At 42.3% G+C, this 44,019-nt stretch carries 51 protein-coding genes and 1 riboswitch; of the genes, 29 read left to right on the top strand and 22 right to left on the bottom strand.

Annotation, left to right across the window (positions count from 1 at the left end):
• Positions 1–176 precede the first annotated feature (176 nt).
• Both IEN92_RS08875 and IEN92_RS08870 read right to left on the bottom strand, forming a co-directional pair.
• Positions 177–443 carry a hypothetical protein gene (locus tag IEN92_RS08875; protein ID WP_216162895.1) on the bottom strand — a complete coding sequence of 89 codons (267 nt, stop codon included), beginning with the start codon at positions 441–443 and terminating at the stop codon, positions 177–179.
• Positions 444–479: 36 nt separating this feature from the next.
• Positions 480–842, bottom strand: a complete 363-nt coding sequence (locus IEN92_RS08870; protein WP_216162892.1) for a hypothetical protein — start codon at positions 840–842, stop codon at positions 480–482.
• 110 nt (positions 843–952) lie between these two features.
• Here IEN92_RS08870 and IEN92_RS08865 point away from each other — a divergent pair, with 110 nt between their 5' ends.
• The 7 genes from IEN92_RS08865 (at position 953) to IEN92_RS08835 (ending at position 6,101) form a co-directional block, all read left to right on the top strand.
• Positions 953–2,098, top strand: a complete 1,146-nt coding sequence (locus tag IEN92_RS08865; protein WP_216162889.1) for a hypothetical protein — start codon at positions 953–955, stop codon at positions 2,096–2,098.
• Positions 2,099–2,206: 108 nt separating this feature from the next.
• Entirely contained in the window at positions 2,207–2,752 is a 546-nt protein-coding gene (locus IEN92_RS08860) for an HD domain-containing protein (RefSeq protein ID WP_216162900.1), read from the top strand.
• A gap of 5 nt (positions 2,753–2,757) precedes the next feature.
• On the top strand, positions 2,758–4,209 hold the full coding sequence (locus tag IEN92_RS08930) for a DUF2779 domain-containing protein (protein WP_255539828.1): 1,452 nt from the start codon (positions 2,758–2,760) through the stop codon (positions 4,207–4,209).
• A gap of 34 nt (positions 4,210–4,243) precedes the next feature.
• Positions 4,244–4,341, top strand: a riboswitch (SAM-I-IV-variant riboswitch).
• A gap of 112 nt (positions 4,342–4,453) precedes the next feature.
• A complete protein-coding gene (locus tag IEN92_RS08850; protein ID WP_215340631.1) occupies positions 4,454–4,816 on the top strand; it encodes a hypothetical protein in 363 nt (120 codons plus the stop codon).
• 89 nt (positions 4,817–4,905) lie between these two features.
• A complete protein-coding gene (locus IEN92_RS08845; protein WP_216162886.1) occupies positions 4,906–5,181 on the top strand; it encodes a hypothetical protein in 276 nt (91 codons plus the stop codon).
• On the top strand, positions 5,171–5,659 hold the full coding sequence (locus IEN92_RS08840) for a hypothetical protein (protein ID WP_216162883.1): 489 nt from the start codon (positions 5,171–5,173) through the stop codon (positions 5,657–5,659). Before IEN92_RS08845 ends, IEN92_RS08840 begins: the two co-directional genes overlap by 11 nt.
• On the top strand, positions 5,649–6,101 hold the full coding sequence (locus tag IEN92_RS08835) for a hypothetical protein (RefSeq protein WP_216162879.1): 453 nt from the start codon (positions 5,649–5,651) through the stop codon (positions 6,099–6,101). The genes IEN92_RS08840 and IEN92_RS08835 overlap by 11 nt, the downstream gene beginning before the upstream one ends.
• Positions 6,102–6,105: 4 nt before the next feature.
• Here IEN92_RS08835 and IEN92_RS08830 read toward each other — a convergent pair whose 3' ends face one another.
• Both IEN92_RS08830 and IEN92_RS08825 read right to left on the bottom strand, forming a co-directional pair.
• The gene (locus tag IEN92_RS08830; protein WP_216162876.1) at positions 6,106–7,095 is read right to left on the bottom strand and encodes a tetratricopeptide repeat protein; all 990 of its coding nucleotides are present in this window, start codon (positions 7,093–7,095) and stop codon (positions 6,106–6,108) included.
• A gap of 14 nt (positions 7,096–7,109) precedes the next feature.
• On the bottom strand, positions 7,110–8,081 hold the full coding sequence (locus IEN92_RS08825) for a YafY family protein (RefSeq protein ID WP_216162873.1): 972 nt from the start codon (positions 8,079–8,081) through the stop codon (positions 7,110–7,112).
• Positions 8,082–8,387: 306 nt separating this feature from the next.
• Here IEN92_RS08825 and IEN92_RS08820 point away from each other — a divergent pair, with 306 nt between their 5' ends.
• Genes IEN92_RS08820 through IEN92_RS08805 form a run of 4 tightly spaced genes read left to right on the top strand, consistent with a single transcriptional unit; the run spans position 8,388 to position 9,980 of the window.
• Positions 8,388–8,744 (top strand): hypothetical protein, encoded by a 357-nt coding sequence (locus tag IEN92_RS08820; protein WP_216162870.1) that lies wholly within the window; start codon positions 8,388–8,390, stop codon positions 8,742–8,744.
• The gene (locus tag IEN92_RS08815; RefSeq protein ID WP_216162868.1) at positions 8,745–9,212 is read left to right on the top strand and encodes a hypothetical protein; all 468 of its coding nucleotides are present in this window, start codon (positions 8,745–8,747) and stop codon (positions 9,210–9,212) included.
• A gap of 43 nt (positions 9,213–9,255) precedes the next feature.
• The gene (locus IEN92_RS08810) at positions 9,256–9,555 is read left to right on the top strand and encodes a hypothetical protein (protein WP_216162866.1); all 300 of its coding nucleotides are present in this window, start codon (positions 9,256–9,258) and stop codon (positions 9,553–9,555) included.
• A gap of 17 nt (positions 9,556–9,572) precedes the next feature.
• Positions 9,573–9,980 carry a hypothetical protein gene (locus IEN92_RS08805; protein ID WP_216162863.1) on the top strand — a complete coding sequence of 136 codons (408 nt, stop codon included), beginning with the start codon at positions 9,573–9,575 and terminating at the stop codon, positions 9,978–9,980.
• Positions 9,981–9,993: 13 nt separating this feature from the next.
• Here the strand turns inward: IEN92_RS08805 and IEN92_RS08800 are convergent, their stop codons facing one another.
• Genes IEN92_RS08800 through IEN92_RS08785 form a run of 4 tightly spaced genes read right to left on the bottom strand, consistent with a single transcriptional unit; the run spans position 9,994 to position 11,584 of the window.
• Positions 9,994–10,410: an HAD domain-containing protein gene (locus IEN92_RS08800; protein ID WP_216162860.1), complete on the bottom strand. Its 417-nt coding sequence runs from the start codon at positions 10,408–10,410 to the stop codon at positions 9,994–9,996.
• A complete protein-coding gene (locus tag IEN92_RS08795) occupies positions 10,407–10,964 on the bottom strand; it encodes a hypothetical protein (RefSeq protein WP_216162857.1) in 558 nt (185 codons plus the stop codon). Before IEN92_RS08795 ends, IEN92_RS08800 begins: the two co-directional genes overlap by 4 nt.
• Positions 10,964–11,266 carry a hypothetical protein gene (locus IEN92_RS08790; protein WP_216162854.1) on the bottom strand — a complete coding sequence of 101 codons (303 nt, stop codon included), beginning with the start codon at positions 11,264–11,266 and terminating at the stop codon, positions 10,964–10,966. Before IEN92_RS08790 ends, IEN92_RS08795 begins: the two co-directional genes overlap by 1 nt.
• Positions 11,267–11,269: 3 nt before the next feature.
• Positions 11,270–11,584, bottom strand: a complete 315-nt coding sequence (locus IEN92_RS08785) for a hypothetical protein (RefSeq protein ID WP_216162851.1) — start codon at positions 11,582–11,584, stop codon at positions 11,270–11,272.
• A 109-nt stretch (positions 11,585–11,693) separates the two neighbouring features.
• Between IEN92_RS08785 and IEN92_RS08780 the strand changes: the two genes are divergently transcribed.
• The 3 genes from IEN92_RS08780 to IEN92_RS08770 are packed head-to-tail and all read left to right on the top strand — an operon-like array spanning position 11,694 to position 14,209.
• On the top strand, positions 11,694–11,981 hold the full coding sequence (locus IEN92_RS08780; RefSeq protein WP_215314942.1) for a hypothetical protein: 288 nt from the start codon (positions 11,694–11,696) through the stop codon (positions 11,979–11,981).
• Positions 11,982–11,988: 7 nt separating this feature from the next.
• Positions 11,989–13,896 (top strand): DUF3857 and transglutaminase domain-containing protein, encoded by a 1,908-nt coding sequence (locus IEN92_RS08775; RefSeq protein ID WP_216162848.1) that lies wholly within the window; start codon positions 11,989–11,991, stop codon positions 13,894–13,896.
• Positions 13,889–14,209: a hypothetical protein gene (locus tag IEN92_RS08770; protein ID WP_216162845.1), complete on the top strand. Its 321-nt coding sequence runs from the start codon at positions 13,889–13,891 to the stop codon at positions 14,207–14,209. Before IEN92_RS08775 ends, IEN92_RS08770 begins: the two co-directional genes overlap by 8 nt.
• 9 nt (positions 14,210–14,218) lie before the next feature.
• On the opposite strand, the gene IEN92_RS08765 is transcribed toward IEN92_RS08770, so the two are convergent.
• From IEN92_RS08765 to IEN92_RS08750, 4 genes are all read right to left on the bottom strand, one after another.
• A complete protein-coding gene (locus IEN92_RS08765) occupies positions 14,219–14,824 on the bottom strand; it encodes a hypothetical protein (protein WP_216162841.1) in 606 nt (201 codons plus the stop codon).
• Positions 14,817–15,287: a hypothetical protein gene (locus IEN92_RS08760; RefSeq protein WP_216162838.1), complete on the bottom strand. Its 471-nt coding sequence runs from the start codon at positions 15,285–15,287 to the stop codon at positions 14,817–14,819. Before IEN92_RS08760 ends, IEN92_RS08765 begins: the two co-directional genes overlap by 8 nt.
• A gap of 316 nt (positions 15,288–15,603) precedes the next feature.
• Positions 15,604–17,958 carry a VIT domain-containing protein gene (locus IEN92_RS08755; RefSeq protein WP_216162835.1) on the bottom strand — a complete coding sequence of 785 codons (2,355 nt, stop codon included), beginning with the start codon at positions 17,956–17,958 and terminating at the stop codon, positions 15,604–15,606.
• A complete protein-coding gene (locus IEN92_RS08750) occupies positions 17,955–18,362 on the bottom strand; it encodes a helix-turn-helix domain-containing protein (RefSeq protein ID WP_216162833.1) in 408 nt (135 codons plus the stop codon). The genes IEN92_RS08755 and IEN92_RS08750 overlap by 4 nt, the downstream gene beginning before the upstream one ends.
• A 417-nt stretch (positions 18,363–18,779) precedes the next feature.
• On the opposite strand from IEN92_RS08750, the gene IEN92_RS08745 reads away from it, so the two are divergent.
• Genes IEN92_RS08745 through IEN92_RS08725 form a run of 5 tightly spaced genes read left to right on the top strand, consistent with a single transcriptional unit; the run spans position 18,780 to position 25,231 of the window.
• Positions 18,780–20,825: a DEAD/DEAH box helicase family protein gene (locus IEN92_RS08745; protein WP_215314949.1), complete on the top strand. Its 2,046-nt coding sequence runs from the start codon at positions 18,780–18,782 to the stop codon at positions 20,823–20,825.
• Positions 20,826–20,827: 2 nt separating this feature from the next.
• Entirely contained in the window at positions 20,828–20,989 is a 162-nt protein-coding gene (locus tag IEN92_RS08740; protein WP_215314950.1) for a hypothetical protein, read from the top strand.
• A complete protein-coding gene (locus tag IEN92_RS08735; RefSeq protein WP_215314951.1) occupies positions 20,990–23,014 on the top strand; it encodes an AAA family ATPase in 2,025 nt (674 codons plus the stop codon).
• Positions 23,011–23,502 (top strand): hypothetical protein, encoded by a 492-nt coding sequence (locus IEN92_RS08730; RefSeq protein ID WP_215314952.1) that lies wholly within the window; start codon positions 23,011–23,013, stop codon positions 23,500–23,502. The genes IEN92_RS08735 and IEN92_RS08730 overlap by 4 nt, the downstream gene beginning before the upstream one ends.
• A 19-nt stretch (positions 23,503–23,521) precedes the next feature.
• A complete protein-coding gene (locus IEN92_RS08725) occupies positions 23,522–25,231 on the top strand; it encodes an Hsp70 family protein (RefSeq protein WP_216162830.1) in 1,710 nt (569 codons plus the stop codon).
• A 17-nt stretch (positions 25,232–25,248) separates the two neighbouring features.
• On the opposite strand, the gene dndE is transcribed toward IEN92_RS08725, so the two are convergent.
• The 8 genes from dndE to IEN92_RS08685 all read right to left on the bottom strand — a co-directional run bounded on the left by dndE (position 25,249) and on the right by IEN92_RS08685 (position 32,394).
• Complete coding sequence (gene dndE, locus IEN92_RS08720; RefSeq protein ID WP_215314954.1) at positions 25,249–25,620, bottom strand: DNA sulfur modification protein DndE; 372 nt, start codon at positions 25,618–25,620, stop codon at positions 25,249–25,251.
• Complete coding sequence (gene dndD / locus IEN92_RS08715; protein ID WP_216162827.1) at positions 25,621–27,588, bottom strand: DNA sulfur modification protein DndD; 1,968 nt, start codon at positions 27,586–27,588, stop codon at positions 25,621–25,623.
• Positions 27,585–29,177 (bottom strand): DNA phosphorothioation system sulfurtransferase DndC, encoded by a 1,593-nt coding sequence (gene dndC, locus IEN92_RS08710; RefSeq protein ID WP_215314956.1) that lies wholly within the window; start codon positions 29,175–29,177, stop codon positions 27,585–27,587. The genes dndD and dndC overlap by 4 nt, the downstream gene beginning before the upstream one ends.
• A gap of 1 nt (position 29,178) precedes the next feature.
• Positions 29,179–30,270, bottom strand: a complete 1,092-nt coding sequence (gene dndB, locus IEN92_RS08705; protein WP_216162824.1) for a DNA sulfur modification protein DndB — start codon at positions 30,268–30,270, stop codon at positions 29,179–29,181.
• A gap of 93 nt (positions 30,271–30,363) precedes the next feature.
• Entirely contained in the window at positions 30,364–31,431 is a 1,068-nt protein-coding gene (locus IEN92_RS08700; protein WP_215314958.1) for an HNH endonuclease domain-containing protein, read from the bottom strand.
• A 4-nt stretch (positions 31,432–31,435) separates the two neighbouring features.
• The gene (locus IEN92_RS08695) at positions 31,436–31,813 is read right to left on the bottom strand and encodes an HIT family protein (RefSeq protein WP_215314959.1); all 378 of its coding nucleotides are present in this window, start codon (positions 31,811–31,813) and stop codon (positions 31,436–31,438) included.
• A gap of 12 nt (positions 31,814–31,825) precedes the next feature.
• The gene (locus IEN92_RS08690; protein WP_215314960.1) at positions 31,826–32,059 is read right to left on the bottom strand and encodes an HTH domain-containing protein; all 234 of its coding nucleotides are present in this window, start codon (positions 32,057–32,059) and stop codon (positions 31,826–31,828) included.
• A 134-nt stretch (positions 32,060–32,193) separates the two neighbouring features.
• Positions 32,194–32,394 carry an AlpA family transcriptional regulator gene (locus IEN92_RS08685; RefSeq protein ID WP_216162821.1) on the bottom strand — a complete coding sequence of 67 codons (201 nt, stop codon included), beginning with the start codon at positions 32,392–32,394 and terminating at the stop codon, positions 32,194–32,196.
• 549 nt (positions 32,395–32,943) lie between these two features.
• Here IEN92_RS08685 and IEN92_RS08680 point away from each other — a divergent pair.
• From IEN92_RS08680 to IEN92_RS08635, 10 genes are all read left to right on the top strand, one after another.
• A complete protein-coding gene (locus IEN92_RS08680; protein WP_216162818.1) occupies positions 32,944–33,825 on the top strand; it encodes a YdaU family protein in 882 nt (293 codons plus the stop codon).
• Positions 33,815–34,054 carry a hypothetical protein gene (locus IEN92_RS08675; protein WP_215297073.1) on the top strand — a complete coding sequence of 80 codons (240 nt, stop codon included), beginning with the start codon at positions 33,815–33,817 and terminating at the stop codon, positions 34,052–34,054. The genes IEN92_RS08680 and IEN92_RS08675 overlap by 11 nt, the downstream gene beginning before the upstream one ends.
• The gene (locus tag IEN92_RS08670) at positions 34,051–34,455 is read left to right on the top strand and encodes a hypothetical protein (RefSeq protein ID WP_216162815.1); all 405 of its coding nucleotides are present in this window, start codon (positions 34,051–34,053) and stop codon (positions 34,453–34,455) included. Before IEN92_RS08675 ends, IEN92_RS08670 begins: the two co-directional genes overlap by 4 nt.
• 15 nt (positions 34,456–34,470) lie before the next feature.
• Complete coding sequence (locus IEN92_RS08665) at positions 34,471–35,778, top strand: terminase family protein (protein ID WP_216162812.1); 1,308 nt, start codon at positions 34,471–34,473, stop codon at positions 35,776–35,778.
• Between the two features lie 48 nt (positions 35,779–35,826).
• Entirely contained in the window at positions 35,827–37,761 is a 1,935-nt protein-coding gene (locus tag IEN92_RS08660; RefSeq protein WP_255539827.1) for a hypothetical protein, read from the top strand.
• Complete coding sequence (locus tag IEN92_RS08655) at positions 37,736–39,016, top strand: cell envelope integrity protein TolA (protein ID WP_216162809.1); 1,281 nt, start codon at positions 37,736–37,738, stop codon at positions 39,014–39,016. The genes IEN92_RS08660 and IEN92_RS08655 overlap by 26 nt, the downstream gene beginning before the upstream one ends.
• 345 nt (positions 39,017–39,361) lie before the next feature.
• Positions 39,362–40,408: a phage major capsid protein gene (locus IEN92_RS08650; protein ID WP_216162807.1), complete on the top strand. Its 1,047-nt coding sequence runs from the start codon at positions 39,362–39,364 to the stop codon at positions 40,406–40,408.
• Between the two features lie 11 nt (positions 40,409–40,419).
• Positions 40,420–40,803 (top strand): hypothetical protein, encoded by a 384-nt coding sequence (locus tag IEN92_RS08645; protein ID WP_216162804.1) that lies wholly within the window; start codon positions 40,420–40,422, stop codon positions 40,801–40,803.
• Positions 40,804–40,977: 174 nt separating this feature from the next.
• Positions 40,978–41,511, top strand: a complete 534-nt coding sequence (locus IEN92_RS08640) for a hypothetical protein (protein ID WP_216162801.1) — start codon at positions 40,978–40,980, stop codon at positions 41,509–41,511.
• Entirely contained in the window at positions 41,508–41,867 is a 360-nt protein-coding gene (locus IEN92_RS08635; RefSeq protein ID WP_216162798.1) for a M15 family metallopeptidase, read from the top strand. The genes IEN92_RS08640 and IEN92_RS08635 overlap by 4 nt, the downstream gene beginning before the upstream one ends.
• Here IEN92_RS08635 and IEN92_RS08630 read toward each other — a convergent pair.
• Both IEN92_RS08630 and IEN92_RS08625 read right to left on the bottom strand, forming a co-directional pair.
• Positions 41,848–42,543: a hypothetical protein gene (locus tag IEN92_RS08630; protein WP_216162796.1), complete on the bottom strand. Its 696-nt coding sequence runs from the start codon at positions 42,541–42,543 to the stop codon at positions 41,848–41,850. The genes IEN92_RS08635 and IEN92_RS08630 overlap by 20 nt on opposite strands.
• Positions 42,544–42,568: 25 nt before the next feature.
• Positions 42,569–43,861 (bottom strand): site-specific integrase, encoded by a 1,293-nt coding sequence (locus IEN92_RS08625; protein WP_216162793.1) that lies wholly within the window; start codon positions 43,859–43,861, stop codon positions 42,569–42,571.
• Positions 43,862–44,019: the final 158 nt, after the last annotated feature.

Raw genomic sequence — 44,019 nt, 5'->3', positions numbered from 1 at the left:
TAACTTTGGCAAACTTTCTGCTTTTTGCTTTATACAACAAAGACTTAGCCCCTTAACCGGGGCTTTTTCTTTTTCTGTAAAAGACTCTACCCACCAGCCTACCCACCAGCAAAACATTGCTTGATTTAGTATTTTTGCGTAGATAAGCCAAACGGACTCAATTCAAGTATTAGCAATCAATCCTCAAATCTTTCCCTTGTAAGGGGAAGGTTTAACAACTTATCTTTTGGGGCCATGGTGGCTGACTTAAGGTTTCTTTCTTCATCCTCTACGGATGCCTCAAAGTCTCGAATACGTTGCAATTCAAGTGCCTTTGCTTCAGCCAATTTTGAGGCTGGAATTACTTTGCCTTCTTTAATTAGACGTTCCAATTGGAATTGCTTAAAGGTTTGCGTCTTCACCTTGCCGACAAATTCAACATTTCCTAAATCATCTTTGTCCATAAAAAAATCCCATATTCAGAAGGGTAGTACTCAGTACTAATAAATGCCTGGAGACCCCTTTGTAACCTTTTTTACTACTTTGCAAATTTCTACATTTAAATAGGTAAAAAAGTCTAAGCTTTCAAAATCTAAGGCATCTTCGAATTCTGGAGAATTTTTACATTCATCCCAGTCTTTGGCTGAATTAAACGTAAGGATAATTGTCTCGCGATTGCTTACATCGTAGAGGTATTCAATGCTCTCGGGCCATGGCCAGCAACGTTCAAGTTGTTTACTCATGTTATCTAAATTTTTTGTGTCCTCGGTGATATCCATGGCTGTAAGACTTCCGATCGAGGATTTCCACTCTTCAAATTCAGCCGAGTCCCATGCTTCACAATTAATAATTACCTTAAGCATTTCTTCTTCCTAAAAATATCGTGTCTGTTCGTACAATTTAAGCATAAATCTAAATGCTAATTTTGAATTGAAAGGCTAATATGACACCCAGAACGCTAACCAGACAGGAAATGTATGACTTAGTATGGTCAAAGCCAATGACGCAGCTTGCGGAAGAATTTGAGTTATCTGATGTTGGCTTAAGAAAGATCTGTAAAGCAGCAAAAGTGCCCACGCCTGGCCTCGGATATTGGGCAAAGTTGGCAAATGGCAAGAAAGTCATTAAGACTGAGTTACCAGCGTTGTATCCATTCCAATCTCAATTTCTCCATATAGGCGGGGGTTCTCGTAGTCGCTATGGTTATTTCGACGAACCAGAGAAAACGGATGATGAGTTGGCTCAAATGGAGTTGCCACCTCCTCCAAAATTCGATGAAACGATTGATGAGGTGAGGTTGAAGATTGAGGCTCTCGTTCCCTTAATCCCTATTCCCAAAAGCATTAGCAAGCCCCATCCAATTACTGAGAGATTATTGGGCTACGACGCCGATATCGCAAAAGAAAAATACTGCTTTTATAAGCCTAGGTATCAACATCCTGCAGGGCTAAGACTGTTGTTAGCACTTAATAGTTTCTTTACTTACTTCGAGAAGTTGGGGTTCAGGATAAAAGTTCACGGCTCTAGAACGCAATCTATGAGCGTCGACATGGATGGTAGTTACCACTACTTTAGATTCGTTTGCTTTGATGATGGCAATCACTTTTATCGCAGGAAGAGTTCCCCCGGAAAGGCTTACGGCTTTAGTTGGACAAGCGACCAAGATCGAATGTCGGAGAACAAAGACTATCGAGAATATGTAGATATCACTCCGGAAATCCTAAGAGACCTCGCTATTGAGCTATTGATGGATATTGAGGAGCGTAAGAGAAGTAATATCGAATGGTTATATCAACGTCAAGTTGATAAGAAAAATGAAGCAATTGCGAATATTGCAGAAAGAAAGGCTAAGGCTACACTTCGCCGCAAGCAGGAGGCTGATCGAATAATTGAAAATCGTTTGAGATTAATGAGTCAAGCCTTAAAGGACATTAGAAGGGCTGAAAAAATTCAGGAATTAATTGATGCTCTAGATAAGAAGGTTGAATCTGCGAGCAAAGAGATTCCTGGCTACAAAAAATGGCGTGCGTGGGCCATTCATCAGGTGAACTCAACTGATCCGCGCAACATGTCAATTAAGAGGGTGGGGCGATGGGTAGAGCGTTTTCATTTGAAATAGGATGTAAGGCTCAAATCGTGAGCCTTTGCTGTGGCACTCTCTATTTATAGGCCCCTTAAATTCATCTCTAGGAGTATTTCATTCGTCTTATAGAATGAAAGAATCATGATTAATCAATTCGTCACTGCACTTGCGTTTTCTGCAACCAAGCATCGAGATCAACGTCGCAAGGATGTTGAGGCATCGCCTTATATCAATCACCCTATTTCACTAGTCGATGTTCTCGTAAACGAGGGCGGGGTTCTAAATTGGGATGTCCTATGTGCTGCCTTATTGCATGACACTATTGAAGATACTGAAACTACGGCTGAAGAGTTAACTAAAACATTCGGAAAAAACGTATCCTCAATCGTTTTAGAGGTAACGGACGATAAAGCCTTGCCTAAAGCAGAGCGTAAGTTACAACAAATTGCCCATGCCGCTCATTCCTCTCATGAGGCAAAGTTAGTTAAGTTGGCTGACAAAATCTGTAATTTGCGAGATATCTTGTCCTCTCCCCCTAGTGGTTGGGATACCAACAGGAAGCAGGAATACTTTGAATGGGCAGCTGCTGTGGTTGCTGGAATTAGAGGGTCGAACTCCAAGTTAGAGAAAGTATTTGATGCTTTACTTGAAAAAGGCAGGGCCGAGTATCAAACTGAGATAGGTAAGTAACACTCATGGCAAGTCTGAGTAAGTCAAAGATCATTGCCCACCGCCAGTGCCCTAAACGCCTATGGCTGCAAATAAATCGGCCTGATCTTATCCAAATTAGCGCAGCAACCCAGGTTAGATTTGATGAGGGCAACAAAGTCGGAGATATTGCTCGCCAGAATTATCCAGGCGGAGTTTTTATAGAGACTCTTAATCGAGTAGAGGCTATCGCCCAAACTAAAGAGGCTGTAACGAAACGCCAAACAATCTTCGAAGGCGCTTTCTTTGAAGAGAATGTCATGATTCGCGCAGATTTACTCTTCCCTGAAAAAGATGGATATCGCCTAGTGGAGGTTAAATCTTCTACTGGCGTGAAAAGCTACCATGTTGATGATGTAACAGTTCAAAGTTGGGTCATGGAGAAGTCAGGTTGTTCTCCAACGAGCATGGCCCTAGCTTATATCAACAATAAATTTATCTATCAAGGCGATGGAAATTACCAAGGTTTATTTGCTGAGACCGATTTATCAAACCAGGTAAAGCCGAATATGTCTCAAGTGCAATCTTGGGTTGATGCTGCCGAAAAAACCTTAGCCTTAACGGTTGAGCCAACGATTGCGCCAGGTGAGCAATGTATGGATCCATTTACGTGTGACTTTATTAGCTATTGCTCTCCGCCCGAAGAGGGCGTTGAATACCCAGTAGAAATACTGCCTTATGGAAAAGCAATTGCATTAGAGTTGAGAAATGAAGGATACATAGATTTGCGTGATGTGCCAGTCGAGCGTTTGAGTAACCCCAAACATCTCAAAGTGCATGCGGCTACCCTCCGTGGCCAGGCTATTCTGGAGTCTGAGGCTATTAAACAAATACAGGCTTTGCCATATCCTCGCTACTACCTCGATTTTGAAACAATAGGTTTTGCTATTCCAATCTGGGCAGGTACTCGTCCTTATATGCAACTCCCATTTCAGTGGTCATGCCATATTGAGCAGTCCGATGGATCAATGACTCATAAAGAATTTTTAGATCTTTCAGGAAATGACCCTCGGGAAATGTTTGCAAAAACATTGATAGAGGCTGTCTCTAAAGATGGACCTGTAATTGTTTACAACGCTGGATTTGAGGGCGCGCGTATTAAAGAGTTGGCCTTAGCCTTTCCGCATCTCGCTTCAGAGCTATTGGCTATTCCTGAGCGCTTCTTTGATTTGCTGCCAATAGCGCGTAATTATTACTACCATCCTGATATGAAGGGCTCTTGGTCAATCAAAGATGTTTTGCCAACAATCGCACCTGAATTGGACTATGCAAATCTAGAGGTTAGTGATGGGACAATGGCACAAGAGGCATATAAAGAAGCTATCCATAGCCAAACCACTCCAGAGCGAAAAGAAGTAGTAAGGCGTGCAATGCTCAAGTATTGCGAGCAAGATACTATCGCTATGCTCAAAATTGTTAGGGCCTGGAGCGCTGATTGATCTTGACACAATGAATCAAAAGTCTGCATAATTCAATCTACATCAAGAGATGGCTTTGTCGCCACAGCAACCTGCTAACGCAGTAAGGTGCTAAAAAGATGAGACCCCGAGTGGGTAATCAAAAGCGACAAACCCACCTATTTTGGTGGGTTTTTTATTGAGCAAAAGCTTCTCTAGCTCAATATTTGAGCCTTCCAGTCTTGATAATTTGTTTGTAGACATGAATCAATTAATTGGAGGTCTTATGCGCGATTACACATACTTAGGCGGTGCCCGATTCACTATAAACAATCTCTTTCGTAGCCTCAGGTTTGATATTGATCGTCTCGATATGAGCTGGGTTGATGGGGATAAGCCAGAATTTACAAGAGGGCTGCGTGTTGTGGATAACGATGAAGTCAATACGATTACCGTTGATGGCGAGGATGGTGACAACTTGATCTATAGCCTTACCTACATCTTTAGCAAAGAGGATGGTCATGAGGCTTTTAGAGCTGCAACAGATGCATATTTACTCGTTGCACTAGAAACAAAGGAGTTTTTGGTGACGAACCAAAAAAAGAATCCTGAGGGAAAGCCTGAGGTAGTGGAGGCTGTTATCCACTAAGCGAACCGAGTAGCAAGTGTTTAAGGGGCGGATTTAAACCGAATTGCCAAGCCCAGACATTCGTTGAATTGGCTAAAGAGGAGAGGTAAATGAATATTCAGTTAATACAAATAGAGCAGTTGCAAAAAAATGGTTTTCCAAGAGAACTAAGACCTCAAAAATTATCCGAGTATGAATATGTTGGGATTGCTATAGAAGATCAGGGATCCTACTACTACTGGGCTAGAGGGGTTAGCTTAAGAATTACTGAGCAGGAGTATCGCTACATAAAGGCCAATCCAAAGTTGTATTACTTCTCTACCGCACTAAAGTTGCACTTAAAGATTGATAGATATCTTCATAGCGAGGATTTCGATGGACTTTGATCGATCGGGTTTAATTGCGCTAATTAAAAGCGAATTCAAGCTTGATTGGCAGGGCATACATGGGGCCAATCATTGGGCGCGGGTACTCAACCATGGGAAAAATATCGGTCAAATCCGTAAGGCCGATTTATTGGTAGTAGAGCTCTTTGGCTTCTTGCATGACAGTTGTCGCTTTAATGATGGTAGAGATCCTAAGCATGGAGAGCGGGCGGCAGAATTTGCTCATGGCATCCATGGAGACTTTTACCAGTTAACCCCAAAGCAACTAGATGCGCTTTGCTATGCGATGCAGCACCATTCTGGTGGAGAGGTTTCAACCAATAGAACAATTCAAACTTGCTGGGATGCCGATCGATTAGATTTAGGAAGGGTTGGTATCTTTCCCTCTCCACAATTTCTTTCGCAGGAAGCTTCACTTTTTATCGATCTTGCCTATGACTGGAGTACGCAGGCACCAAGGAAATCCCATGTCAGATAACAATGATTCTGGAGGGATCATTGGGACAATTATTTCTGTCTTGATACTGGCCGCAATCTGGCCTTATCTATTGGCATTACTGGGTATCTATATTGCCTATATGGTCGTTTTGGCGATGCTGGCATGGATTGCCGAAAATTGGATATTGACGATTAGCTTTATAGCGGGAATCCTAGCAATCTATTGCATCTTCAAATACAAACTTATTAGCAAGGCCTGGAAGTATGTATTTGCGAAAGCCCAACCAAAGCCGATTGAAGTCGCACTTGGCGATTTGCCAAACTTATCAGAGAGGGCATTCATTCCCTCAACCAATCTATATTGCTATTGGTGTACTAAAAAGCTAGGAATGCAGGCATTTAGGTTTTCTGATAAGTATTATTGCAAAGAATGTTACGAAAATATGAGGCACTCACATATAAAAAATGGCAGTGATGGTTAGAGCTCTATCTTCTCAATTTAGTGCTAATGCTTTCAATGATTTTTTTGTCAGCCAAAGGGTGTAGGTTTAACCAATTCGATTTTGCAGTTAGCGCTATTTTCTTCTCATCCTCGGTAATCTCGTTTTCAATATCCGATACGGAAGTAGCGGCGTCTTTGTCCCCATTCATCGCGGCTATGCTAAACCATTGGTAAGCCTCGACAAGATCTTTATCTACGCCATTTCCATTTAAATAAAGTTCGCCAATATTGTTAATGGAATCCATGAAGCCCTGTGCTGCGGCAAGTTTGTACCAAAAAAGTGCGAGCTTATAGTCGATTCCAAAATCATCATTCATATGGTAATTCCATCCCATATCATGTTGAGCTTGATCGAATCCTTGCTCGGCAGAAAGAATCGTCCAGAAGATTTCTGCGGATGAATTTTTTTCAGTGCCCCACCCATTTTTAAGTGCAAAGGCCAGGCCATACTGCCCGTATTTGTCTCCTAGTTCGGCTGATAATTTGTAATAACGAAATGCTTTATCGTAATTAATGGGAACGCCAAGCCCATAAGTATATATTTGCGCTAATTTATTTAATGCAGCAGCTGATTTTTTTTCAGCAGATTGCTCTAGGTAGTTAATTGCTTTGATTACATCTTTTTCTACTCTGATCCCCTGCAGATAGTAATCAGCCAGTTCAAGCATTGCAGAAAGAGAGCCTTTTTTTGAAGCAACCTCTAAGCCGGCAACCTCTAATTCAGAGTTAAATGGTAAATCTGGATTAGCTATTAGAGTTTCAACCATGAGTAAAGCATGCCATTTGCTGATATTCGCAATATTTAAGGTGTCAACTAACTCTTGGATTTGGGCTAAAGTAACAGCAGACCAATCTGGTTGTATTTTCTCCTCGTTAAAATATTGCGTCAATACTGTAGCAAGAGGCTCCTTAAGTCGGTGCCTTAGTGCTGCAGAGTGCCTTGCTGAATCATCATCCAATCTAAGTTCTTCCATGACTCTCTCTTTATCTAGTTATAGAGTTGAATTGATTTCAGCAATTCATTTTTAACTTTATTTTTTAGGCTTGCGGGGCTGATGACTTCAACACCAGAGCCATGCTTCAAAATATCCATGATCAACTCGGGATCTTGGTTGTAATCAAATTCAAGGTTGTAATAGCCTTCTTTATCAAAGCTGCCCACTTGCTGTCCATGCCAGTGCTCGCCAGCTACCCAGCGAGCATGCTCAGGCGTAAAGCGTAACTTCGCCCTTTGGGTGGCTTTACCTGAAAAGATGCCATAACTCTCGGCAAAGTGATCATGACAATCCTTTTCGGCCACTTCTTGAGTCTTCTTATTTGTTAATACAGCGCTTCTAATGCCATCAATAGCAAAGCTACGCAAATCATTGCGCATATGGCAGTAAGCGTCGAGATACCAATTCTCGCGGTAGTAGATAAGTCGCTGGGGAGATATCTCTCGCTTGGTATCTTCGCCTTTACCCTTTGAGTAATAGTTAATTTCAAGGCGATTACGTTTAAGAAGGGCAGCGCCAATCTCGGAGAAGTTTTCAATAGAGTTCTTGCGAGAGCCAAGACCGATAACCTTAATACGTTTACGCAGCTCCTTGGCTGAAGTTTCGCTTTGACCCAAGATGCCATCAATAATGGCTGTGAGTGGTTCAATGTGTGGACCAATCAAGCCACCTTGATCAAGTGATGAAAGTAGGTGCTGCATCAATACAAGGGCAGTAGCCTCTTTTTCAGAGAACCAAAGCCCAGGCATTTCTATCTTGTCTAATTGATCTGGATTCTCGAACTTATAGCCTCCCATGAATCGGTCATAAACGATAGAGGCCTTTAAACGGCTACGCAGGTACTCAAGGTCACGCTTAAAGGTGGCGGGGGAGATCTCTAGCTCATCTAAGAAATCCTCCCTGGGGACGCATTTACGCTGCTGAATCATGTACTTAATGCGGTGTAGACGTTCTAAATCACTCATCAAGGCTCCAAATAGGACATTTATTGTTTTTATAACTTTAATCAGTTTAAGGCTCATTTAATGAGCTAGCAAGTAATTAATCTACCTATACACAGCTAAATGCTTAATCTGTAGGGAGTTCAAAATGATCAAATTTATCGGTATTTTCTTTATGTTTTTGAGTTGGGCCGCTTCATCGAATGGGCTTAGTCTGAGCCTAGCGCTGTGGTTTCTATTTGGCCTCTTTTTAGTGTGTAGCCAAGGTATCTTTGGTCACCTCCTATTTGTAGAGCGAGAGAAGGTACGCGCCCAATACAGGAGAAGAAGATGAGCGAACCACTCTCAAAACTTAATTGTGCGGTAGGTGATTTAGCCATCACTGTGAACTGCAAGATTCCTGAAAACCTCGGCAATATTGTGCGCATTGTTTCGTCCGGCGGATTTCAAGAATGGCAAGGGTATAGCGAACCGCTTTACACCTGGAATGTAGAAGTAGCCACTGAAGGTGGCGCACTATTTTATGAAGGCGAAGACGGTATTGAGGCATATACCTCAGGGCCAGCTCCAGATATTTACCTTAGGCGCTTGACTCCACCGCAAGGATATCTTTTAGAAGAATTCTCCGAGTCAGAGCAGTTGCAAATAGAGTTATATGAGCAAGACTGTTTAGAGGGCGTTGAGTAATTGGAAAAACCTGTAATACACCACGCCATCCCAGAGGACGAGAAGATCTATCGCAGACCAATTGCGCTGTACTTTGGCGGCCCATGGACTACTCGGCAGCAGGAGATATTGGATAAGCGTGCAATTAAATGGGATTGCTCATATGAATTTGTTTTAAATGATGACTTTGCTGACACGATTAATAGCTATAGCAACGCTCGCGCAGATAGCGATAAAAATTATTTTGACTACTGCCTTTTAATCCATTCGGGTATTAGCGAGGTCTACTCGCCTAAGGTCTGGACTGATAGTTATACCCACAATGGGTTTAGATATCCCAGGCTAATACTTAAAGACGGCTTCATCCGAGACAAAAATAGAGTCAAACGTTTTTTTCTAAGAGATGAAGTCATAGACCTGATCGGGCAGACTCTTGAAGAGCATACCGAGTATGAATATATTGAATTTAAAAGGTTAAAGAATGTCTAGAAACGGACACATTCATTTACGTTGTGAACTAGGTTGTATCGCTATGATTACCGATAGCAAGTTCTCGGTTAATCGCGGCTTGATTGTGAAGGTGATTGAGCCTATGGGCTTGATGCGTTGGCCGGGCTTTGATATAGAGGTCATGCCAATCTGGCGCGTACAAGTATTGGCTCAGGGCCATACGATTTGTTATCACCTACCCAAAAAAGGGGAGTTGAGGCATGAGAAAGTGGGTTTGGTTCCAGATCGATTCTTGCGATGCCTTACCCCTTTGTCTGGGCAAATGCGTTTTGAGTTTGAGGACTATGAGCCCGAACCTAATCTAGAGCCAATGGCGCTCTAATAACTGAAGAAAAAATAATGAAAAAATTAATCATCCTTGCTGTATTAAGCGCTGCAAGCAACATTGGTTTCGCTCAACCTATTCAGACATTACCAAATGGAGCGGGCGGCTATAACACCTATGGTCGCAACGGGGCACTCACTCAGACATTGCCTAATGGGGCTGGCGGTTACAACTCTTATGGTCCAAATGGGCAGTTGACACAGACATTACCTAACGGCGCCGGTGGTTACAACACCTATTCACCAAATGGACAATTAACTCAAACTTTGCCCAATGGCGCAGGAGGTTACAACACGTATGGACCCAATGGAGGAGTGACTCAAACATTGCCCAGTGGTGCGGGCGGTTACAACACCTACACACCTAATGGAAACCTCATACAGACTCTGCCCAATGGGGCTGGCGGGTGGAATACTTACTGACAATAACCGGTTGTTAGGAAAGCATCCATTGACTCAATTCCTGGATCTGCTTTTCTGAGATTCCGGTATTTGGGTTGCAGCGAATGAGTTCTGGGCAAGGAGTTGGGAATTCCCAATAGGAGTCGTCTAAGGCCTTCCAGTTACTAACTCCATGAGATTGTAAAAAATTCACAATCTCCTGATAGCGTGGATGTTTGCCAATGACTGGCGATCCAGTAACGCCAATAACAAGACTGGAGATTGAGCTTGGTAATAGTTTCTGTAGCTTTTCAAGGCTATGTGTAAAGCGCCAGCTCGAAGAAATGACAATTCTAATATTTGATCCTTCAAGAACTTCCTCAAGCATATGAACCCTATTGAAAGGGTCTTCACCAGCGAAGTGGGTTGGATGAAGTACCCCATCAAAATCTAAGAAGAGTAATTTATTCATAATACGTCAGCAAATTCTAGCCATTCGTGCCTACAAGCAGCGCACCTTCTTGAGCTTGGATACTTTGGGGGTGGTGGATCACCCAGTTCTCTTTGCTTAACAATCTTTTGTTTAAAAAACTCCCCACGTTTTTTTCCACATTTGGGGCAGTAAAGGTTGATGGTGTGTGGTTTGGCTTTCGGATCATCATGTAAGTGCGCCTCAAAACTCATAGCAGTAATCCACTCTGGGGATTGCATGGTCTTGCAGGGCACTTTAATGTTTTCTATCTGAAATACATCACCTCGAACACTAAGCTTTATGGTTGGCCCCGCAGGCCTTGCAGCTAAGAATGAAAGTACAACCCCAGAATTGACTTCAATATAGCCTCTCCAATTGATTGCTTTCTCAACCAAGCATCTTGTTTGGACTCCTCTTACGCAGAAGATGGCCTCGCCATTAAAGAGCGCAATATAAAGCTCTTCAGCTAAAGAAGCCTTCGTCGTATTTCTGGGCTTTAATCGTTTCAATACCGCCAGAAACTCCTCGGTATCGATGATCATTTCTGCAATCATTATCTTTTGCTGGGCGAGTAGCCAATCCGATTTCCGTTGTTATCAAAGACATTAGTCACGCCTGTCGGAGATTGGGTCTCATACCCAATACGGTTGCCGCTGTTGTCATACACCCCGTTATTGGCGTTGTAGTTGTACTGACTGTTGTTGTAGTTATATGGGGAGTTATTGTAGTTATACGAACTGTTGTTGTAGTTGTACTGGCTATTGTTGTAATTGAAGGGTGAGTTTTCCCAACTAGTTACCTGGGCATAGCTGAGGCTGGAGATAAGATGGGCGCCAATAAAAAGTAACCGTTTCATTGCTTACCAACCTTTCGCTGAAGGCGCCTGAGGTGCTTGGCGTGGAGTATTTATCGATGTATTAGGGCTTGCATAAATAGGGGTTGTAGATGTTCCTTGGTACGCGCCCTGAGGACTATAAAAATTAGTTTGCCCGTTATCGGTCTGAAACGACTGAACATTCTGACCGGTAGCGTTATAGACATTAGTTACGCCACTTGGCGATGTTTGGCTATAGCCGCGGTATTCACCAGTCGGACCATAAATAGCCTGGGCAGAAGCTCCGCGCACCAAAAGAACCGCTTGGGCAATCAAAAGTAGGGTGATGAGGTATTTCATGGGGAGTTCCCAAAAAGTTTCAATGGATCCAGAATAAAAACCCACAAGATCACCTAATGAGCTAGTAGCTCAAGAAAATGAAAAAACTAACAAATTTCATAAAGAGCCCATGCTAAGTACCCTTGTATTCGTTACCTTCATGCCACTGCAGGTTTCTCCAACCGGGCAATCCACTGTGCCTTTATCAAGGCCATTGGCAGTTGCCGCCTATGTGGATACCGCAAAGATTTTAGGTTTACCCAAGTTCAAACTTAGGGATTCAAAAGGTAATCTTTATTCACCATACAAGGCAATGATGCAAGAACCCTCTGCGATCGTTCTGCAACATGCTGGTATGCCAATGGTCAGCGATATAACCATGCGCAAAGCCTACATTCAATCCTACGTAAAGCGCTAAAACTATTATGAAATTTGCAATTCAATCAATTAGTGGTCTTGCGGCAGTCCTATTCGGATTCTTATTACTCGCCAATGTTGGCATAACCAGCGCAGGCAGAGGTGAGCTCGAGTCCCTAACTGCAATTGAAAAAGCTGTCATCACAGAAACTATTCAGGCCGATGGCACGGTAGTAGAGATTGATGAACTCACTACCTTGGTGAAATCGCAGTTAGTGGTTGATTCAGAATCACAAGCCGACTTGCCATATAACTCCACGCTATCTAAGTTAGAAGTGCTTGAAGCTTACACAATCACCCCTAAGGGAGAGAAGATCCCGGTAGCAGCCAATGCCATTCGCACAGTTGAGGATGACAATAGCTCGGGTGCAGCCATGTTCTCAGATCAAAAACACAAGATCATCATCTTTCCAAAAGTAACGCCAGGCTCAAAGACCTATTACAAGACTAAGCTCACTACCTATAAGCCTCTATTGCCAGGCTATTTCTATACTAGGTTGATCTTCTCACCTAATGTGGAGGTGAAGTCTTATGAGTACAACCTCAGTTATCCAGAAGACTTAAAACTCTATACCGACATTAAAGACGTTAAACAAACGAAAGATGAAGTGGTTAATGGCGTACGTCATGTGAGCTACACCTATCAAAACCTCAAGATGAAGAAAAAAGAGCCATACCAGGTCTCTAGTAACGACTATGCTCCTCATATTTATATTTCAAGCTTCCCAAGTCAAGAGGCTTTTGCTAAGGCGTATGAAGATCGCATTAAAGATAAATTCATCATCACCCCGGAAATTCAGAAGCAAGCTGACGAGATCACTAAAGGGCTTGAGAAGAAGGTTCAAAATGATCCAAAACTCGACCTCAAAAAAGAACAGGCCAAGGCGATCTATCACTGGGTAGCCAGAAACATTCGTTATGTTGCCATTTATCTTGCTGATGGTGGCATCGTGCCACACGATGCCAATAGCGTGCTGAAAAACCGCTATGGTGACTGTAAAGATCACAATGCACTCTTGATTACGTTATTGGCGGCAAAGGGCATTGATGCCACCAGTGCATTAATTAACTCAGGCAATGCCTATGTACTCCCCAAATACCCAGTCCTGGGACCGTTTAATCATGTCATCACCTATATCCCAGCCTGGAATCTATTTCTAGACTCTACGGATGAGATGGCAAGTTACGGCACGTTGCCCTCAGATGAGCTGGATAAGCCTGTACTGCTTACTAAATTAGCAAAGGTAGGGCGCACACCTAAGCCGAAGAAGGAGGATAGCGAGATGGCTACTGGTATCTCTATGCAGATAGAGAAAGATGGGCGTATTACAGGTAAGGCTCACACAATGTACTTTGGAAGCGCAGCAATCAGTGCTCGCTATAAATATGAGGGTGCCGAAACTACTTACTCAGAAAAGCTAGTTAAAAACCAGTTGGCTAAATTTAGGCAAACGGGCGAAGGCAAGATCACCACGAGTTATGTCTATGACCTAGATAAGCCTTTTACAACCGATACTGAGTTCACCTTAGACGCTATTGCGAATGTCCCTGGACCTGGCGCAATGACAGTGCCTATTGGCTTGGCGCCTGGAGAGTTGGCTGCTATTGCTAACGATAGACCGCCAGAGAAGTTCACCGTGCCATACGTTTGTTCTACCAGAATGGTGGGGGAGTCCTATCAGATCAGATTTCCTAACAACACCAAGGTAACGCGTATTCCACCTAATGTTAGTTATAAGAAGGGTGGCATTGAGTATGAAGCTACCTATAACGAAGTAAAGAACAATATCTTTGTTATCAGAAAGCTAGCAATACAAAGACCAGGAGCAGTCTGCAAGCCAGAAGAGTTACAGAACTGGAAGGCTTTCTATCAAGTCTTTATTAAAGATATGCGAGGACAGATTTTTTATGAGTAACGATAAAGAGCTTGCTATTGTTTATGTATCTTCCAAAGGAAGAATTTGTCCCAATCCGCAGGAGTGGATGGCGCTCTCAGAAATTATTGGTATGAACGGCCCCGGTCGCAAGCTTGCACCGCTAATACTTGCTGGATGGGCATTTACGTCAGATGCGCAAAAAAGAGCAAGAGTAATTGAGCAAATTGAATATGTCTTTAGTAGCAAGCCTGAGCTTAGTGAAGCATTCTGCAAAATGCTGTACTCATTTTCTGAGGCTCAATGGTATGTGGGTGCCGAGCCCCCAAGTTCTTCGGCCTGGGATGGCGCATGACACTGCTTACTAATTTCCCTCTGTAATAAATTCAGCCAATATCTTGCCATCTCGCACCTTAGCAAATCCGCGAATCTCTGATTTACATTCCCTCTGATGCTTACCAGTTTTACTACCTTTTGGTATGTGAAAGGACCAAAGTTCGTCCTCTTGGTCCAGCATATTGGAGAGGAAATTCCCCCAAGCTTTATTTAGGTGTCCAAAAGGCACGGCTGGAACGGTACTCAGTGGATCTGATACGTAGCTAGTGATTTCTGCGTCAACTGGATTTACCTTGGCGATGAGGTACTCAGGAGCACATTCAAAATCAGGCTTTGCTTGCCATTCTTGTCTGGCAACCCCATCTTTTTTGTCTTTGACAAACCAAATGAGAAATCCGGGCCACCCAATCAAGACACATAGCAATGCAAAGCAATAGACTCCGCACCCTTTGAGTTGATCAACTAGGGTAATTTCCTTTCCCATAACCTTCATGAGACCTTTGGCAAAGTCAGAGGGCCTGTCTTGAAATGCCTTCACTAAAAGGTAACCCCCCATGAATATGCCAGGTGCCATGTATAGAAGAAGGTAATCAATCCAAGCTTCCGGTCTCCAGGATAGAAGTGAATTAAGCATTACCCCTCCTCAGAAAGGGCGGATAGTCCTTCTCATCTTTTTTAGGGGGCGGTTCATTATGTCTCGCGGTGCGCTTTACCAAAACACCTTGCTTAAATTCCATTAAAAGATCGTATTCATAGGTGCTGGCATAACCACCGTGAACGTAGTTAAGAAGTTCACCTTGGGGACATCGTAATTCGCCATTGAACCAATGTGCAAAGATCTTCTCGTATCCGGGGAAGACGTCTGATAGACCGATAATCTCTTCATAGGTCTTATGCGCCGATAGTTGAACAAGATACAGACGTTCAACTCCTGCTGTTTCGATAATTTCCCAAGTTCCTACATAACCGCGCCAATTTGCAGTGTGAGGAGAAACAAATGAAATGCCTGTCTGTTTCAGATAAAGCGAGAGTGGGTTGCTAAACAGGGGGATTTCTTTCCCACCATAGATAAGCCTTTCAGATACTTGCGCCGTCATGAATCCTCCAAAATAGTGATTCATTTATAAGGAGTTTGTAGCTCATAGACTGCGCTACTGAATATTCCTTTACTTAGATCTGAAATATTTTTTAAAAAGAAAATGCCGGTCTTTCCCGGCTGTCAGCTTGCTCGCACCCGAAAGGTCGCCCCAAGTAAATTGGAGCATTAGAGTGCACAAGTAGATATGGTTTTTTCAATGAAAAGACAATGTCTTCCGGCTTTAAGGCACTCATACCTGATCCTCTTGGCCGCTATAAATATCCAACAATCAACTAAATCAACAACCTAGCACTACCCAACATACAGCAAAACCATTACCCCCAAAATTTGGGCTTGAGCAAATCAAAAACTCGGTTAACTACATCTAAGCCGGTATTAAAAAGTTTTGGATCCAATTCATTCACCAATAACTCAATGGTCTCTTTTGTTTTTTCATTCCAAGTAATGGCATCAGACAATTTAAATAAGATCCAAGACATTACGATGGTCCAGGCCTGCTCGCTACTCATAGACTCTTGAAGCTTATCGAGGGCATATTTCAGCTCATCGCTTAATAGGTGGCCCTCTACCGACTTCACAAATGAAGAGATTTGATTCCTATTTTGCAGATCATGGTTTGCAATAGATGCAATATCCTGTGGCAATAGAGAAACTACCTTAGCTGGAGTAGCCTGTTCATTTTCGGCCCGACTTCTTAAGAACGCAGGTATTTCGTAATAATCATCGCCTCTATCAAGCTTAGTCTTAGAGTCATACGAGGAGCCAAGAGTAGGGGCTGGAATGCTTTCTCGGCTTGATCTAAATACTCTCGGTAAATCATATTGGCTGTAATCAGCATCGCTAGAAGAGCTGCTACAAGCGCTAACCGAGGACATGGAATACTGGATACTATCTTGCATAGGGGCCATGCAGTGCAGCACTGTTTCATGAACTGTACCTGCGCCACCCCAACCAGCAGCTTGCATCTGCGCAATCTTTTGTAGCTCGGGCATATCACTGGCTTTTTCCTCGGCACTTCTTACGTGCACCAAAATACAATTAGTTTGCTCAGTTATAAGCTGATATTCCAGCGCTAAAGAAAGTTGTTTTTCTTCGGTTAGTGCGCTTAATCTTTGTGATGCGCCTAAGCGAGCAAGATTCCCGTCATTCGCTTGAGTAATTGAGTTCGCGCCAACACCAATTCGTTCTGAGCTAGCCCCAAGTTGATAGCTTAAGTGTGCAGGCTTGTTTGGAAGGCTTTTGAATCCCGCAAATACGTGATGAGTATTGCCGCTGAAAATGGCAGTGTTAGTTCCAACAGTCCATTCTGGGGTCTCATTTGTTCCCCAATTGATCTCAATCTCTTTAGCTCTTGGTAGATGAATGCGATTAAACATCCGCACAATCGCTTTTTCAATATCCTCCTTAGGGGAGACTAACTCACAGGCGCCCCCAGTCATCTCAGCCAATTCGCGTAGCAATGTTTCGGCGGGAGAGGTACCCACACCAACGGCAAATATGCGATGACCTGAATTCTTGGCTGCGGTAATGATATTTGAGGTATCCCAAACTTCACCATCGGTAATAAGTAAGACGTCTGCCTTTTTCTCAGTACCTTTTAATTTGAAGGTAGATAGTAGGGCGTCTTCAATTTCTGTGCCGCCCATATTTGCTTCAGTATTGCTTACCAATAATGAGGCGGTGCCAATATTGAATTGATTGACTGGCTTAAGGCTAGAGAATTCATGTTTGACCTTGCTACCAAATAGGGAGTAGCTAAAACGGTCATCCTCTCGTAGGTTACTTAAAACATGATGTAAAGCTCTTTTAGCTGATTCAATGCTATCTCCTGCCATAGAGCCTGAACAATCAACCAAAATCTTAATATCAGCACTAAGCTCTTTTTGATTGGCTAGTGCGGGAGGGCAAAAGCTAGCTAATACTGTGCAGCCTTCAGGACCCATTTGCTTATCGGGAGTCACAATAAAGAAAGACTCATTTTCGAGTTTGCTTAGATTAAGAATGAAATCACGATCCAAGAAACCAGAGCGCGCCAAACCTACCTCAAGACCCTTTTCATTTGTTGTTACTTGCACTTGGTGAGAAGGGCACTCAACTGTCGCTTTTTCCATGCCACCACTAAGGAGTAGGGAGAGTGAGAATGGATATTCAACTAAGAAATCTGTCTCAACACCATGATGCTTTTTAATGCCACCTTGGCTACTATCGCCATAACGTGGAGCAATAGTAGTCGGAAGGGTTAGTCTTACATGACCTTCTTCAAATCTCAGTAATTGAGAATAGGTATATTCAATAACAGCTTCTTCTTTGGGCTTGAGACTGCCTAAGTTGACGGTATAAAGTCCATCAGAATTTTTCTCGAGCATGATTGGCGCATCGCCTTTGCTGATAGCCTTTTCATACTGCTCTTCAGCTTCTTTCTTCTCAGTTACGACGCCGCTTAAGCGCTTACCACCCATCTCAACACTTAAATCCATGAAGGTAGCACCCCAACCCATAGGGAAGGTATAAACAGTCTCTAAGGTTTTCTTGGTGGTGTTTTTATACTGCTGGCGAATAGTCATCTCCAATAGGAGACCTTGTACCTTGCCTTTTGCGCTAACAGATTGCAACGCCATTTGCTCGCCATCATCAGTATTTAAACCAACCACTTCATCCAATTCAATCATTGCGAATCCTTTTTCACTTGTTCATATGCCTGCATTACGCCTTTTAAAAATTGGCGTAATTGCTCAGGGCTAATTTCAGCTGTTTCTGGTGATACCTGCAGCTCAATGCCATCCGCTACCCAAAGGTGGCTTCGCACTTCCACATGGCCTGGTCTCTTAGACCTTTCAGGCAGGGCAAGGGGTTCACCGGATAGCACTTCACGAATTCGTTCAAGCGATATCCCAGATTCAGACAGCTGCTTGATACGAAGGATCTTCTCAAGGTGGGAGCTCACATAATGAGCTGCCCGGGTTTGTCCTATTGGCTTATCTACCAGGCCTATTTGGATGTAATACCGTAAAGTCCTGGAACTAAGGCCTGATAGGGCGCAAAGCTCCTCAAAGGTGTATTTTTTATCTTCCATGGATTTATATTAACACTATTACTGTAAAAATTAACTGTAAATATAAAATAATTCTAAAAAGACCAAATAAACCATTGATGGATCAACTTGTGAGCCATTGAAAGTCTAATCTGAGCATATAAAAGCCTAATTTTTTGAAGAAACTAAGGCTGGACCTACAAGAGAAGGTTAGTTTTATTGGAAAGGTGCTGATTTGGGGTGTTATTGAGGAGTCCGTTGGCCCATTTATCTCCCGCCTTCATGATCAAGGCGGGTTATTGAAACTAGGGAGCACACAGAATTGGCTTTAATGATCACAAAGGGGGTGGACACTGTCTTGTCAGGAGTTTGCGTCCAATTAATTAGCTATATTTCAAATTTGCAGATAATAAAATTGATGCCATATACTGAATAAAATATTACTGAAAATGATAATTAATGCCTAGTAATGCAATCCTAAATTTAAAAGACCGCTATAAAAACGGCTACGATAATATTGGCAAGGACTTAATCGGCGCCTGTCTTTCTGAGTGCAGGCTGTATCGCCGAGGAACTGCTTACTTTAGCAGCAGTGCGCTTATGTCATGGTCTGCCGCCATGGATCATGTCATCAACGATAAAGTCAAAATCGAAATAATTTGTAGCCCTGTCATTAGTGATAGGCATTTGGTAGAAATACTAAAAGGAAGCATTACACCAGATCAACGTAAAAAGACTATTCAACAGTTGGCTGACAATATCGTATTGACTGCGGTTGGATTTGGCATGAATAGTGAGCGTAGAGACTATCGTTCGCAGCTTTTGTCTTATTTAATAGCAACCGGTCAACTAGAGTTTAGGTTTGCCATTCCTAAAAACTATGAATTTCCTGATGAGAAGTCTGATGATAGAAATTTATACCATGTGAAAGTTGGTTATTTTGTTTTTGAGGATGATTCAATTGTTGCGTTTGAGGGCTCTATAAATGAAAGTGATTCTGCTTATCAATACAACACGGAAAGTGCGCAAGTATTTAAAAGCTGGCTTGACGAGGACCTTCGACGAGTAAACAACCTCGTTTTGGATGTAAATACAGATTGGTCGAGGGAAAATCCTCATATTGAAGTATTCAATTTGAGTAAGGAGGCTATAGAAAAGATTGGTAAGTTATCGCCATCTGAGAGACCCAGAAAACCTAAGCCGGTAATCGCCCCAGAGCCAGAGGCACCCAAACCTACCTCGGGGTTGAGGCCCTACCAGGAAGAGGCTTTAAATGCATGGAAGGAAAATGACTACAAAGGCATTTTAGCCATGGCAACTGGAACTGGAAAAACGAAGACCTCGATTGAAGCTTTAACAAGATTCCTTAGTAGAACGGATCGCGGCCTGGCTGTAATTACAGTTCCCTATTTAGAGTTAGCAAGACAGTGGGTTCAGGAGTTGGGTGAGAAGGGTATAGCTACTGTATCGGTCTATGACTCACAGGAAAATTGGAGTTTAAGTGTAGAAAATATAATTCAGGCTCATTTGGTCTCAAGTGATTCAAAAGCACAATTACCCGTTTTAGTCTGCGTCAATAAATCATTCAGGGACGATAAATTCCAAAATCTTTTAAAGAGGCTCAACGGAAAGCCTGGCTCTAGGATGATCATTGTTGACGAGTGCCATCACTTTAATAGACAAAATCAAATCGATTATTTGCCTACGTCATTTCGTTTTAGGTTGGGGCTATCAGCCACACCATATGAGTTTGATGAAGAAAAATATTTGGAAAGATATTTTGGAGAAATAGTTTTTGAGTTTAAGTTGAGCGAAGCTATTAAGCAGGAATATTTATGTCCCTACACCTATCATCCAATACTCATTGAATTCACCGAAAATGAGGCCGCAAGATATCTTGAGATTATTAAAAAGGTAACAAATAATAAAGATCTTGATAGTTATGGCGAGTTAGATCATTTGCTCGAGACAATGGTTAGTAAATTAACAAAGCTTGAGGATGTTCTAAAAGAGAATTCATCCAAGACGTTTTCTTTGTTTTACTGCGGAGAAGGTTATGTCGAGTTTGAAAATGGTGAAAGAATTAGGCAAGTAGATTCATTGACGATGTTGCTTCAAAAATTAGGATGGCGTGTAGGGCGAATCACCTCAGCAGATACTCCAACAGAAAGAAGGGGGACGATTGCTAACTTACGCGCACAAAATATAGATGCAATTGCTTCTATGAGAATTTTAGATGAGGGTATCGATATACCGGATTGTCGTAGAGCCTTTATTCTCGCAAGTCAGCGTCAGGAAAGGCAGGGCATTCAGAGGCGCGGTAGAGTTTTAAGAAAATCGCCTGGAAAAGAGTCCGCAGAGTTATTTGACTTTATCTTGGTCGGCCCTAAATTAACCAACCAAGATTTAGACAAGCTTTATAACCGTGAAATGAAGCGGGCAAGAATGTTTGCATCGGACGCGCTAAATAAAGACGAGTGCGAAAAAATATTAGACGGAGTTTAATTATGAGTGATATTGCCAATAAAAATGAATCAAATAAAGATTCTCAGCTTGAAAAATTAACGCAATCGTTTTTAAGAAAGATTAAGGAGCTCGAGGCAAGCCGTCCGCAGCGAGATAATTTAAAAGAAGAAATTAGAGAGTTAATTAGTAAAGAGAAATTCTAAATGTTTATTAAAAAAATCACTCTAGAAAATTTTCGAACATTTTATGGGCATCATGAGATTAACTTCTCAACTGATGAGAAAAAGCCAGTCACAATTTTAATTGGAGACAATGGTGCTGGAAAAACAAACTTATTGAATGCTGTGTATTGGGCATTTACAGGGGACTTTACGAAGCAATTTAATAAGCTTGATCCTATTATTAATAAAACTGCTATTGGTGAAAAGAAAAAGACATGTTCAGTAGAAATAGAGTTTACTAATAACAACAAGAGTTACCTACTTCGAAGGATATATACACAGGGCCTATCTGAAACAGAGATTTCAGTAAACGAATATAGAAGCACTGGCTCTTTAACTCCTATGAATGATGAATTGGCCAAGACATTCATTGAGCAATTAATTCCAAGAAAGTTGGCTAGTTGGTTCATATTTGATGGCGAGGCTATAGGGCAACTTCATCTGGACGGTGATTCGAAATTTAGGACAGATATTCGTCAAACATTTGGTTTTTCAGCTCTTGAGAGATTGTTGAGCACTCTTACTGAGATTGAGCGAGGCTATATCCGGAAGGAAAGTGACTCTGGAGATAACGAGGAGCTTAATGGCCTGACCTCACTTATTGAAAGGCACGAAGAAGACTTGCAGCACTATGAGGGTAACGTTGTAAAACTTAAAGAAACAATACATCTAAATGAGAAAAAGAGGGCTGATGCGAATTCACGGCTTTCTCAATATGCGCAGGCTGAACCAATTCAGGGTCGAAAAGAGCGAGCGGAAAGAAAGCTTTCTGAGGCTGAGTCTAGACGAAAACAGAGTATAAAAAGAAGAAATGAATACTTTATTGAGGCAATGCCAAAAGTTCTTTTAGAGGGGCGACTTGAGGGTCTGATAGACGTATTGAATCAAAAGGAAGAGGAGCAAACGTTACCATCACCCTTTGGTACCAAGCTTATAGAAGATATAAAGCAATTAAAAAAATGTATTTGTGGAACCTCTGTTCTTCCAGGCTCCGCTGAAGAAAAGCATTTGGATGATTTATGTGAGAAAGCTTCAACAAGTCAGCTATTGCAAAAGATATTCTCTTTTAGGGCAGAAATTGGTGAGTATGCAAAGCAAGCAAAAAAATTCGACTCGTCAATAGCTTTTCATGATGAAGAGATTGGAAAATGCGAGACTGATATCGCAGAACAAAAACAAATTATCAAAAGAGCTAATGAGGAAATTGATGGTATTGATAACACGGAAGTCAGAAAGTTAAAACAGGAAATTGCTGAAGCCGAGGGAATATTAAGCAATGCGAATCAAGAGTTAGGCTCTGCAAGAACAAATATAGATCGATTGAAGCGCAAAATACCAGAGTTGCGAATTAAGCAAGATAATATACTTGCCCAACAAAAACAAACAGCTAGCTTAAGAGCTGAAAGACAAAAAGTAAGCAAGCTAAAAACTTACGTTGCGGGTCAATTTCAGCGCCAAGAGAGCGAAGTATTGGATGCTCTAAATAAGGAGATTTCGGGTGTTTTAGAGGCCTATTTAACAAAAAACTTTACTGCAAAAGTTGAGCCAGATACCTATGCGGTCAAGGTTTATGACTCGGATGGAAAGATAGCTTCTTTAAGTACTGGGGAGTCAAATGTACTTAAATTTGCGGTAATTGCTGCGATTGTTGGAATGGCAGGAAGACGAACAAAAATTAGTCAGGTTGAGTGGATATCTGAGCCTATTATTGCCCCTCTAATATTTGATGCTCCATTTTCAGTTGTGGACAGCGAATATCGCTCTGGCATTACAAAAAATTTATCTGAGCTGGCAAGTCAGCTGGTACTTATGTTCGACGGCGATAAGTGGGGAGACAAACTATCGTCAATATTAGAATCTAAAATTGGAAAATCATATCTCTTGGTTTCGCGTGCTAAAGGCCCTAAAAAATCGATTTCAAAGACCATTGATATTCACGGAAAGCTTTATGCGCTCAATGAATATGGCGATCGCGATGAATCAGTTATTAAGGAGGTCGCGCTATGACCAGTATGCTTAATCAAAAAACCCTGTTTTCATTTGACCATACTGTCTATTGGCCTGAAAAGTATGAGCGTGTTGTTGAGTATTTAAAGAATGGGGTAGGACAAGGAGAGAATTCTCAATCACTTTATAAGTTAAATGTAGAAGTCTTAGTTTTAGCGGCCTGTGTTGGACTCGAGGCTGGAAACGCAATTGATTTGCCTCCACAAACAAAAGAAATTGCATTATCTACATTTACATCCCAGTCGCTAAGCGTCTATCTTTACCTCATTCCTATGCTGGCAGAAAAAGATACGACTATAGATTTCTTTAGAAATAAAGAAGGTGAAGCTAAAGCTGTATCTATTTTTGAGAAATATGCAGCAGGTGGCTTGGAGATACTAAATGAAAAGCTCATGTCAAATACTCTAGATTCCCCATATTTCTTTACGTCAAACCTAAGGCAGGATAAGGGTGATGACGTGCGTGATTTGGAAATCGATATTTTTTAATTGATTGGAATTAATAAATATGGAGTACTTGGGCATTGATTTTGGAACCACTAATACATTAGCTGGAATAGTTGACCATAATAAAAAATTACAGTTAGTGCCTTTAGATGGTGAATCTCAAGAAATGCCATCAGCGATTTTTCTAAAGATCAGAGATAAGGAGCGTTTAGTACTTAATGAGGATGCCTTAACTAGGAGGGTTGAGGAAATAGCAAGGCGCGATAAATCTCGCTTCGAAAATGCTATTAGCTCTATTCCAAATAGGTTGGAGGATTTTCGAAGGGCCAATCGCCCTCGTCTTAGGGCACCAAAACCTTATGATTTTGTTAATTCTGATAAATATAACAAGGCATTAAATGCCTACCTTCGTGACAAAGATGATTACGATAGGATTTTGCAGAATTTTGAAGATACTAGAGTCGCAGAAGAAGAGAAAAATCTTAGGGAATCTATTCAGCCTTTAATAAATATTGACTCCCTGAGAAAAGAGGTAAGAGCCAAAATGGAGCAGGAGTTAATGGACGAGGAAATGGAGTCCATGGAGGGAAAAACATTTTTTACGGCCCTGAATGACCCTGAAACAGTTCGTTTTTTTGGCCAGAGCGCTATAGATGAATATAAAAATAACCCAATGAATGGTTTTTTTATGCGCTCTCCAAAGGCTTTCCTTGGTATCTCACTTCATGACGTTCACAAGCAATTATTTGTTCAAATAGTTGCATTAGTTTTATCGGAAATTAAGAGGCGTTCCGAAGCATATTTTGGAAAAGAGTTTACTGGCGTAGTTTTAGGGCGTCCCGTTAATTATATGGGTGCTCAATCAAGTGGTGATAATGAGCAAGCCTTGGGAATTATGAGAAAAGCAGCGCAATTGGCTGGCTTTATTGATATTCATTTTGTTATTGAGCCAATGGCGGCATCATTAGTTATTTCTAGAGCAATGTTCGATTCTAGTGCGCCTGCCGTTGTTATAGATATCGGCGGTGGCACGACCGACATAATTTTATTGAACGTCAATTCAGAGGCCGATGAAAAACTTAACGTATTGAATGCTGTCGGCGAACGAGTGGGGGGGAATGATTTTGACGAAATTTTAGCTAAAAAGAAGTTTGGCCCTTTCCTTGGCGCAAATTCAGAATCAAGAGACGGTAAAAAGCTTCCTAATCAGCTAATAATGGATGCCCTCAGTACTAGAGATATTCATAAACAGGCAAATTTTCGAAAGCGTGGCATTGAGATTCACGAATATATTAGCCAAGCTGATGAGCCATTACCACTGGAAAGACTTTATCAGTTGTTTCGCATGCAACTCCAGCATCAGATTTTGTTAATTTCAGAGGATGCAAAGAAGACTCTTAGTGATATCGATAATTATGAAGCTCAGTTCCCCTTTTTCGACGATCCTTTTAAGGTGGATTTAAGAAAATCTGATTTAGCTGATATTTACGCAAACGAATTAAATATTATTAAGCGTAATATTTTGAGTGTTTTTGAAGGGCATCTAGCTGCTGGTCAGGCTTACAGAGTATTTTTGACGGGCGGCATGTCTAGATGTACAATTTTAATCGAGTCAATAAAAGAGCTCATTCCAGCTGGTGTCGTAATTAATCGTATTTCAGCCCTACAAAGTGTTGCCGCTGGTTTGGCTGTCGTCGCAAGGCAATTAGCCTTGTCAGACGACGCCTATGCTGAGAATTTTTCTGTTAGGGGTATACCTGTTACTAGGTAATTGACAGCCTTTAATAATTATTTCATTAAACTTCTCAATAAATCATCAATTGAATCTGATGATGAGCCATTTAGATAAGAGATGCCACGATGCAGGTGAAGCTTAAAATAATTATTAAGCTCCACCTTTTCAAGAGAAATACTATTTTTCTTAGCATTTGAAATAAGCAAGGCCATATAAAGATTTTCAAGGCCTCCAGTAAATGTTCTCCAAGTCATCTCTACCGAACTATCTGCGATGACATTTTCAAAGGGCGGTGGTGTTGTCTCTCGTAGTGAGAGGCAAAAGGCCCATCTACATAAAACATTCCAGTTTTGTATGCCAGTACGCTTTTTTAGTGTAATTAATTGATTTCTTGCTTTTTCTGAAATTCGAACATTTTCAATCATTTAGGCCCTCGCGCTCTCAAAATATCCCTTGCTAAAGACAGAGGATTCTGTTGATTCATCGTAATTAATGTTGTACTCAAGGGCTATATGGCTCTTAAGAGATTCGTAATGTTCGTTTGTAATTTCTTCATCTGTTGAAAAAATTAAAACTTGACTTCCGGCTCTAGGGAAATAATTTGAAATCAATTTCTGTCTATGTGGACCATCCAATCGACCAAGCGGGGTATCAATCACTGTTGGTAGAGTTTTTCCAGAGGATTTTGCTAGTGCCCAAAGGATTGCAACAGCCAGAAGTTGTCTCTCCCCGGCAGAGAGGGATTTGGCTGGTACAACCTCACCAGATGGTTTGGCAATTGATAAGCTAAAGTCATCTTTATTAATCTCAAATTTAAGGCCGAACTTAGACTTTCTATGAAGAAGCTGAAAGCACTTAGAAATTTCATCGCTTAGCGATATGAGATGCTTGGATATAAGCTCATCTTTGAATTTAGAAAGCGTGTTCTTCGCCTTTTGGGCATGATTAAGCACTCGTTGATTCACAATTTGGCTTGTTTCTAAATCTGCAATTTGAGCTAACTTATTGGTAATTTCTTTGGTGATACGGTCTAATTGGGTATTAATAGTTCCTATCTCATCAGCTAGAACCTCTGTCTTTAGCTCTAGTTTAGTTTTCTCTTTTTGCTTTTCGGTAAGATTTTTGACAATATCCGCTACTTTTTCTTCGGATGGAACAGCTTGGAGGCTTTTGTTTAGGATATCAATTTCATTCTCAAGAACTTCAAATTCCTTAAGCTTTGATTCAATAGATTTTTTAAGTCCAGAAAGTTCATCTATTGAAGGTAGCTGAGATTCATCAATATCTGTGGAGAAGCTAGATATCTCTGATAATACTTGCGCAAGTCTTCTATCAAATAGCTCAAATACTGAATCTTTGCTAACCTTATTAAGGTCTTTTAATAAAGCAATTTGTTGCTTAAATGTTGAGATTTCATCCTCAAAAGCCTTGGCAGATTTTGAGTTATGACCTGAAACTTTGCTGAGCTCTTGTCGTATTTCAGCAATTTGCTCCGATAGCAGAAGAAGGGGGGCCATGCCTGAAGCGAGCTCTAGAAGCTCATTCGTTAATCCCTTCCTTCTCTCTTTTAGTACTCCAAGGTTTTCTTGTAAGGCATGTCTATTTGCCAAAAGATCGGCGCCAGAGATTTTCATCTGCTCTTCAGCTCTGGCAATTTCAATAGTCAATCTATCTAGTTGATTTGTAATCCCGGCTTTTTCTTGACCAATAGACTCTTTTTTTGAGTTTAATTCCTTCACAGAAGCTTCCTCTGAGTCTATAGAGATGCTTCCCGATTCTTTGGTAATTTCAATTGCCTTTCTCTTTTCAATTTGCGTGAGACTTTTTGCTAGGCTTTCTATCGAATTGATGCCAAGAAGGGAGTAAATACCACTTCTTAATATTGCCGAGGACTTTAGGGGGTCAGCAAGACCTTCAATCTTTTCACCGTCGAAAAAGAATAGTTCCGAAATTTCTGATGGCATAAACTCTTCAACAAATTCATGCCAGCGCTCGGATGCTGTTCCATCAAAAATACCGTCTCTAGTAATCTCGCAAACCTCTTTAATGTTGGATGGGCTTGATTCAAACCAATTTCTAGAAACTTCTATTATTTCCTTTTTCCCATTCTGTTTGGTGGTAAATGTAAGCTTTAAACCAGCGCCAGTTTTTGGTGAAACATCGCGATTGATTAAACTTTTTAAGTATTCCTCATAAGGGCCTTTACCTCTTGATGAGGTCTTTGCAGCTTTGCCGTATAAGACTAGCTGTAATGCATCAAGAAAGGTCGTCTTTCCTGAGCCATTAAATGCTCCAAACAAGATAATGGGTTTTTTTGAAGTTGGAGTCAGCTCAACGGTATGCTCACCTTTGTAGATGCCAAAGTTAACTAGAGTTAGCTCATTTAAAATCACGCCTTGCTCCCATCTTCATCCAGGGGAAATAGGTCGGAGACTTCAAATGTTGCTGATGATTCCATCATATTTCTTACTTGCTCTTCGTCGTCAGTTGTTGTTTGTGATTTCTTAAGGGCAAATTGATATGCCTCATCTTTATTCTCAAATCCGCCGTTTACGAGTACTTTTTCCAAGTTTTCATAGATCCCAACTCTTCTAGTGGCTGTAGAGTAGTTTCTTTCAATATTGAGTAAGTTTCTTACCAGTTGGTAGTGAAGGTCGTCTGGCGAATTATCTTTTGAGGCAAGTTCTCTAAGTAAGGCAATATCATCCCTATTAAATAGAGCGCCTTCATCCACGCTCTCATAGGGGTAATCTCTTCCAGTTGCTTCTTTATATATTTCAGGGACTCTATCTTCAATTTCATTCTTATCTTTTACCCAAATACGTCTTATTTCTTCAAGCTCTTCATCGGTAATTAGTTGAAATTTTTCAGTACCTTCGCTACCGCTTTCTCTTACTTGTTCTTGGGCAATCAAAAGCTCTAGTAATAGTTTTTCACGATAACTTTGGAGGTAGGGGCCGTGTACAAGTTTTTTACCACCAGTATCCTTGTCATCCATTAGGGTAAGCCTACCGTCCATCCTTCTAAAGTCGCGCTTATCAAAGTCTGTTACCCCAATATCTAGGAAGTTATCCCGAAAATGAGAAAGAGGAGCCATCCACTTTTTCTCATCATCATTCTTGATCATCGCTTGCATTGATTTATCTTTGTCAACCAAGGTACAAACAAAGCATCCAAAGCGGCTATCACCACAGCTAGGTGTTGAGGTGTCAACTACTAGAGGGCACTCGTTATCTTGGGTTGCTCCGCGGTACATATTTAGTAGCTGGCTATTGTCATAACCCCAAGGGTTTTTATAAGTCACTAAATATTCCCAGACATCATCATTTGACCAGCTGACTATTGGCGGGTAAATCCAGACTCTATCTAGTTTTGGATTTCCATTTCTGCTTAATAAATCACGAGTAGAGCCTTCATATCCCTCCATAACCTTTTTTCTTGTGGAGCTCTCAGCCTTGCGTGTACCCAAAACAAGAATGGCTTCACCGTTTTTTGCAACTACATCAAGAATAAAGTTGTTAGATGGATTAATTTTTAATCTGCTTGTACACCACCTAAACATAGGTCTAGGAGCGGGGTACCCTTTACCAATTAAATTTACCCAAAATCTATCCTGTAGCTCTGGGGTCAAGCGCTTAGGTTCAATTGGCATCTTTTGTTGAATTGCTTCAAGCCTCATCTTTTCAAGAGAAACTTCAACCCACATTGCAACAACTGGATTTTCAACTAATGTATCTGTGCTGATAACATATATAGGTTTTGAGCGCTGCGACTCTTCAAGCTCTTTAATTGCATACCAAATTAATTGAAGACATGCAGTGGAATCCTTGCCACCGCTATAGCCAATTACCCATGGTAGGGCGTCACTTAAGTAGAGCCTTTTAATATCGGCTTTAATTATTTCTACTTCTGAATCAATTCCATTTGCATCAAACGATGACTTTTGATAGTTGTTAACTATATTTATTTTTTTCTCTTCCATCTTAGCCTCGTTTGTATGCTTCTTCTGTTCGTTTTTCTTCAGGGGATAGTTTTAATCCCAGCTTTTGTTTTATTAAATTCGTCGTTAAGGTTACGTTGTTGTAAGTTTTTGAAACCTTTCCGCCAACAAGTGCTCGGCCCTCCCAGATCTTGGCATTGCTTCGGGACCAGTCAATATTCTTGAGGGCTGCGAGTTTTTGCTTCCAATCCTTTGGGTGCTCGCTTAGTAACTGACTGCCGGCAATTCCAATTGATTGAATTGCTATTCCGTGTGAATGTAAGAGTTCTTTTCGTATTTCACCTGCTGTAAGTCTGCTTTTCTGAACCATTTCCCATTCTGGGATTTGCTTTGAAACTTCATCCCAAAATGTGATACAAAGCTTTGAGGCATTACTTTCATCGGATAACTCTTTCGCATCCAATAGTGCGTGACAGCCTGTATAGATGGAGCTCAATGTAAATAGCTTTCTAGAGCGCTCGGAAAGTGTGCTTCTTTCCATTTCAACAAGACCCTTAAAGGCAATTGACTTAAGGGCAACTAATTTTGCAATTTTTGACATGTCATTGCGATGGTCGTAAAGCAATCCTAGTGAACGGCTAGGTCGGATTGCATGCCTATTTAAGTCGGCAAACATTTGCTGGCTGCGCTCTAGACCTCTATCAATGAAGAAAACTACTGCAATGGACTCGCTTGAGAGTGAAGCATCTTCTTTTATTGCCATTTCTATAGCGGCTCTTCTGTGCTGTCCATCGTTGACAATAATTTTTGAATTCATGTCTATGCGAAGGAAGCCATTTCGCTGGGCTTCAGGGGTATTGTTGATGGTTGTGAACTTTACATCTCCATCGATTGATGCAGTGATTGCCGAAAAAACGTAGTTATCTGGATTGTTTGTTATGTACCTGGCAATTTCAGGTACTCTAGATTTATTAAGAATTCTTTGGGCTCTTAATTCGGGGCTAAGCTCCTCTTCATCAAACTTGAAGATCTTATGAACTAGGCCTAGAGGGCACATGGACACGAAGTACTCTCTGCCTGCTTGGATTCCTCGAATTGCAGGAAAAGTAAAGTGGTGATCGTTTATATTGGACATGATTGTATGTAAGTTTGTTTGTCAAAATTTTAACAAACATAGAAATTGTATGTCAACAATATAACAAACAAAAACCCTGCATTCTGAACTGAATTAGGCTAACCAGGGGCCCGAAAATCCACTATTTATGGCTATTTCTATAAGGGGGTTATAGGTTTGGATATAGCGCTCTGCCAGAAGATCCTCATTTAATAACTCTTCATAGCTTCCGATATTTAGGCCGCTTAGATATTGATTTGCTTCATTTCGCCAGCTTTGGTTAGGGTCAGCCTGGTAGGTTGTTAAAAGTCCAGTATGGTGAAGTAAAGCGGTTGGCCTAATGTATGAAATATCCGGAATAGAATCGTTTTTAGTGAGATTGATCCTTGGCGATGTGGGTATTAAATTCCACGGCTGATTGTGGGCTACGAAACTCCAGGGCAAGACATGATCTAAATGGAAGTTATTTATATCAATCAGCTCATTGGTATAAATACATCTAATTGGTGTAATTGAGGCCACCGAGCTCCAGAAGAGGCGCTGCTTTGTAAGGCTTGCTCGTGATTCTGGCGTTGTAGTCTTATTTAAAATGCCAGGCGCATTGGGATTGTTCTTTTGAAGAAAATTCCCCCAGGCTCCAAGTACCCAGCCTTGCAAAAAAATAAAATTGTCTTTAAGGAATGACATCCATTCATCAGACATTTCAATTTCCTGTAATTCAAAATCTATCTTATAGATGGGGGGAGAGTCGGATAAGAACGTTTCACTTGATAGGCTAATAATGGCAGCATCTATTTCCTGGTCCTTTAGCCCTTTCAACTCAGATGGGAAGAATTCCCTAAGAATTCTCTGGGGAACATATCTCAATAAGGCTGCTTGGTCTATTGATTCTGTATCTTTGATTGCGGTAAATAATTTTTCAATTGAGATTAGCTTGGTTGGAAAATCCAAGGTATCTATTAGTTTTCCAATCTGATCTTGTTTTCCAAAAGACAGCCGAAAATAGGCCTTTGGGTACCATGCCTTTGCAAGCATCATATTACCTAGGTCTTTGTAGCTAAATATCTTCTTTTCAAAATTAGAATTTTTAATTAACTCTAATAATCCGATTAGAAATAAAAATTTGTAAGAGGTGGTTGTGCTGTTTAAGGATCTGCTAAGAGCGCGGGTATTAATGGCCATAAATTTACCAATACTTAGCTTTACTTGGGATTACCCATCTAACCCCACCTCTTGGATCCTCTTGGTCGTTTTGGTATCTTGGAATCAAATGAATATGCAAGTGTGGAACTGTTTGGCCGGCAGTAGGGCCATCATTTATTCCAATGTTATAGCCATCTGGATTAAGTTCGTCATCTAACATCTCTTTTGCTAATGATAGAAGTTTTAATAATCCCTGACTTTCTTCATTGGTGGTCTCAAACCAAGAGGGAATATGTCGTTTTGGAACTATTAAAGTGTGACCAGTTGACACCGGAAACCCATCCCTTATTGCATATCCAAATTCATTTGATAGAAAAATTCGCTCTTTAGGCAAAGTACAAAATGGACAATTTAACTCCATATCAAATAGTTGTTAAAGCACCTGATATTTTTTGTCAGACAATTGTTTCAATGTGGGTTTAGGTGCGCCAGATTTACCCATAAAGCCTACGGTATTCTTACGAAGTTGAGCATTTAAAATTGACTTCGGGTCCTGAGCCTTGAAATCGAATAAATTTCCCTTGCAGATAGCATCATAGATTTCGTCTTTTGATAGCGGCTTATTGGCGGCCTTCAATACAGTCAACGCAGCTTCGATTATGGTCATTTAGCTCTCCAAAATTATTGTTTAGTTCTAAATATTACACTCTGTGAGGTTATTTTTATTGGATCCTCTTGATTTTGCTAAATATTGATACAAAGCGGGCATCTACCAGTCCTGAGCCCAGGAGATGCCTATTTTCAATTCGCGGATTGCTTTGTCCTTTCTCGGATGAAGGTCTGAACCTGCTCAATGGTCCAAAAGGAGGATCTTCCAATTTTGATCGGTTTAGGGAACTCGCCTTTCTGAACCATTAGCCAAAACTTGGATTTGGAAATTGGCATGACTTCCAGAATCTGTGGAATTCTCATTAAGGTCACTTCTGAATTTGAATTACTCATGACGACCTCCTTGACGGGCGCGCTTCATATTTTTCCTATAAACCTGCAAAGCCATTTTTGCTGAACTCATCTTCGTGTAACCGTAAGAACGGTACAAACTGTAAAGCCGAATTGCTACCATCAAATTGTTCTCCATCTTGTCATGTTATGTATGAATATGTGTGCTACTGAAGAGCAATGTAGTCAATGAAATTTTGATGGTCAATTAAAAGTCAATACCCATCTTCTGAACACAAATTATTTTTAGCCTACAAAAAAATATTTATTCATATAAGTGCTACAAGTCAATCCAGTAAAAGGCTACAGCCTTGTCAGTAATTTCCGATGGCATCAGGAGAGTGGTGGACATACATAGATCAATTAACACTTCAAAATAATTAATGAAGAATCTCAAATTTCTTAAAGAAGGATTACAGCGAATTAGTAGATAAATAAATTCAAAATAAATTCAGAAAAAACACGTTTGACGATACGCTTTCCGATTGTTAGATTCATCTCTTGCATTAAATAACTTACGCAAGAAAAAGAACGCTACGGAGACAGTTTTAAATGAATTACTATGAGCATCATATTGGTGATTACGCAGAAGCAACAGCCCATCTCACCTTTATCGAGGACGCAACCTATAGTCGCCTGATCAGAAAGTACTACGCTACAGAAAAACCACTTCCCATGGATGTAAAGTTTGTCCAAAGATTGATCAATGCGAGATCTAAGGAGGAAAAAAATGCAGTGATCTCAGTTCTCAATGAATTTTTTAATCTAACGGATGATGGCTGGAGACAAGAGCGCTGTGACCATGAAATAGCAAGGTTCAAGGATCGCCAAATTAAAGCCAGGCGGAGCGCGGAAGGTCGCTGGCAGTCGTCATCAGCAGAGCAAATACTGTCTGACAGTACGACCGTTTCCGTATGCGATCGCAATGCGAACGCATTGCCAGCGCAATGCTCACCAGACACCAAACACCAGACACCAAGCACCAATCTCCATACACCAGACAAACAAAACAATGGGGTGGAAAAGAAAAATGAAGGAACTAGCAATCTTGGCCCCGCTCAAATAGTTCAAATTTTCGCAAAGGAGGGTATCAATATCCCCCTTGATGATGAACGCATCAACGAGATGCTTAGGTTGGATATTTCTGAAAAGGAAGTGGCTGACGCTATCTTGCAGGCTAAAGATACCAGGAGGCGCGCCTCAAGCTCAACACCGATTAATGTGGGATTTGTGATGGCCATTCTGAAGGGCATGCGAAGAAAGAGTCAAACCAACAATCCATGCGAAGACATCTGGTGGAAAAGTAACGAGGGGATAGATGCCAAGGGGAAGGAGTTAGGCATGCGAGCCCAAGGTTCAGAAAGCTATGACGCATTCAAAACCAGAATCTTCGCAGAACTACGTAAGCGTCAGGAGGCAGTTAATGCAGGCTAAGCAATCAAGCCAAGCCATGGTGGGCGTCATTCATCGACCTGATATGGAAGACTTTCCCATAGGATCTATCGTCAAGACTCCTAGTGGACGCATAGGCACGGTGGTTAAGCATCGCGGTGCTCAAAGTCGATTTGATCTGTTTCAAAGAATCATCATTGAGTTTGAAGACCCCATCGGTGATTCAGTGGCACTTCAACCTCACTTGCTAACAATGATCAAGCTGCCATGATTGAAAACAATCAAAAGAAATCAAAAGGCGGAGCTAGACCTGGGGCAGGGCGAAAGACTGGCAGCTTAACAAAGCGAACTAGAGAAATTGCCCAGGCTGTAGCTAGCCATGGCATTACACCATTAGAGGTCATGATGAAAGTCATGCATCAACTGTATGAAGAGGCGGGCAATATTAGTGAAGATGATCTGGGTGATAAGACGCTGGCAAATGAGGCCCGCATCAAATTGCTAAACATGGCCGCTGCTGTTGGAAGGCATGCGGCGCCTTATGTGCATCCACGCCTATCTGCAATTGAGCACACGGGCAAAGATGGTGCCCCACTGCAAAGCGGCGTGTTAGTTGTACCCAGCGCCATGAGTGTCGAGGACTGGGAGAGATCCGCTCAGCCAAAACACTAACGCATTAAAAAGCTAATGAAAACTGTCTGGGCACCATTGCCTGGTAGTCAGACTTTGTTTCTGACATGTCCCGTGTATGAGGTATTACTCGAAGGCACCAGAGGAGGGGGTAAGACCGATACCTTGTTAATGAGCTATGCCCAGCATGTAGGTAGAGGCTTTGGTGATCATTGGCGCGGAACACTCTTTCGCCTGACTTATCCCCAATTGGCTGACGTAGTGGCCAAGAGTAAACGCTGGTTCTATCAAATCTTTCCAGGCGCCAAGTTCAATGAATCAGATTATGTCTGGAAGTGGCCCACAGGAGAGATGCTGTACTTTCGGTATGGGGCTAACGAAGATGACTACTGGAACTATCACGGCCATGAATACCCCTGGCTAGGTTTCGAGGAGTTAACGAACTGGCGCAATCTGTCTTTTTATGAAGCAATGCATTCGACCTGTAGGTCATCACACCCTGGCATGCCAAGGATGGTGCGAGCAACCTGCAACCCTTTCGGAGTAGGCCATGCCTCTGTGAAGGAGCGATTTCAGATTGGTGCAATACCAGCGGGGCAAATCATCAGACAAGAGGGTGCATTACCTAGAGTGAGAATTCACTCGACCATTTATGAGAACACTCACCTACTCAGAAATGACCCCAATTACCTGATGAGCCTTGAGTCACTAAGTGATCCAAACAGACGAAGAGCATGGTTAGAAGGAGATTGGGATATCCACGTGGGAAGTTTCTTAGAAGGCGTATGGCAGTCCTCTAAACACGTTGTAGAGCCCTTTGCTATTCCACCGGCATGGAAGGTTTGGCGATCAATGGATTGGGGATATGCAAGGCCATATGCTGTTTATTGGTTTGCCTTATCTAACGATGGAGTCTATTACCTCTGGCGAGAGCTCTATGGATACGGCGACAAAGAAAACACCGGCACTAGAGAAGACGCAACAGTAGTTGCAGAGAAGATCAAGAAGATTGAAATTCATGATCAACGCCTCGGATACGAATACCGCATGAATCTAGCTGACCCATCCATCTTTTCAAAGATTGGAGCGGAGAGATCTATTGGCCAGATCTTTAGAGATAAAGGGGTCAAATGGACCGAAGCCTATAACGCGCCTAGAAGTAGAGTAAATGGCGCCCAAGAAATCATTCGCCTATTGGCCGAAGGAAGGCTTAAAGTCTTCAGTACTTGTAAGCACTGGCTTAGAACTATTCCACAGCTACCGCCGGATTCATTGAACCCCGAAGACGTAGATACCGACGCTGAGGATCATGCTTGGGATGCAACAAGGTATGGAGTCATGCGGGCACGAAGGGCTACAGAATAAATCCAAAATAAATTCTTAAGTTACACACTCCGAATTTATAAATAGGATGTGCCCCAAGACTCAAAAGCTCTTCAACAAAAGTGGAATGCTCGCATCAAACATGCGCGCGCTCATTGGGCAGCCTTTCATAAACGCGTAAAGCATAACCGCAATACAGTCGCCGGCTTCAATTGGAATGCAGATCCCACTGGCAAAGAGTTCTACAGCCTAAGGGCCAACTTAATCCATGGAACTATCTCTGCCGTGCTACCTAACGTGTATGCACGCAACCCAGAGATCTCAATTACCCCAGCCCATGCGGGCGCGGACATCAAACTCTTTTGCAATACCCTAGAGAAGGTTACCAATAGGGCCTTGGAGCATGCCCAACTAAAGAATCGAGCTAAGTCCACTGTAAGAGCGGCGCTTACCTGCAGTTTCGGAATCTTAAAGGTAATGTACCAAAGAGATATAGACGAGGATGCCTATATTCAGGGACGCATTAATGACCAACAAGAAAATAGATTGGCGATTAGAGATCTTAAGCAAGATCTAGAAGATGGCAGTCAGAAAAAACACCGTGAAGAAAAAGAGATTGAACTAGAAGAGCAATTGCTAGGCATACATGAGCAATCAGAAGTTTGGTCTGCTGAGGGTCTAGTTATCGATAGAGTCCTTACAGAAAACCTCCTCATTGACCCATCCGTCTGTGAGTTTTGGGATTACACCGATGCAGATTGGATGTGTCAGGTTATCCCCATGAAAAGATCCCAAGCAGAGGCTCTGTATAAAAAGAATCTCGCCAACGCCAAGATCTATCAACCTGGACAGGGGGAGCCATCACATAAGAGGGCAAAGCGCTTAGCTTCAATACAATTAGATTCTGGCCCAGTAACTGACGATCAGCAAATAGCTGTCCTAGAGATCTGGGATAGAACTACTCAGCGCGTATACACAATGGTGGAGGGCGCGACTGAATGGTTACGGGAGCCCTATTCACCACCGAGGGCAGGAGAGCGCTGGTATCCATTCTTCTTGCTGCCTTACCAAGTAGTCGATGGTCAATTCATTGGCCCCAGTCTGGTTGATCTGACTGAGCGACTACAAGGTGAGCATAACGAAGCCAGAGACCGATTCAATCAACACAGAGACCTCTGCATACCCGGATGGGTAGCCTCAGCTGATATCAATGAGAAGACGATCAAGAAGCACTCAGATTCCCGATTTGGCGAGATCACAATTGTGGATACAGAAGGCAAGCCACTTAACCAGGTGATCATTCCCAGAGACCACCCAAAGATAGATCCGATCGTCTATGACACCAGCGCAGTACGTTACGACTGGGAGCAAGTTACAGGCTTGCAAGATGCTGCCAGGTCAACGGTTGTTCGACCAAAAACAGCTACTGAAGCCAATATTCTGCAAAGAGCCTTATCAGGGCGCGTATTCGAATTCAAAGACCAGATAGAAGATTGGCTACAAGAGATAGCGCAATACAGTGCCCAGGTTCTGCTACAAGAACTCACTAAAGAGCAGGTAGAGCGCTATGTGGGTGCGCCAATTACCAAAACAACCATGGTTGACGGTCAAGCTATCACAACCAAAGAGAAAACCTACGACTGGCCTGAACTTACTAAAGAACGAATCTTTGACATGGTTGACCTGCGTATCCGAGCCGGCACGACTGGTTCTCCTGATGGTATTGAGGATAAGGAGGGGTGGTTAAAAGTCCTGCCAATGATTACTAGCCTATCGATTCAAATGCAAAACCTGCAGGCCAGAGGGATGGATTACGAACATATCCGTAGCCTCCTACAAGAGACTCTCTTGCGATATGACGATCGAATCGATTCCAATCAATTTATACCAAAGATTGAAAAGCAGATTGACGGATACAGAGATATTTCAATGAATTGGCAATGGGAAGTCGATAGGGAAAAGCAAGGCAAACATCAACATTTAAAAGAGGAGGCGGTAGATGACACAAGAAGTGAAAAACTTTAGTTCTGGTGTATTAACCAATGGAGGTTTGATTCAGAAAGAGCAAGAGCGAGAGGCAAAACGCCAACAAGAGCGATTGCGTAAAGAGGCTGAAGAGAAAAATGCCGCAGAAGCTACTGCTAGGCGCATAAAGGCAAGGGAAGAGCGCGCCTTAGAGTTGGCAGAACAAGCCAAGACCAGACAGTTAGCAGAAGAAGAGCGGCGTAGAAAAGCAGATGAGAAGTTTGCCCAAGAGGAAGAGGCAAGATTAAGGGTCGTTGCAGTCAAAGAAGCCGCTAGATTAGAGAGGCAGCAAGACCTTGAAAGAAGAAATGCCGAAAAGGCTGCTATTCAGGCGCAAGAAGAGGCAAAGCGCAAAACTAAAAGCCAATCTGCCGCCTTGATAAACGCCTTGAGTGAGCACCCCGTATCCCAAGAGGAGGAAGTTGCCACTGAAGAGGAAGCCGCAGAACCAATACTGACCCTAGTTAAAGGTGAAGTTCAGGTACCAGCAGAAATAACTCCAGCAGCGACAGCGCCAGAGCAAATAATTGCAAGAGACATCAGTGAGTTATTACCGCCCCCTGTTGTGCTTACCGTTGAGACTGAGCAGCAACCTGCCATTTCAGTAGAAAGCGGTAAAGACTTAATTGAAAGGGTCTTGAGTTCAACCGAGGAGGCGCCAAAGGAGCAATTAGAGGGGGCGGTACAGTCCAATCGCAGTGAAAACCGATTCCAAAAGATGGCCAATACCAACCGCGATCTCGCTAAAGAGAACGATGCGCTCAAGTCAAAGTTGGAAGACCTTTTGGATAAGTTGCATAGCTATGAGATTGAAGGAGAACTGGTTGGTAGCATGATGGAATCTGTAGAGAGAAGTAAAAAAGAGAAATGGAGCGAAAAGCCAGGCCATTCTTACTTAAACAAGGATCAGTTCAGTGTTGTCAAAGAGGCTAAGCAGGAGATGCTTAAGTACCTATCTACCAGACAGGGGGAGGTAGACCATTGCTATAAGTCTGAACTCTTTGCGAAATACATGGAAGATCCGTTTTATATGAATGTATTCGTGCAAAACCATGGAGTGTTTGAATGGTGGCCAGTGATTGAGTCTATTTACAACTCCATAGGCTTGCCAAAACCAGACTGGTCTAAGGTAAAAATTACGGGTCATGCACCACAACCGATTAGAGCTAGAACCGCCACCCTAGGCGCGCCAGTAGCCAGCTCTGAACAACCCATGGATCGAATAGCCCAGCATCTTGGCAATATGGGGATCTAAGATGAAGCGAGAGAGTAATTCCGTCAAGGACGAACCTTTAGGTCGGCTTGCGAATCCTTGACGGCCACAGATGAATAGACGCTCTTATATGCCCAAGGTGATGGAGTAACACTTTGGGCATAAAGACAATAAGCGGGTAATAGAATAAAAAAACCCCAGAAATATCCAATCCCCAGCTAAATCAATCCAATAATGATTGCATGTAGCGCCGTTTAACTACCGAGCTACTGATTCATCCCATGCGTTAAAGCTAGAGTCGCGCCTAGTAGCGTAGCAATGGATAGGTTCACGCACTATCAAACGGTATGAATCTAATTAATTCATAAATACAGATAGGGGTGGCATATGCCAATTTCAAATACAGACTTGCAAGAGTTAGCTAAGGTCTCCTTAGATGAGTACTTGCGCAATCTACCAGTAGATCAAATAGCTGTGGAGAGGCCTTTCCTCAAGAAACTGATGCAAGGGCGCAAGAGCCTATTAGGGGCTAAACAGAATGTGGTGGAGAACATTCGCAAAGAGCATGGGAGTAACTTCACCTGGGCATTTGGGGAGGAAACGGTCAAGTTCAATAAGCGTAATACCACTGAGCAAGCCTCATTCCCATGGCGCAGAGCCGTTGATGGCCTCTATATCGACTATGACCGCTTATTCAGTAACGGCATCAAGGTTCGTGAAGGCGGGGCGCGAGGCTTCCAGTTGGAGCATAACGAGCGGGTTCAGCTTATTAACTTGCTGGATGAGCAGTTAGAGGTCCTCAGAGAGGGCTTCCTCAATAAGTTGGACCTCGAGTTGCATCGCGACGGCTCGCATGGTGCAGATACGCTAGTAGGTTTAGATAGCTTAGTCAGTCTGGTACCAGATGCTGGCACTGTGGGTGGTATCGATCGAGCTAAAGCAAGCTATTGGCGCAACTATGCTATCAAAGACATTACCTCAACCACGCCTGGTAACTTAGTTGGTGAGATGGAGACTGCATGGCGCCAATGCATTAAGCATGGCGGAAGCCCAGATTTCATCATCGCTGGGGGTAAGTTCATTGATACCTATCGCAAACAGGTAACTGTGACTCATATCGCTGGATCAGGCGAAACCAAGTACATCGATGCTGGCGTAGGCGCAGGCGTAAACACAGGCCTTGCCTTCAAAGGCGTAGAGATCATCTGGGATCCGCAGTTTGATGAGTTAGATGCCATGGCTAACCGTACGGTGGAGTGGAGCAAGCGCTGCTATTTCCTTAACACGCGCTTTATGAAGCTACGCGATGACGATCTAGACATCGTTGCCCCCATTCGTCCGCACGACACGCTCGCTATGTACGCCATGGTGAACTTACGTTGCGCTTTATCTATTTCACGAGCTAATGCCCATGCGGTATTGGCCATTCAATAAAGGATGCTCATATGACAAATAAAGAACTCATTCATAGCGACTTCCAAATTAAAGAGGTGGAAGCGGTAGTGCGTAGGGATGCATTCACGACCATCCATGTGCACGTACCGCCGTATGAGACCAATATCCTTCGCAATCTCTTTGGGCGCGAGAACGTCACGGTGTTCGAGCGCCCATCAAAGACCACCATTACTCCAGAGCAGGAGTACGACCGACTTTGTGCCAAATATGGCCATGAGGTCGTAGCTAAAGTCTATGGTGAGGATGATGGTGATCGGCTAATGGAGATCGTAGAAGGCTTGATGAAAGAAGGTCAGCTCCCAGTACAAGAGAAGGCATTGGAAGGAGTTCTTGAGCAAGAGCCATCAGAAACCAAGGGGGCCAAGAAACGCTAGCAGAAGGGATGACCACCGCTAGCAGCAGGTGTTTGGGTGCGGCTGTGGGTGTTGAAGTAACGATGGTGTGTGGGCGCGCGTAACTGCGCCCCACTGCCAACACCAAAGAGAAGCCTAGGCGGTAGTGGGGCGGTGGACTTCCATATTCCAAGCATCAAGAAAAGAACTCATTACATGCTTCCAATCATTACCTCTCTAGTACAAACCTTGGCTGTGAATGGCCTTGGTCTACTTGCGGGTGCAGTCCAGGCCAAGGGTAAAGAGTTTATTGAGAGCAAAATTGGAGCGCGCATTCCGGAGAATCCTAGTCACGAGGATCTCATTAAGCTCAAACAGTTAGAGATTGAGCAAGAGCAACTTCTATTGGAATACACGCTCAAGCAAAAGGAACTGGAGATAGAGGAATCAAAACTGCTAGCGGAGATGCATCGAGCTTCTCAAGAAAATGCCACACAGCGCTGGCAATCCGATATGGGTAGCGATTCAAAGCTATCGAAGAACATAAGGCCGGGAACGCTCGTTTATATTCTTACCGCTTATCTTTTGTTCGCACTTCTCTCAGCAATGGGGATTGACATTAATGAAGCCTACGTGAAGCTGCTAGGCGAGTGGGGTCAGCTAGTCATGCTCGCTTACTTTGGAGGAAGATCAGTAGAGAAGATCTTTGAGATGCGTATGCATGGCCAAAATAGAAAAGAAGAAGTATGAGTGGTTTAGTTGGCGAGCAAGCTGCATTCTTAATTGATGTCAGCCGCCTCATTCAATTTGCAACTGCAGAAGGATGGGTAGTTACAGGAGGGGAGCTTTGGCGCTCTCCAGAACAACAGGAGATCTACTTCAAAAGCGGTAGATCTAAAACTATGAGTAGTAACCACCTGAGACGTTGCGCTATCGATCTCAATTTCTTTTGGAATGAAAAGCTAGTCTGGGATAAAGAATTGATCCGTACAGTGGGTGAATATTGGGAAAGCCTAAGTTCAAAGAATAGGTGGGGCGGAAACTTTAAGGGGTTTGTGGATGTGCCACACTTTGAAAGAACTGCAATTAGCAGTTCAGAAAAATGAATACAAACTTACTTAAACAGATGCCAATCGAAGCAAGAAATAAAAAAATTGGTATAAGAAAGTCAACGCTTGATTTTGAGTAGAGGCATAAATGAATGTAGCTGAAAGCTACTAACAATTTTTGCGTGTAATTTGAGATTACAAACTGACACTTATTGCCACCGCTTTTTGTTGAAAAATGTTTTTTATCCCACTCTAGTTCGTAATTTATCAAAACCCAACCACTCCATGGTGATCCTGAATTTCTTTCTATTGATAGATCAAGCTTAATGTCTGATAGGGACTGCTTTTCTTCAAACCTAATTAACAATTCAGGTTTTCTTAATTCCTCGAAATCGCATATTGAAGGAGGCACCTTGTTTTTCTTGAATGCCTGTTTGATTTCATGCTCAAGATATTTTGCTAAAACATTAAGCCTTATTATTGATAACTCCGTTAGTAAGCGGCTTTTTTGTTTTGTTGTTTCGCCATCAAACCAATATCTTAAAAAAACATAAATTAAAACTATAGTAATTAATGCCCAAAATTTAACTGCGCTTATAGAATGAAGCTCAATAAACCCGAATAATTTACTTGCCTGATCTACTTGAAGGTTTAAGACCGAAGTGATGATTACTCCAGCGCTTAAAACTACTACATTACGTCGAACTTTTTCTGCGGTATCGTCAAATGACATTTTTGCCTCTTGATAACTAATTGTATTAATTATCGATCAATTTGCATTCTTCTCCCCAATCTGCCATTAGAGATGCGCGTTTGTCTAATTGGTCCTGCCTTCTATATGCAGCTTCAGCTTTGTTCTGAATCGTGTGCGCCAAAGCTAGCTCGACAGTCTCATTTGAGTATTCTGTAGTCTCGGCAGCCCAGTCTCGGAATGTGGATCTAAAGCCATGCGGAACAAAGTCTGCGTACTTAGGCATCTTTCTCATCATTGCTAGTAAAGCCATATTAGACAGAGCGCGCTCTTTATGAAGAGAACTGGGGAACAAATATGAATTAACTCTAATTGTCTTTAGTTGTTCGAGAATTTCCATGGCTCTTGTATTTAGTGGAACGCGATGCTCCTTTCCAGCTTTCATTCGATCAGCGGGGATGGTCCAAACCTTAGCTTCTAAATCAAATTCATTCCATTTCGCCTCAATCACTTCACTGGTACGAGTAGCGGTAAGAATCAGCAATTCAAGTGCATAGGCAGAGTAACCGTTATGAGTTCGTAAATCGCTGATGAATTCACCGATCCTTTTAAACGGTAGAGCAGGGTGGTGAGCAACCTTCTTAATCTTGTTAGCCTTAGGTAGTAAATGGCATAGAGCTCCCTGATATCGCGCAGGATTGTCACCACTAATGTATTTATGAGCCTTGCACCAGTCCAGAATGACCTCAATGCGCTGACGAACCCTTGTTGCAGTCTCAGTTCTGACCTTCCAAAAAGTTCCCTCTACCTCACCATTTTTCTTCTTGATCTCTTGCTCGAGTAATTTAACTATGTGGGCAGTAGTTATCTGATCGACCTTCAATTTCCCAATGATTGGAAGGGCATAAGTCTTAATCGTGCTTACCCATTGGTCTTTATGTTTTGAGTTTGACCATTCGGCTTGCTTCGTTTTGATGCACCTATCAGCTGCATCCGCAAAGGTAATTGAATTGTTATTGGCTTCGATCGCTTTAGTACGCTTAACTATTCTCTGTTCTAAAGGATCAATGCCATCTAAGATCAAGCGCCTTAAATCGAAGGCCTTTAGCCGCGCATTAGCTAGCGAGAGAGACTCAAGCGAGCCAATACCCATTTCTCGTCTTTTGAGTGTTACAGGGCTTGAGAAGCGAAAAATCCAGCTTTTAGTAATTGAGCCTTGGAACTTAGTAATCTGTAGATAGAGGCCTTTATTGTCTGGATCAGCATGGTAACCAGGCTTTGCAAGTGAGATAATTCCACGAGCGGTGAAGTTCGTTTTACGGCTATTGCCGAGTACTTTTTCTGCAGTATTAGAGCCCAATCTACCCACCATCCTACCCACCAGTTAAACCAAGATTTTAGTGAATCAGAATGGGTTAGATTGGAGTAGGGTTGCTCTTAAGCCTATATAAATAAAGGGATTGATGGGTATTGGTGGACTTGCGAGGAGGGTCTAGATTTAGATCTCGTCTCCGCCAA

This window comes from Polynucleobacter sp. MWH-Creno-3A4, assembly GCF_018881885.1.
Classification (GTDB): Bacteria; Pseudomonadota; Gammaproteobacteria; order Burkholderiales; family Burkholderiaceae; genus Polynucleobacter.
This window is presented reverse-complemented; position numbering and strand designations above follow the sequence as displayed.

Coding starts and splice junctions, on each gene's coding strand:
- IEN92_RS08750 (WP_216162833.1), bottom strand. CDS start 18,362: ATGGAAGATAAAAAATACACCTTTGAGGAGCTTTGCGCCCTATCAGGC.
- IEN92_RS08875 (WP_216162895.1), bottom strand. CDS start 443: ATGGACAAAGATGATTTAGGAAATGTTGAATTTGTCGGCAAGGTGAAG.
- IEN92_RS08785 (WP_216162851.1), bottom strand. CDS start 11,584: ATGAAATACCTCATCACCCTACTTTTGATTGCCCAAGCGGTTCTTTTG.
- dndE (WP_215314954.1), bottom strand. CDS start 25,620: ATGATTGAAAATGTTCGAATTTCAGAAAAAGCAAGAAATCAATTAATT.
- IEN92_RS08760 (WP_216162838.1), bottom strand. CDS start 15,287: ATGACGGCGCAAGTATCTGAAAGGCTTATCTATGGTGGGAAAGAAATC.
- dndC (WP_215314956.1), bottom strand. CDS start 29,177: ATGGAAGAGAAAAAAATAAATATAGTTAACAACTATCAAAAGTCATCG.
- IEN92_RS08845 (WP_216162886.1), top strand. CDS start 4,906: ATGAATATTCAGTTAATACAAATAGAGCAGTTGCAAAAAAATGGTTTT.
- IEN92_RS08695 (WP_215314959.1), bottom strand. CDS start 31,813: ATGGAGTTAAATTGTCCATTTTGTACTTTGCCTAAAGAGCGAATTTTT.
- IEN92_RS08790 (WP_216162854.1), bottom strand. CDS start 11,266: ATGAAACGGTTACTTTTTATTGGCGCCCATCTTATCTCCAGCCTCAGC.
- IEN92_RS08830 (WP_216162876.1), bottom strand. CDS start 7,095: ATGGAAGAACTTAGATTGGATGATGATTCAGCAAGGCACTCTGCAGCA.
- IEN92_RS08735 (WP_215314951.1), top strand. CDS start 20,990: ATGTTTATTAAAAAAATCACTCTAGAAAATTTTCGAACATTTTATGGG.
- IEN92_RS08765 (WP_216162841.1), bottom strand. CDS start 14,824: ATGCTTAATTCACTTCTATCCTGGAGACCGGAAGCTTGGATTGATTAC.
- IEN92_RS08775 (WP_216162848.1), top strand. CDS start 11,989: ATGAAATTTGCAATTCAATCAATTAGTGGTCTTGCGGCAGTCCTATTC.
- IEN92_RS08670 (WP_216162815.1), top strand. CDS start 34,051: ATGATTGAAAACAATCAAAAGAAATCAAAAGGCGGAGCTAGACCTGGG.
- IEN92_RS08835 (WP_216162879.1), top strand. CDS start 5,649: ATGTCAGATAACAATGATTCTGGAGGGATCATTGGGACAATTATTTCT.
- IEN92_RS08825 (WP_216162873.1), bottom strand. CDS start 8,081: ATGAGTGATTTAGAACGTCTACACCGCATTAAGTACATGATTCAGCAG.
- IEN92_RS08780 (WP_215314942.1), top strand. CDS start 11,694: ATGCTAAGTACCCTTGTATTCGTTACCTTCATGCCACTGCAGGTTTCT.
- IEN92_RS08820 (WP_216162870.1), top strand. CDS start 8,388: ATGAGCGAACCACTCTCAAAACTTAATTGTGCGGTAGGTGATTTAGCC.
- IEN92_RS08730 (WP_215314952.1), top strand. CDS start 23,011: ATGACCAGTATGCTTAATCAAAAAACCCTGTTTTCATTTGACCATACT.
- IEN92_RS08810 (WP_216162866.1), top strand. CDS start 9,256: ATGATTACCGATAGCAAGTTCTCGGTTAATCGCGGCTTGATTGTGAAG.
- IEN92_RS08770 (WP_216162845.1), top strand. CDS start 13,889: ATGAGTAACGATAAAGAGCTTGCTATTGTTTATGTATCTTCCAAAGGA.
- IEN92_RS08680 (WP_216162818.1), top strand. CDS start 32,944: ATGAATTACTATGAGCATCATATTGGTGATTACGCAGAAGCAACAGCC.
- IEN92_RS08700 (WP_215314958.1), bottom strand. CDS start 31,431: ATGGCCATTAATACCCGCGCTCTTAGCAGATCCTTAAACAGCACAACC.
- IEN92_RS08805 (WP_216162863.1), top strand. CDS start 9,573: ATGAAAAAATTAATCATCCTTGCTGTATTAAGCGCTGCAAGCAACATT.
- IEN92_RS08630 (WP_216162796.1), bottom strand. CDS start 42,543: ATGTCATTTGACGATACCGCAGAAAAAGTTCGACGTAATGTAGTAGTT.
- dndB (WP_216162824.1), bottom strand. CDS start 30,270: ATGTCCAATATAAACGATCACCACTTTACTTTTCCTGCAATTCGAGGA.
- IEN92_RS08685 (WP_216162821.1), bottom strand. CDS start 32,394: ATGAGTAATTCAAATTCAGAAGTGACCTTAATGAGAATTCCACAGATT.
- IEN92_RS08740 (WP_215314950.1), top strand. CDS start 20,828: ATGAGTGATATTGCCAATAAAAATGAATCAAATAAAGATTCTCAGCTT.
- IEN92_RS08640 (WP_216162801.1), top strand. CDS start 40,978: ATGCTTCCAATCATTACCTCTCTAGTACAAACCTTGGCTGTGAATGGC.
- IEN92_RS08745 (WP_215314949.1), top strand. CDS start 18,780: ATGCCTAGTAATGCAATCCTAAATTTAAAAGACCGCTATAAAAACGGC.
- IEN92_RS08635 (WP_216162798.1), top strand. CDS start 41,508: ATGAGTGGTTTAGTTGGCGAGCAAGCTGCATTCTTAATTGATGTCAGC.
- IEN92_RS08865 (WP_216162889.1), top strand. CDS start 953: ATGTATGACTTAGTATGGTCAAAGCCAATGACGCAGCTTGCGGAAGAA.
- IEN92_RS08840 (WP_216162883.1), top strand. CDS start 5,171: ATGGACTTTGATCGATCGGGTTTAATTGCGCTAATTAAAAGCGAATTC.
- IEN92_RS08645 (WP_216162804.1), top strand. CDS start 40,420: ATGACAAATAAAGAACTCATTCATAGCGACTTCCAAATTAAAGAGGTG.
- IEN92_RS08675 (WP_215297073.1), top strand. CDS start 33,815: ATGCAGGCTAAGCAATCAAGCCAAGCCATGGTGGGCGTCATTCATCGA.
- IEN92_RS08690 (WP_215314960.1), bottom strand. CDS start 32,059: ATGACCATAATCGAAGCTGCGTTGACTGTATTGAAGGCCGCCAATAAG.
- IEN92_RS08800 (WP_216162860.1), bottom strand. CDS start 10,410: ATGAATAAATTACTCTTCTTAGATTTTGATGGGGTACTTCATCCAACC.
- IEN92_RS08650 (WP_216162807.1), top strand. CDS start 39,362: ATGCCAATTTCAAATACAGACTTGCAAGAGTTAGCTAAGGTCTCCTTA.
- IEN92_RS08665 (WP_216162812.1), top strand. CDS start 34,471: ATGAAAACTGTCTGGGCACCATTGCCTGGTAGTCAGACTTTGTTTCTG.
- IEN92_RS08850 (WP_215340631.1), top strand. CDS start 4,454: ATGCGCGATTACACATACTTAGGCGGTGCCCGATTCACTATAAACAAT.
- IEN92_RS08870 (WP_216162892.1), bottom strand. CDS start 842: ATGCTTAAGGTAATTATTAATTGTGAAGCATGGGACTCGGCTGAATTT.
- IEN92_RS08655 (WP_216162809.1), top strand. CDS start 37,736: ATGACACAAGAAGTGAAAAACTTTAGTTCTGGTGTATTAACCAATGGA.
- IEN92_RS08725 (WP_216162830.1), top strand. CDS start 23,522: ATGGAGTACTTGGGCATTGATTTTGGAACCACTAATACATTAGCTGGA.
- IEN92_RS08930 (WP_255539828.1), top strand. CDS start 2,758: ATGGCAAGTCTGAGTAAGTCAAAGATCATTGCCCACCGCCAGTGCCCT.
- IEN92_RS08755 (WP_216162835.1), bottom strand. CDS start 17,958: ATGATTGAATTGGATGAAGTGGTTGGTTTAAATACTGATGATGGCGAG.
- IEN92_RS08795 (WP_216162857.1), bottom strand. CDS start 10,964: ATGATTGCAGAAATGATCATCGATACCGAGGAGTTTCTGGCGGTATTG.